Annotated in this window: 51 protein-coding genes (2 of these 51 cut by a window edge); 31 read left to right on the forward strand and 20 right to left on the reverse strand. The window is 43.5% G+C overall.

Annotated elements, in window-relative coordinates:
• On the forward strand, positions 1–410 hold the 3' end of the coding sequence (gene cysB / locus BM736_RS04590; protein ID WP_076409142.1) for an HTH-type transcriptional regulator CysB. Its footprint begins 565 nt before the window's first position; 410 of the gene's 975 nt are visible here — the last part of the coding sequence; its start codon lies off the left edge, out of view; its stop codon occupies positions 408–410.
• A 95-nt stretch (positions 411–505) separates the two neighbouring features.
• Here the strand turns inward: cysB and BM736_RS04595 are convergent, their stop codons facing one another.
• Entirely contained in the window at positions 506–1882 is a 1377-nt protein-coding gene (locus BM736_RS04595) for an L-serine ammonia-lyase (protein ID WP_076409144.1), read from the reverse strand.
• Positions 1883–2518: 636 nt separating this feature from the next.
• On the opposite strand from BM736_RS04595, the gene nagZ reads away from it, so the two are divergent.
• The 3 genes from nagZ (at position 2519) to BM736_RS04615 (ending at position 4864) form a co-directional block, all read left to right on the forward strand.
• The gene (gene nagZ / locus BM736_RS04605; RefSeq protein WP_076409147.1) at positions 2519–3532 is read left to right on the forward strand and encodes a beta-N-acetylhexosaminidase; all 1014 of its coding nucleotides are present in this window, start codon (positions 2519–2521) and stop codon (positions 3530–3532) included.
• 86 nt (positions 3533–3618) lie between these two features.
• The gene (gene ycfP, locus BM736_RS04610; RefSeq protein WP_076409150.1) at positions 3619–4170 is read left to right on the forward strand and encodes an alpha/beta hydrolase YcfP; all 552 of its coding nucleotides are present in this window, start codon (positions 3619–3621) and stop codon (positions 4168–4170) included.
• A gap of 418 nt (positions 4171–4588) precedes the next feature.
• Complete coding sequence (locus BM736_RS04615) at positions 4589–4864, forward strand: acylphosphatase (RefSeq protein WP_076409153.1); 276 nt, start codon at positions 4589–4591, stop codon at positions 4862–4864.
• Positions 4865–4908: 44 nt separating this feature from the next.
• Here BM736_RS04615 and BM736_RS04620 read toward each other — a convergent pair whose 3' ends face one another.
• The 3 genes from BM736_RS04620 to BM736_RS04630 form a co-directional block, all read right to left on the reverse strand.
• Positions 4909–5856, reverse strand: a complete 948-nt coding sequence (locus BM736_RS04620) for a peptidoglycan binding protein CsiV (protein WP_076409155.1) — start codon at positions 5854–5856, stop codon at positions 4909–4911.
• Position 5857: 1 nt separating this feature from the next.
• Positions 5858–9331, reverse strand: a complete 3474-nt coding sequence (mfd, locus tag BM736_RS04625) for a transcription-repair coupling factor (RefSeq protein WP_076409158.1) — start codon at positions 9329–9331, stop codon at positions 5858–5860.
• Between the two features lie 226 nt (positions 9332–9557).
• Positions 9558–10148, reverse strand: coding sequence for a hypothetical protein (locus BM736_RS04630; RefSeq protein ID WP_076409916.1), 591 nt, complete (start codon positions 10146–10148; stop codon positions 9558–9560).
• 97 nt (positions 10149–10245) lie between these two features.
• Here BM736_RS04630 and BM736_RS04635 point away from each other — a divergent pair, with 97 nt between their 5' ends.
• From BM736_RS04635 to BM736_RS04650, 4 genes are all read left to right on the forward strand, one after another.
• The gene (locus BM736_RS04635) at positions 10246–11478 is read left to right on the forward strand and encodes a lipoprotein-releasing ABC transporter permease subunit (RefSeq protein ID WP_076409161.1); all 1233 of its coding nucleotides are present in this window, start codon (positions 10246–10248) and stop codon (positions 11476–11478) included.
• Positions 11479–11592: 114 nt separating this feature from the next.
• Positions 11593–12303 (forward strand): lipoprotein-releasing ABC transporter ATP-binding protein LolD, encoded by a 711-nt coding sequence (gene lolD / locus BM736_RS04640; protein WP_076409163.1) that lies wholly within the window; start codon positions 11593–11595, stop codon positions 12301–12303.
• The gene (gene lolE, locus BM736_RS04645) at positions 12300–13553 is read left to right on the forward strand and encodes a lipoprotein-releasing ABC transporter permease subunit LolE (protein WP_076409165.1); all 1254 of its coding nucleotides are present in this window, start codon (positions 12300–12302) and stop codon (positions 13551–13553) included. The genes lolD and lolE overlap by 4 nt, the downstream gene beginning before the upstream one ends.
• A gap of 3 nt (positions 13554–13556) precedes the next feature.
• Entirely contained in the window at positions 13557–14078 is a 522-nt protein-coding gene (locus BM736_RS04650; protein WP_076409167.1) for a YdcF family protein, read from the forward strand.
• An 86-nt stretch (positions 14079–14164) separates the two neighbouring features.
• Here BM736_RS04650 and BM736_RS04655 read toward each other — a convergent pair whose 3' ends face one another.
• Entirely contained in the window at positions 14165–14677 is a 513-nt protein-coding gene (locus BM736_RS04655; RefSeq protein WP_076409170.1) for a DUF2062 domain-containing protein, read from the reverse strand.
• A 31-nt stretch (positions 14678–14708) separates the two neighbouring features.
• Here BM736_RS04655 and BM736_RS04660 point away from each other — a divergent pair, with 31 nt between their 5' ends.
• From BM736_RS04660 to BM736_RS04675, 4 genes are read left to right on the forward strand one after another with little or no spacing between them, the layout of a single operon-like run.
• Entirely contained in the window at positions 14709–16991 is a 2283-nt protein-coding gene (locus BM736_RS04660; protein ID WP_076409172.1) for a DNA internalization-related competence protein ComEC/Rec2, read from the forward strand.
• A gap of 34 nt (positions 16992–17025) precedes the next feature.
• A complete protein-coding gene (gene msbA / locus BM736_RS04665) occupies positions 17026–18846 on the forward strand; it encodes a lipid A export permease/ATP-binding protein MsbA (RefSeq protein ID WP_076409174.1) in 1821 nt (606 codons plus the stop codon).
• A 4-nt stretch (positions 18847–18850) separates the two neighbouring features.
• Complete coding sequence (gene lpxK / locus BM736_RS04670) at positions 18851–19873, forward strand: tetraacyldisaccharide 4'-kinase (RefSeq protein ID WP_076409178.1); 1023 nt, start codon at positions 18851–18853, stop codon at positions 19871–19873.
• Positions 19863–20042, forward strand: a complete 180-nt coding sequence (locus BM736_RS04675; RefSeq protein WP_076409180.1) for a Trm112 family protein — start codon at positions 19863–19865, stop codon at positions 20040–20042. The genes lpxK and BM736_RS04675 overlap by 11 nt, the downstream gene beginning before the upstream one ends.
• 188 nt (positions 20043–20230) lie before the next feature.
• On the opposite strand, the gene BM736_RS04680 is transcribed toward BM736_RS04675, so the two are convergent.
• From BM736_RS04680 to BM736_RS04695, 4 genes are all read right to left on the reverse strand, one after another.
• Positions 20231–21097, reverse strand: a complete 867-nt coding sequence (locus BM736_RS04680) for an MBL fold metallo-hydrolase (protein WP_076409183.1) — start codon at positions 21095–21097, stop codon at positions 20231–20233.
• A 138-nt stretch (positions 21098–21235) separates the two neighbouring features.
• A complete protein-coding gene (locus tag BM736_RS04685) occupies positions 21236–24313 on the reverse strand; it encodes an efflux RND transporter permease subunit (protein ID WP_076409185.1) in 3078 nt (1025 codons plus the stop codon).
• On the reverse strand, positions 24310–27594 hold the full coding sequence (locus BM736_RS04690) for an efflux RND transporter permease subunit (RefSeq protein ID WP_076409188.1): 3285 nt from the start codon (positions 27592–27594) through the stop codon (positions 24310–24312). Before BM736_RS04690 ends, BM736_RS04685 begins: the two co-directional genes overlap by 4 nt.
• An 11-nt stretch (positions 27595–27605) precedes the next feature.
• Positions 27606–28661: an efflux RND transporter periplasmic adaptor subunit gene (locus BM736_RS04695; RefSeq protein ID WP_076409918.1), complete on the reverse strand. Its 1056-nt coding sequence runs from the start codon at positions 28659–28661 to the stop codon at positions 27606–27608.
• Between the two features lie 402 nt (positions 28662–29063).
• Between BM736_RS04695 and BM736_RS04700 the strand changes: the two genes are divergently transcribed.
• Together BM736_RS04700 and BM736_RS04705 are read left to right on the forward strand one after the other, a co-directional pair.
• Positions 29064–29423 (forward strand): hypothetical protein, encoded by a 360-nt coding sequence (locus tag BM736_RS04700; protein ID WP_076409190.1) that lies wholly within the window; start codon positions 29064–29066, stop codon positions 29421–29423.
• 138 nt (positions 29424–29561) lie between these two features.
• A complete protein-coding gene (locus BM736_RS04705; protein ID WP_076409193.1) occupies positions 29562–30059 on the forward strand; it encodes a GNAT family N-acetyltransferase in 498 nt (165 codons plus the stop codon).
• 118 nt (positions 30060–30177) lie between these two features.
• On the opposite strand, the gene BM736_RS04710 is transcribed toward BM736_RS04705, so the two are convergent.
• A complete protein-coding gene (locus BM736_RS04710) occupies positions 30178–31464 on the reverse strand; it encodes a citrate synthase (RefSeq protein WP_076409196.1) in 1287 nt (428 codons plus the stop codon).
• Positions 31465–31874: 410 nt separating this feature from the next.
• On the opposite strand from BM736_RS04710, the gene sdhC reads away from it, so the two are divergent.
• The 9 genes from sdhC (at position 31875) to BM736_RS04755 (ending at position 42905) form a co-directional block, all read left to right on the forward strand.
• The gene (gene sdhC / locus BM736_RS04715; protein ID WP_143562318.1) at positions 31875–32270 is read left to right on the forward strand and encodes a succinate dehydrogenase cytochrome b556 subunit; all 396 of its coding nucleotides are present in this window, start codon (positions 31875–31877) and stop codon (positions 32268–32270) included.
• Positions 32264–32611 (forward strand): succinate dehydrogenase, hydrophobic membrane anchor protein, encoded by a 348-nt coding sequence (sdhD, locus tag BM736_RS04720; RefSeq protein ID WP_076409201.1) that lies wholly within the window; start codon positions 32264–32266, stop codon positions 32609–32611. The genes sdhC and sdhD overlap by 7 nt, the downstream gene beginning before the upstream one ends.
• On the forward strand, positions 32612–34378 hold the full coding sequence (gene sdhA / locus BM736_RS04725) for a succinate dehydrogenase flavoprotein subunit (protein ID WP_076409204.1): 1767 nt from the start codon (positions 32612–32614) through the stop codon (positions 34376–34378).
• 10 nt (positions 34379–34388) lie between these two features.
• A complete protein-coding gene (locus BM736_RS04730) occupies positions 34389–35096 on the forward strand; it encodes a succinate dehydrogenase iron-sulfur subunit (protein WP_076409206.1) in 708 nt (235 codons plus the stop codon).
• Between the two features lie 225 nt (positions 35097–35321).
• A complete protein-coding gene (sucA, locus tag BM736_RS04735; RefSeq protein WP_076409208.1) occupies positions 35322–38141 on the forward strand; it encodes a 2-oxoglutarate dehydrogenase E1 component in 2820 nt (939 codons plus the stop codon).
• Positions 38142–38171: 30 nt separating this feature from the next.
• Positions 38172–39362 carry a 2-oxoglutarate dehydrogenase complex dihydrolipoyllysine-residue succinyltransferase gene (gene odhB / locus BM736_RS04740; RefSeq protein ID WP_076409211.1) on the forward strand — a complete coding sequence of 397 codons (1191 nt, stop codon included), beginning with the start codon at positions 38172–38174 and terminating at the stop codon, positions 39360–39362.
• Between the two features lie 126 nt (positions 39363–39488).
• Complete coding sequence (gene sucC, locus BM736_RS04745; protein ID WP_076409214.1) at positions 39489–40655, forward strand: ADP-forming succinate--CoA ligase subunit beta; 1167 nt, start codon at positions 39489–39491, stop codon at positions 40653–40655.
• Complete coding sequence (sucD, locus tag BM736_RS04750; protein ID WP_076409217.1) at positions 40655–41527, forward strand: succinate--CoA ligase subunit alpha; 873 nt, start codon at positions 40655–40657, stop codon at positions 41525–41527. The genes sucC and sucD overlap by 1 nt, the downstream gene beginning before the upstream one ends.
• 235 nt (positions 41528–41762) lie before the next feature.
• Positions 41763–42905, forward strand: coding sequence for an OmpP1/FadL family transporter (locus tag BM736_RS04755; RefSeq protein WP_256717718.1), 1143 nt, complete (start codon positions 41763–41765; stop codon positions 42903–42905).
• A gap of 90 nt (positions 42906–42995) precedes the next feature.
• Here the strand turns inward: BM736_RS04755 and BM736_RS04760 are convergent, their stop codons facing one another.
• Complete coding sequence (locus BM736_RS04760) at positions 42996–44639, reverse strand: FMN-binding glutamate synthase family protein (RefSeq protein WP_076409222.1); 1644 nt, start codon at positions 44637–44639, stop codon at positions 42996–42998.
• A gap of 147 nt (positions 44640–44786) precedes the next feature.
• Here BM736_RS04760 and BM736_RS04765 point away from each other — a divergent pair, with 147 nt between their 5' ends.
• A complete protein-coding gene (locus tag BM736_RS04765; protein WP_179079007.1) occupies positions 44787–45287 on the forward strand; it encodes a GNAT family N-acetyltransferase in 501 nt (166 codons plus the stop codon).
• Positions 45288–45374: 87 nt separating this feature from the next.
• On the opposite strand, the gene fur is transcribed toward BM736_RS04765, so the two are convergent.
• The gene (fur, locus tag BM736_RS04770; RefSeq protein WP_076409225.1) at positions 45375–45806 is read right to left on the reverse strand and encodes a ferric iron uptake transcriptional regulator; all 432 of its coding nucleotides are present in this window, start codon (positions 45804–45806) and stop codon (positions 45375–45377) included.
• A 309-nt stretch (positions 45807–46115) separates the two neighbouring features.
• Here fur and cobB point away from each other — a divergent pair, with 309 nt between their 5' ends.
• Together cobB and BM736_RS04780 are read left to right on the forward strand one after the other, a co-directional pair.
• On the forward strand, positions 46116–46841 hold the full coding sequence (cobB, locus tag BM736_RS04775; protein ID WP_076409228.1) for a Sir2 family NAD+-dependent deacetylase: 726 nt from the start codon (positions 46116–46118) through the stop codon (positions 46839–46841).
• 88 nt (positions 46842–46929) lie between these two features.
• Complete coding sequence (locus BM736_RS04780) at positions 46930–47355, forward strand: AAA family ATPase (protein ID WP_076409922.1); 426 nt, start codon at positions 46930–46932, stop codon at positions 47353–47355.
• Here the strand turns inward: BM736_RS04780 and BM736_RS04785 are convergent.
• The 7 genes from BM736_RS04785 to eco all read right to left on the reverse strand — a co-directional run bounded on the left by BM736_RS04785 (position 47352) and on the right by eco (position 50348).
• Positions 47352–47597 (reverse strand): hypothetical protein, encoded by a 246-nt coding sequence (locus BM736_RS04785; RefSeq protein ID WP_076409230.1) that lies wholly within the window; start codon positions 47595–47597, stop codon positions 47352–47354. The genes BM736_RS04780 and BM736_RS04785 overlap by 4 nt on opposite strands.
• A gap of 22 nt (positions 47598–47619) precedes the next feature.
• Positions 47620–47913: a S24/S26 family peptidase gene (locus BM736_RS04790; RefSeq protein ID WP_076409233.1), complete on the reverse strand. Its 294-nt coding sequence runs from the start codon at positions 47911–47913 to the stop codon at positions 47620–47622.
• Between the two features lie 24 nt (positions 47914–47937).
• Positions 47938–48438, reverse strand: coding sequence for a superoxide dismutase, Ni (gene sodN, locus BM736_RS04795; RefSeq protein ID WP_076409235.1), 501 nt, complete (start codon positions 48436–48438; stop codon positions 47938–47940).
• Between the two features lie 9 nt (positions 48439–48447).
• Complete coding sequence (locus tag BM736_RS04800; RefSeq protein WP_076409238.1) at positions 48448–48654, reverse strand: hypothetical protein; 207 nt, start codon at positions 48652–48654, stop codon at positions 48448–48450.
• Between the two features lie 17 nt (positions 48655–48671).
• Complete coding sequence (locus BM736_RS04805) at positions 48672–49076, reverse strand: hypothetical protein (protein WP_076409241.1); 405 nt, start codon at positions 49074–49076, stop codon at positions 48672–48674.
• Positions 49077–49230: 154 nt separating this feature from the next.
• Positions 49231–49635 carry a DUF1801 domain-containing protein gene (locus tag BM736_RS04810; protein WP_076409243.1) on the reverse strand — a complete coding sequence of 135 codons (405 nt, stop codon included), beginning with the start codon at positions 49633–49635 and terminating at the stop codon, positions 49231–49233.
• Positions 49636–49757: 122 nt separating this feature from the next.
• Entirely contained in the window at positions 49758–50348 is a 591-nt protein-coding gene (gene eco / locus BM736_RS04815) for a serine protease inhibitor ecotin (RefSeq protein WP_076409246.1), read from the reverse strand.
• Positions 50349–50614: 266 nt separating this feature from the next.
• Here eco and BM736_RS04820 point away from each other — a divergent pair, with 266 nt between their 5' ends.
• From BM736_RS04820 to BM736_RS04835, 4 genes are all read left to right on the forward strand, one after another.
• Positions 50615–52819, forward strand: a complete 2205-nt coding sequence (locus tag BM736_RS04820; protein WP_076409249.1) for a molybdopterin oxidoreductase family protein — start codon at positions 50615–50617, stop codon at positions 52817–52819.
• 34 nt (positions 52820–52853) lie between these two features.
• On the forward strand, positions 52854–54884 hold the full coding sequence (locus BM736_RS04825) for a DmsC/YnfH family molybdoenzyme membrane anchor subunit (protein WP_076409251.1): 2031 nt from the start codon (positions 52854–52856) through the stop codon (positions 54882–54884).
• A 58-nt stretch (positions 54885–54942) separates the two neighbouring features.
• Positions 54943–55362: a hypothetical protein gene (locus BM736_RS04830; protein ID WP_076409254.1), complete on the forward strand. Its 420-nt coding sequence runs from the start codon at positions 54943–54945 to the stop codon at positions 55360–55362.
• A 136-nt stretch (positions 55363–55498) separates the two neighbouring features.
• Positions 55499–55699, forward strand: coding sequence for a hypothetical protein (locus tag BM736_RS04835; protein WP_143562319.1), 201 nt, complete (start codon positions 55499–55501; stop codon positions 55697–55699).
• A gap of 55 nt (positions 55700–55754) precedes the next feature.
• On the opposite strand, the gene bioA is transcribed toward BM736_RS04835, so the two are convergent.
• The gene (bioA, locus tag BM736_RS04840) at positions 55755–57134 is read right to left on the reverse strand and encodes an adenosylmethionine--8-amino-7-oxononanoate transaminase (protein WP_076409260.1); all 1380 of its coding nucleotides are present in this window, start codon (positions 57132–57134) and stop codon (positions 55755–55757) included.
• Between the two features lie 110 nt (positions 57135–57244).
• On the opposite strand from bioA, the gene bioB reads away from it, so the two are divergent.
• Positions 57245–57671: the beginning of a biotin synthase BioB gene (gene bioB / locus BM736_RS04845; protein ID WP_076409263.1), read on the forward strand. 638 nt of this gene lie beyond the right edge of the window; only the first 427 of its 1065 coding nucleotides appear in the window; the start codon lies at positions 57245–57247; its stop codon lies off the right edge, out of view.

Genomic DNA, 57671 nt, shown 5'->3' on the forward strand with positions numbered 1-57671 from the left:
TGGGCCGTTTCCCACTGGTTACTTATGTGTTTGGCTTCGATAGAGAGTCTGAAATCGAGAAGTCATTCAATAAAGCTGGGCTTGAGCCTAGAGTTGTATTTAGTGCGACTAGCGCCGATGTACTGAAAACTTATGTCAGACTTGGTTTAGGTGTTGGTGTGATAGCCTCTATGGCTATTGACCCCAATATGGATAGAGATTTGGTTGCTATTGATGCCAGCCATCTGTTTGGTCACAGCACAACAAAAATTGGTTTCAGAAAAGGGAACTTTTTACGTACGTATATGTATGAATTTATTGAGCATTTCGCTCCGCATTTAACGAAGGAAGTTGTCGAGAAAGCAGTTGCCCTCAGGGATCCTCAGTTAATTGAGAATATGTTTGCCGACATTGAATTGCCTGTTCGGTAGCTTTTTTAGAGAGTCTTTCTGTTTGAAATAAAAAAACTCGCCATGGCGAGTTTTTTTATGCTTGCTGATATATAAGGCAGTCTAGGATTGGGTTTTTAACACTCTACAATGTTAACCGCTAAACCACCTTTGGCCGTTTCCTTGTATTTACTACGCATATCTTTACCTGTATCCATCATGGTTTTAATCACTTTATCAAGTGAAACCTTGTGGTTACCATCGCCTCTTAGGGCCATTCTTGAGGCGTTAATCGCTTTAACGGCTCCCATAGCGTTACGTTCAATGCAGGGAACTTGTACTAATCCACCTACAGGATCGCAGGTCAATCCTAAGTTATGTTCCATGCCTATCTCTGCTGCATTCTCAACATGCTCAACTGTGCCACCCATAATCTCGGTAAGGGCTGCAGCTGCCATAGAACATGCCACACCCACTTCCCCTTGGCACCCGACTTCAGCACCTGAGATTGAGGCATTCTTCTTATAAAGAATACCTATGGCCGCTGCAGTCAGAAGATATCGGCAGCAGATATCGATATCGACCTCTTGTACAAAAGTGTCGTAGTAACAAAGTACCGCAGGGATGATACCAGCTGCGCCATTTGTCGGTGCTGTGACAACTCGGTCTCCTGCTGCATTTTGCTCATTTACCGATAATGCAAAAAGATCAACCCAATCAAGTGCAGTAAGTGGGTCAATACTATTTTTACCTTCAGCTTTTAACCTGCGGTACATAGCAGGAGCACGGCGACGTAGTTTAAGTCCGCCAGGTAAAATTCCCTCTTTTTGGTAGCCACGCTCTACACAAGTTTTCATGGTTTGCCAGATATGCCAGAGCTTATCTTGAACCTGTTCTCTTGATTCTATGCTCAGCTCATTCTCCATCATTAGCGCTGAGATGCTAAATCCGTGAATATTACATAATTCAAGTAGTTGAGCAGCGCTATCGAAATCGTAAGGGGCTGATTTTATAGGGGCTGCAGGGGATGCATCTTGGGCTGTTATCTCATCTTCATCTAAGATAAAGCCTCCGCCAACTGAGTAGTAGGTTCTTTGGTAAATACACTCTCCTTTTGAAAGAGCGTATAACGTCATCGCGTTAGCATGAGCCGGTAAACTTTTACGTCTGTGGTAAATAATGCCTGATTCTCGGCTAAAAATAACGGTTTTACCGTTTGGCATGCTCAGTAGTTGACTCTGTTTCACTTCATCGAGTACAGCATCAATCGTATCAGTATTCACCGTATCAGGTGCTTCACCCATAAGGCCTAATATCACAGCTTTACCTGTACCATGTCCTTTTCCTGTTTGGCCTAGGGAGCCAAAAAGTTCAGATCTAAGCTCATCTGTGCGTTCCAGCAGCCCCTCTTTATCTAGGTCATTGATAAAGATATTACCTGCTTTCATTGGGCCAACGGTGTGTGAGCTAGATGGGCCTATGCCAATCTTGAACATGTCAAATACACTTATCATGCTTTAAACCTTGTTTGTTTTTGTTGTTTTATTAAGCTTTTTATCTTGAATATCATATTCATACATGTGAAAACACTAAATATTAAAAGTTTAATGTACTGATATGTTATTCTGCTTTATGCGAGTAGAACTATGATCTGAAAGTATCCCATATTTTTCTGTGGCTTTATCATGAGTTTTTTTAATAAGAGATTTCAGATTAGCTAAGCTAAGGCATGTTTTTAGCTTAGTACAAATGTTATGTCCATTCAGGACTGTTTAATACCAAACAGTAGAAAGATGTGATCGCTCAGCGAGAGTTTAGCGCTTCAGAGGCAAGGTCATTAATTGCTCCTGCTTTAACGACATTCAGAACATCCATGTTCTTTGCAATGAGTGAAGCACATAGTTATTCTACGTTCTAGCTCGTTAACACAGCATATGAAGTGCTAAAACTCGCCTTTAAGGAGTGTTTTTGACAGCCTACTTCTTCGTTGGATAGCCTCACAAGGGAATAACCATTCCATCAGCTATTCGCCTTGAATTAGTTGTCAAAAAGCACTCTGAGTAGATCACTTTCTTATACTGATTGGTATAATGATGATGTCGAAGCTGTAAAGTCGATAATAAGCTATTTAGAGACATAGAGGAGCAAGTGTGAGCTATTTAATGTTAGACCTGTTATCTACCAAAGCGAGTCAAGCTGAATTGGAGCAATTGAAACACCCTATGATTGGAGGTTTGATTCTCTTTGCTAGAAACTTTACTGATAAAGCGCAGCTGATCCACTTAGTTGAATCTATTAGAGAAGCCAGGCCAGACATTATCATTGCTGTGGATCAAGAAGGTGGACGGGTTCAGCGCTTTATTGAGGGTTTTACCAAAATTCCTGCTATGGGGGATATTCTTGTTCATGCTAAGGGGGATATAAAGCTTGCACAATCTTGGTGTGTAGAGCTTGGTTTTTTGATGGCTGTTGAACTGCTTGCTTGTGATATCGATTTAAGCTTTGCACCTGTGTTAGATCTAAATAGAGTGAGTAAGGTGATTGGAAAGAGAGCATTTAGCGCAAAACCTGATGAAGTTATCGCCTTAGCTGAGTGTTTCATTAGCGGAATGAACCAAGCTGGCATGTCAGCAGTAGGCAAACACTTCCCTGGTCACGGCAGTGTTGAAACTGACTCTCATCTTGCTCAAGCAATCGATGAGCGCAGTGAAGAGCAGATAAGAATGCTGGATATGGTGCCATTCAGAACGCTAATTGGTCAGGATAAACTGCAAGGCGTAATGCCTGCCCATGTTATCTACCCAAAAGTAGATCCGAACCCAGCTGGCTTTTCACCCTTCTGGTTAAAACAGATATTGAGAACTGAGCTTAATTTCAATGGTGTTATTTTTTCCGACGACTTGGGTATGAAAGGTGCCGGAGTGGTGGGAGGCTATAAACAGCGTGCTCAGGCGGCATTAGATGCAGGTTGCAATATGATATTAGTTTGTAATGACGCAGCAGGTGCGACAGAGGTGCTTAATGAAGTCAATTGGCCTAGTGAGGCGCCTGATAGGGCTGCAACCTTGCTAAAACCTAATGCAGGTCAGGTGGTTTTCGCTCTCCAGCAGGAGGAGAGGTGGCAGAAAGCTAAGGAATTAGCGGAATCTTTCACCAGCGAATAATTATTATTTGTAAGTTTGATTCAGCTCAACTTACTCCTCATGTAAGTTGGCTAAGGTAAATATTCTATAACTATACGGGTAGCATAATGATTCTTTATTTACATGGTTTTGATGCAACTAGCCCAGGCAATCATGAAAAGATGCGTCAATTACAATTTATTGATAAAGACGTACGTCTTGTCAGTTATAGTACTTTGCATCCAAAGCATGATATGCAACATCTGCTCAATGAAGTAAGCCGTCAACTACAGCAGTCTGATGATGCCGAGCCATTGATTTTAGGTGTCGGCTTAGGCGCTTTTTGGGCTGAGAGGATAGGTTTTTTGAACGGGTTGAAGTCGGTACTTATTAATCCTAACATCACCCCTCAACAAAATATGATAGGGAAAGTAGATAGACCTGAAGAATACGGCGATATCGCTAATAAATGTGTAAGTCAATTTAGGGAAAAAAATAGCGGTAAAGCTATGGTCATTCTCTCTCGAGAAGATGGTGTTAATAATAATCAAGAGGTTAGCGATGCTTTAAGTGATTATTACCAAGTTATTTGGGATGAAGAGCAACCTCATAAGTTTCCTGTTTTAGCGAGTCACCTACCTAGAATCGCATCATTTAAGCAAAACCTATCCCAAGGTTAATCGTATTAAGTTTGATAGGTATTGCAGCAGCTCTGCCGCAATACCTCGAGTTTACTTCTTGAACTCTATTTCCCTTCCCGTCAGTCATAGCGCTTAAAAATTTCCCTTTACTATTGAGTAACTAACGCAGACAAACCTGCTGATTAATGGCTCTCACTAAGTGATCTCGATCACGCTGAGCGTAAAAGTTAGAGGATAAAACTGTTTTTGGGTTTGACTCTTGTGCTTGCCAGTGTAGAGTAGCGGCTTATGTAACACCTGTTACAACTTGATACATATGGGCTGATTGAAAATAGCCTACCACTTTGCGTATGTCGCCCGATGCAGCTAGCCACTTTTAGTTAGCTGTTTTTTTTGCCTAATTTTTGCCTAGTCTAGCAGTATGCGTTATCTTCAAAAGAGCTGATTGGAGTGCAAGATGAAGAGAGTGAAGATTAATGTGCAAGGAAAGGTACAAGGGGTCTGTTTCAGGCGTTTTACCTTATCTAAAGCTAAAGAGTTAGCCTTAACGGGTTATGTTTCCAATTGCGATGATGGAACTGTCACTGTGTTAGTACAAGGTGCTTATCCTGCTGTCGACTCATTAATTGACTGGTGTCACCAAGGGCCGCCCCATGCAGATGTTTCTGCCGTTTTGGTAGAAGAGGATGATGCTGATGAGATCTATCTAGATTTCTCTATTGTGCAGTCCTAAAAATGACCCAAGCAAGTTAATAACTTGGGTCACTGCAGCTTAACTTATTGCTCAGTGATAAGTTGAGTGCTCTCTTCTTCAATCCTGTCTAAAGGCTGCTGCATTTTTCGTATTTGCAGTATCATTCCCATTCTAGGGTGATCAAAATAATGGATCTGATCACTACGAAGTCGCCTGTTTTGTTTCATAAGGTGAGCATATAAAAAAGGTGTGGTTAATCGAGAACCTTCATCACTGTCAGCATCTCTGCTCATGACTTCGAGAACCTTCGTTCCTTCCTCTCTCAGATTCAATGCTGTTTCTACATAGAGGTAGTGATCGAGGTAGATGTTTAGCGTGCCATCAAGTTCCCAGACAGGTTTATCGTCATTAAGTGAAAAACTACTGCCTAAAAAGTCAAATTGAGGAATGTCAGAACTTGTTTCTTGAGGCGTTACTGACTGACCATTTAACTCAAAGCGGTCGGAGTAATCTTGACCTGAGAAGAGTTTTACTGGCATGGCTCGGTGTCTAGGTAACATTGATTGCTGCCACGTCATATGAAGTAGGCTTTTATTGCCTTTTTCTCGCGATAATTTACTGATGATATCTGCAAATTGATTTTGTTCATTAGAAAGAAGGACTGCAGGTCCACCAGGCTGACCATATTGCTCTGTTGGCGCCGCAATGCTCCATGGGATATTGGCTAAGTGATTCACTTGTGAAGAGGTGAACTCTTGATTACAGGTGTCGGCATTTGTAGCCCAATCATGTGAGCTGCACCCTTGTGGATCAAGGCTAGAGCCTGTAATGCTAGTACTAAAAATGGGAGTGATGAGATCAACTGCTTTCTTTCTGCTTTGTGCAGGAACATATTTTGGAGCTTGCTCTTGAGACAGACTATTGTTTCGCTCAAAAAGATACACTTCAACTTCAAACCAGCGTTCCTCTTGGGCAAAGGCTGAGTTTGAACTAAAGAGAAGGGCAATAATAAAAAGGGGTTGTCTTAACACATTATTCTCCAAGACGATGTTGTGAAAGTTGCCCTAAGAGCAACTTAACCAGTGCCAGTCTATCTGAATGTGACTCTGCTGGGATCAGGAATTTTAACTTACTCGGGCCATCCATTCGATAGTTTTGTGGCTGACTTTGAAGTAAACCGATAATAAAGCCTGGATCTATGCTGTGATCATCGTTGAACTCAAGGCTGCCACCTTTTGCATGCATCTCAAGCTTCTTTATGCCTAAAGCGGTTGCTTGATGTTTATAAAGCGTCAGTTCCATTAAGTTCTTAGTGGCATCGGGGAGCATACCAAAACGGTCGATTAATTCGACTTTAAGTTCATCTAATGCATTAACCGTATCGCAGTTGGCAATACGTTTATAGAGTGATAAGCGTATGTTCACATCACTGACAAAATCATCAGGTAGCAGAGCTGGGATGCGAAGATCCATCTCGCACTGATGTCTTAGCATCTGATCGAGTGAAGGCTCTTTGCCCTCTTTTAATGACTTAACGGCGTCCTCTAACATCTCCATATATAGCGTAAAGCCAATCTTTGAGATATGGCCAGATTGTTCGTCGCCTAAAAGCTCACCTGCACCTCGGATCTCTAAGTCTTGAGTGGCAAGCATAAAGCCTGCACCAAGATCTTCTAGTGCACCAATCGCTTCAAGACGCTTACGTGCATCAGATGTCATACGCTTTGGATGTGGTGTCATCAAATAGGCATAAGCCTGATGATGGGAGCGTCCAACACGACCTCTAAGTTGGTGTAACTGAGCTAAACCAAAGTTGTCCGCTCTCTCAATGACTATGGTGTTTGCCGATGGAACATCAATACCCGTTTCAATAATGGTGGTGCAGACGAGGACATTGAACTTTTGATGGTAAAAGTCTGACATGACCTTTTCAAGCTCACGCTCTCTCATTTGACCGTGAGCAGTCACAACACGTGCTTCAGGAAGAAGCTCACTGATCTCATTTGCTCTTTTTTCAATCGTTTCTACAGAGTTGTGAAGAAAGTAAACTTGGCCACCACGAAGAATTTCACGTAGCAGTGCTTCACGAATTGTCGTCGTGTCGTACTCTCTAACAAAGGTTTTAACCGCGAGTCTTTTTGCTGGCGGCGTGGCAATGATAGAGAGATCGCGCATGCCCGACATTGCCATATTAAGGGTTCTTGGGATCGGCGTAGCAGTTAAGGTTAAGATATCCACGTTTGCGCGAAGCGCTTTGATCTTCTCTTTTTGCCTCACTCCAAACCTATGTTCTTCGTCAATAATTAATAGGCCCAGATTTTCAAATTTACCATCAGATGCAAGCAACTTATGGGTACCTATGATGATATCGACCTTACCCTCACTAAGTTGATCCATGACGATCTTTTGTTCTTTAGCCGTTTTAAATCTAGAGATAACCTCTATTTTAACTGGCCAATCTGCAAAGCGGTCTTGGAAGTTTTCAAAATGCTGCTGGGCAAGGAGTGTCGTCGGCACTAAAATCGCAACCTGTTTACCATCGTTGACCGCAACAAAAGCTGCGCGCATAGCCACTTCGGTTTTACCGAAGCCAACGTCACCACAAACAAGTCTGTCCATCGCTATGGGTGAACACATATCTGTCATGACGGCATTAATCGAGGTTTCTTGATCGACCGTTTCTTCAAAGGGGAAGCTATTGGCAAATTGGGCATATTCCTGCTCATCGACTTTACAGGCATCACCAGGTCTTGCTTGTCGGCGCGCATACACATCTAGCAACTCTGCTGCCACATCTCTTATCTTTTCTACCGCTTTCTTCTTGGCTTTTGCCCAAGTTTCATTACCAAGCTTATTAAGAGAAGCCTCTTCATCGGGCCCAACGCTATACCGGCTAATCAGGTGTAGTGATGAGACTGGTACATAAAGCTTATCGCCACCTGAGTACTCTAACTTCAGATATTCAGCAATCAGTCCACCGGTATCTAAGGTTTCAAGACCCTGATATCTAGCCACACCATGGTCTAGGTGCACGATAGGTTGACCCACTTTGAGCTCAGCAAGGTTTTTGACTAATGCATCGCTACTTATCTGCTTTTGCTTATCTCGGCGACGCTTTTGTGAAATTCGATGACCAAAAAGCTCGGTTTCACAGATAAAGCTAAACTTACTCCCTCGAGGTTTTTCAATGATGGAACCATTAGAGAGGGGCGACACAATCAAACCGAGTTTTGATTTAGAGTCAATGAATTCATCAATAGATTCGAAACGTTGAGGCTTAAGGTTTATTTTGCTAAGTAGCTCAATTAATGCTTCACGACGGCCTTCGGATTCTGCACTAAAAAGTATGCTTGTTTTACTCGATGCATAGGTTTCTAAGAGGCTTAAAGGCTGTTTTAGCTTATGGTTTGCTGTCAGTTCAGGTAATTTTTCGAGTTTGGCGTGATGGCCTGAATCTTCATCGCCGTCCCGTCTGAGAAAACTTCTTGGAAATGTTTTAAATTGTGAAAATAGTTGCTCAGTGAGTAAATAAAGCGCTTTGGGTGCTAATAATGGGCGTAATGGGTCCACGCGCCTATCTTCATATCTGAGCTCTACCTCGGCTAAGTGTGCTTTTGAGGCGCCTTCAAGATCGCCAATATTAACTAATTGGGTGTTCTCTGGCAGATAGTCAAAAAGTGTGGCAGTTTCATCAAAAAATAGTGGCAGGTAGCTTTCAATACCTGCAGGGAAGATTTTTCGAGTGACCATTTGATAAACGGACTCAGGCTCTTTAACTAATACCTCGAAATAACGGCGGTATCTCTGCCTAAAACCTTCAATGGCTGCATCGTCGGTAGGAAACTCTTTTGCTGGGAGTAATCTAATCGATGATATTTCGCCGCTTGATCTTTGTGTTTCTGGATCAAAGTGACGGATGGACTCAACTTCATCATCAAAGAGTTCAATCCGAAATGGTTGATTCGATCCCATAGGAAACAGATCTATGATTGAGCCTCTGACTGCAAACTCTCCATGTTCGTATACCTGTTCCACTAGATGGTAACCGGTATTGACGAGTTGCTGCTTCATATCTTGTAGACAATAGTTATCACCTTTCTCAAGCATTAACACATTGCCTGCTAAAAATGATTTAGGCGGCAGACGAACCATTAATGTTGTCAGTGGTACTATGACTACGCCTTGCTTTGCATTGGGCAGCCTAGAGAGTGTCTCTAATCTTTGTGATACTAAATCCTGATGAGGGGAGAAGCTATCATAGGGAAGTGTTTCTCTATCTGGAAAAAGCCATACAGGGAAGGGCTTACCGTCTAATAGGTAATGCAGCTCTGTCTCTAACAGTAGTGCAGTAGGCGTATCGTGAGTCACAACTAATGTGATCCCAGCATGCTTTTGTACAAGGCCTGCAATTGTAATGGCTTGAGATGCGCCGCCTAAAGTATAAAGAGTCTGTGATTTCGAAGCGCTTTTTACAGTCGGCGGAGTTAAGATTGAGAAAGCTTTCATTCAGATTAGGCAGAAAATTAACGTCAAAGATGGCTGATATTGTAGAGGCTTACCGGGCTAAGTGCTAGGGGCTGTTGCTTTTTCCATGACTATTTTTCTTAAGAGTTGTTTACCTTTCATCCCAGATATTGACCCGCTTGCTCAACAGTCATTATGCAGGACAACGGTGTAAATGTTGCCCTATATAGTAGGTTTTAGAGAGAAGGGGGCAAGGCCCTGATGTAACTTATGAGTTTGCTCTTGCTTCTTTACGCAGTTTTAGTTGTTTTTGTTGCACACTTAAACTGGCTTTAACCAGCTGCTCTACATCGGTTTCCAATATCTGCACAAATTCAAAATCGATCAGAAAACCGCTATCGCCTCCCTTATCTGAATCTGCAGGTTCAGTAGCAATGACCTTGGCAAAGCAAAGTAGGGCAACTAACTCCTCTTTAATATGAAGCGTAATTTTAAACACGTCATCAATGTCGAGCGTTTGGTTATTAAAGAGACGTAAACCACTCCCGCCAAAATACCTGCCTTGAAAATGCTCGCCCTCATGCTGTTCACGCTCTAAGACGTGCTGCAGGACAAGATCAATTTTTCGAGATTGAAGCTTTAAGAAGTCAACCACACTTTTAGCTTCATCATCGAGGTGACGTAACTGCAGCAAACAGTCGGCTTCTAAGCTTTTTACTTCATTTATCAGTAATAACCCAGTCGGTAGCATGGCTCGTAATTCCTGCTCTGTGGGTAACGCATGCGCTTTAGGCCATAGGGAAAGGTAGGCTGTAAAGCCATGCTGCACACTAAAATAGGGACTAGAGTCTTTGAACAAGGGATTACCTCTTGTTTTTTGATAGCTAATGCCCCTATTATCGTGCGCATCTTTATGATTTAGCAAGGCTGATTATTTAATGGGCCTGTAGGACACTATGAATCTCGCGTTATCTTCACATATAGGCTTTCGATATTGGCGAGCGAGGAAGGCCAATGCATTTGCTTCCTTTATCACTTTTTTTGCCGTTTCAGGGATCTTGTTAGGCGTTGCGGCGTTAATTATTGTTAGCTCTGTGATGAATGGCCTTGAAGGGCAGTTAAAGCAAAGAATACTCGGTGCCATTCCACAATTAACAGTGCATTCTGACACGCCATTTAGTGATTGGCAGTCCCAGGTCAAAACCCTTAAGACCCTGAAAGGTGTTCAGGGCGTCACACCCAGTATATCGACACAAGCGATGATTCAATCACACTCAAACATCAGTGCTATACAGCTCTATGGGATATTTCCACAGTTTGATCAAGCGCTTTTACTGACGATGCAGCGCAGTTTTAATGATAGCTTTAAGCAACTGGAGTCGGGTAAGTATCGCGTGGTTTTAGGGGCTCAACTGGCCAGGCGTTTAGATGTTGAAGTCGGTGAGCGTGTTCGTTTATTGAGTGGAGAAGGCGTTGTTTACTCCCCGCTTGGACCGGTACCCAGTCAGCGTAAATTTGTGGTGGCTGGAATATTTGAGATGGGCTCCCAAGTCGATGCTAACCTTGCTTATGTCCATTATGAAGATGCACAAAGGTTAATGAGGCAGACACCGGGTGAAATTAAACATCTACGTCTCTATCTTGATGATCCTTTCAATGCGGCAAAGTTACAACCTGAGATAGTTTCCCTATTTAAGCAGCAACAGCTCGATGTGGTCACAACGGATTGGCGTGAATCATATGGTCACCTATTTGGGGCTGTAAAGATGGAAAAAAATATGATGTCACTGATGCTGAGTCTTATTATTGCGGTTGCTGCATTCAATATCGTTTCAGCTTTAGTCATGATGGTGGTCGATAAAACCTCTGATGTTGCAGTACTGAAAACCCAAGGATTAACGACTGGTGATGTGATGGGGATATTTATGATACAAGGATCACTCAATGCAGTTATTGGCCTAATTTTAGGGCTTGGTATTGGTGTCACCCTCACCTTGAATCTCAATGAACTATTGACGCTGCTTGGTATCTCAGTACTAGGGGCTGGGCAGATGTTACCTGCACAGTTAGAGGTTCAGCAACTAGGTTGGATTGTATTTGGCACATTATTTATTACTTTCCTTGCAACGGTATATCCAGCACTACGTGCGGCAAATGTTCAGCCTGCTACAGCACTAAGACATGAGTAATTACGGCATGAATAACCAAGACATGAATAAAAGCAAGCCAATAACATGATGATAGGCCTGATTATTGAACTCAGTAGTCAGGCTAATGTGAAGAATTAAAGAGTATTAGAATATATGCAAGAACTATTGTTAGATGTTAAAGGTGTAAGCAAACGTTATTCAGAGGGGAGTTTAGATACTCAAGTACTGAAATCCGTCGATCTTCAAGTGTTTAAGGGAGAGCAGCTGGCGATTGTGGGAACATCAGGTTCAGGCAAAAGTACCCTGTTGCATATTATGGGGACGCTAGATAGGCCAACGAGTGGCTCAGTGACCTTACTTGATGAAAACCTTTACACCCTGTCGAGTCGTCGTCAATCAGAAGTCAGAAACCAAGACTTAGGCTTTATCTATCAATTTCATCACCTGTTACCTGAGTTTACCGCATTAGAGAATGTGGCTATGCCCGCAATGATTCAAGGGATTAAACGGGACATCGCCCATAAAAATGCCAAATCATTGCTTGAACGCGTTGGTCTTGGCCATCGTCTGAATCATGTGCCTGCTGAAATGTCAGGTGGTGAGCGTCAAAGGACTGCGATAGCCAGAGCATTAATTAATAACCCTAAGCTGGTTTTAGCCGATGAGCCAACAGGGAATTTAGATGCAAAAAGTGGCGAAGCTGTATATGAATTGATCAAAGAGCTAGCAACTCAATTAGGCACAGCTTTCGTTGTTGTGACCCATGATGAGAAACTTGCATTGAGAATGGATAGGCAGTTAAAAATGAAAGACGGCAGCCTTTTGAGTGCACAAAGCTTAGCGACTGAAAGTGAGGCTTCATGAGCCATCTTTTGTCAATTTGGGTCGGCTGGCGTTTCTACCTTGCCAGACAATCTAATAGTTTTATTAGCTTTATCTCTTTTGCATCGACCGCAGGTATCGCTCTTGGCGTTGCCGTTTTAATTATCGTCTTGTCAGCAATGAACGGCTTTGAGCGTGAACTCGAAGAGCGGCTGCTCGGTGTGGTCGCGCACGGAGAGCTAAGCGGTGTTAACTCCCCTGTACATGAGTGGCAAAAGATTGCTCAAGATGCAAAACAGATCCCAGGAATCGCAGCCACTGCGCCCTTTATTAGATTGCAAGGTTTAGTACAGAAGCCTGGAGGCTTTCAAGGGTTAACTGTTTTAGGCGTAGATACTCAATATGAGAAGAATGTATCGGTTATCTCTCAATTTATGACTGATGAAGCTTGGGAAACACTTTCCAAGGGAGATATGAATAATATTGTCCTTGGTAAAGGACTTGCTGATACGTTAGCTGTCGAAGTTGGTGATGCTTTGAGCCTATATATGCCAGATATCACCGCTTCAAACAGTAAACGCATTGGGGCTGCAAAAAGCTACCGATTTAGGGTGACAGGGATTTTTGAGCTGGGCGGTGAGTTAGATATGACAACTGCTTATGTTCCGATGGCTTATGCTGCTTCTATTCTCAATATGGGGGAGGGAGTATCAGGTGTAAGGATTAAAGTTGATGAAGTCTTTCAATCACCGAGATTAATACGGGAGCTTGGTTATAGCCAAGAGCAATACCTTTACCTCAGCGATTGGACCCGTACCCAAGGTAACCTTTATCAAGATATACAACTGGTTAGAGTGGTCATGTATCTGGTTCTTGCATTGGTCATTGCTGTGGCTTGTTTTAATATCGTTTCTACCTTAGTGATGGCTGTTCGTGACAAACAATCTGAGATAGCAATACTGCTTACAATGGGGATGAAGCGTGCGTCCATTATGATGATATTCATCGTACAAGGAGCACTGAATGGTATGCTCGGATGTCTTCTCGGTGGCGTGTTTGGCGTCTTAATTGCGGACAACCTTAGTAAAATAGCTGCGGCTATTGAGGATGTTCTCGGGATAAAATTACTCTCTGCTGATGTCTATTTTATTGATTTCTTACCTTCAGAACTTAATTTCACTGATGTGGCTATTGTGCTTACACTAGCGTTATTGATGAGCTTAATCGCCACCATTTACCCCGCTTGGAAAGCGAGTAAAACTCAGCCTGCCCAAGCGCTGGCAGGAAGGTAATTGATGAGCGTCCAATCAGCTATCATAGTGTTGGGCGCGCCAAATGATCAGTATGGACACCTGTCAGACATTTCAATGTCACGTTGTGACACTGCCTTTGCTGAGCTAAAGAATAAAGTCGAGGCCAAAGTTATCTGTACAGGTGGCTTTGGTGAACACTTCAATCAAACACAGTTTCCCCATGCGCGCTATTGTAAGCAGTACTTGATGAATAAAGGCGTTGATGAGAAAAGGTTTCTTGAATTGGTTGAGAGCCGTTTTACCTTCGAAGATGCCACATTGAGCCTGCCTGTTTTAAAGCTACATAAAATACAGACTGCTACTGTTATCACTTCAGATTTTCATATGGAGAGGGTCAGACTGATTTTTGATGGTGTTTTTTCACTCACTTCCCCACCGATCACACTGAACTACTGCGCAGCTCCCACGCCCGTCTCAGAGCAAGTGTTGTCAGAGCTAAAAGCACATGAGCGTAAAGCGATTGAGCGAGAGAAGCGAAACCTTGCCTCTCTCTTAGGTCATTAGCGCGTATTGGCTGACTGTTGTCTTAGCTTGCTGTAACGCTTGCAAGTGAGTTTAGTTACCCCTTTGCTATCCTAACTATTGTTATTCTAACTATGGTTATTGCGGCTTTTCCACTTTAATAGTATTGAATACTTCCACAGCGTTTTAATCAGCAAATAGCCAATCAAGGCAAAAATCGCACCTAATACCAAACAACCGACCAAAAATGGCGGGCCGATCGTCGATACAGAGGCTTCAATCCAATGCCAGCTTGCTTCAAATGCAAACTCTTGGGGAGGGTGACTTAATATTTTTGCACCTAGCATATAGGCGGCATAAAACATGAAAGGCATGGTGACTGGGTTAGTTATCCAGACTAAGGCTACTGCGAGTGGGAGGTTACAGTTAAATACGATTGCCAAGGCTGCAGCTAAAACCATCTGAAACGGCATTGGTATCCAAGCGACAAAGAGTCCTACTGCAAATGCCGTAGGGGCAGAGCGACGATTAAGTGTCCACAAATTATCTTTATGTAAAAGCGTACCGAACATCCGCAAGTGTTTGTGATTGCGCAGGGTTTCAGCTTTAGGCATAAACCTTTCAATGATTTTTTTTGGCATAGGTTGCAATTACTGTCTTAACTTATTCAGTATGAATCGATTTATGTTTGGCTTTAGCATAACCATTATTTCCACACTTCTGTGGCCAATGCTTCCGCCTGCACCCATATATTTTAGTGCTGTTGTGGTCGGGCTGCTAATGCTTCAACGTTACCCGTTGGTCTCGGGGTCATTACTTGCTGTTGGGTGGATATCGATCTTTGTACAACTCTTATTGGTTGTTGAACCACCGAACAAAGCACAAAATGTAATCGTAAGGGGCGAAATCATATCACTAGTTAGCTCAAACGGCGACTGGGTTAGTATGGATATTCGCCTATTGAATTCAAAAAATGAGATTTTTTTATCGAAAGTGCTAAGGGCGGGCTGGGCTCGCCCACCAAAGCTTGCTGTCGGGCAGCGATGGGAGTTGGAGTTAAAAGCGAAACCTATTACCGGAGTACTGAATCAGGGAGGATATAATCAGCAGCGCAACTTGCTCAGTCGACATATTGTGCTGAAAGCGAGTGTGCAATCAGGTACTTTACTCGCTGAGCCGTTAAGTGTTCGTAGTCAGTTACTTGCTAAGCTTAAACCTGCGCTAACAGATAGAGAAAACGGCGATCTACTCTTAGCGCTATTGCTTGGGGATAAAAGCTTACTTAGCAGCCGCAGGTGGGAGGATTTAAGATCTTCTGGTACTGGGCACCTCATCGCTATCTCAGGTTTGCACCTTTCAGTTGTCAGTTCTTGGGTATTTCTTGTTTTACAATTCACACTTACCTATTGTCGGCCTAGTCAAGGCAGAAGTGGCATACTTATAGCGGGGCTGGGCGCTGCAATTAGTGCAATCTGTTATGCCTATTTTGCAGGTTTTGCTTTGCCTACTCAGCGTGCACTTCTTATGTTGTTGATCATGCTGTTGCTCATGTTTTTGAAGCGGTTCTCTTCACCTTGGGAAAGGTTGCTATTTGCACTGTTCATTATTTTGCTGATTGATCCACTTGCTTGTATGAGTGCGGGGTTCTGGCTTTCATTTAGTGCGCTGACAATTATTTTACTCACTGTATCTCAAAAAAATAGTCAACAAGATTATCGAAAAGCTAAAGCTGGGGTTGTACATTGGCTGGGACTATTTTGGGCTATTCAGTGGCGCTTGAGCATAGGGTTAGGCTTAGTACAATCTTTGCTCTTTGGCGGTATATCGTTTTATGGTTTGATGTTTAATCTCATATTTGTCCCATGGTTCTCCTTTGTTGTTATTCCACTCTCTTTTGTATCCTTTGTTACTTGGGGGCTATTTGGAGGTGAGCTTTCTAATGTGTTTTACTTAGCGGATTTAAGTCTGTCACCTTTCAGTGATAGCTTGGCATTGCTTGAAAACTTACCCAATGCTTGGTTATCGCTATCTAGCCAAGAGATTTTAGCTGTTGCTCTTCTATTAATCGGAGGCTGGTTGATATTAAGGCTTACTCGCTTAACGTGGAGGCTGGTTTCTCTTGTCTTTTCTCTTCCTTTTATCATTACTGCGGTCGATCACATTACACCTCTAGAGGAGAACGAGTGGCGCCTCCATTTACTGGATGTTGGTCAAGGGTTAAGTGCGGTTATAGAAAAATCAGGCCGTGCCATCATCTATGATACTGGCGCGGCTTATGGCGAGCATTTTAGCTATGCTGAGCGTGTAGTCGCCCCCTTCCTTAAATACCGCGGGATTAACCATGTCGACTACATCATAGTTAGCCATGGGGATAACGATCATGCTGGTGGGATTAGCGTGTTACGACAGCAGTTCCCTAAAGCTCAGATTATTACCGATGTTCGAGAGTATTCACAACTCGATTGCCGTCCTAAATCTATACATTGGCATGGATTGGATGTTGATATTATAGCGCCAGCATTACCCATCTCTGGCAATAATGGCTCTTGTGTTGTTAAGGTCAGTGATAAGTTTCATCAGATACTACTGCCTGGAGATATTGAAAAAGCGACAGAAAGGCTACTTACTCGTGAGGAGTCAGCGTTAAAAAGTGAGGTTTTGGTCGCTCCTCATCACGGTAGCCGTACCTCATCTACTGTCGGCTTTATCGATAAGGTATCACCTAAGCTTGTACTCTTTGCCGCAGGGTTTAATAATCGTTACGGATTTCCAAAACAAAATATTATTGATAGATACACAAAACAAGGTGCCCGAGTGTTAGTTACGGGAGAAGAGGGGCAGATAAGTGTACTTTTTCATCAACAAGAGCGCCAAGTTAGGGGATATCGTACGAATCTTGCTCCTTTTTGGTACAACCGCTTGTTTAGGTTTGGTGAGAGCGTAGATCCAGAGTAGAATGCTCTTTTTGAATTAAGAATAGACCTCATTAATGACAAACTCTTCCGATAAAGAAGTCTGGACTGTATTTAAGCGCTTATTTGGTTATATCAAACCGCTCAAGGTTGTTTTTGCGCTAGCAGTATTGGGCTTGGTCATGTATGCCGCCGTTGACGCTACTTTTATTGCAGTTATAAAGCCTTTTATTGATGAAGGTTTTGGCGGGCAGGCCAGTCAAGTCACTTCAGCTGCAGGCGTTGGAGGAATCGATTTAGGGACAAGCCAAGGGTTTAACGCCTCTAGTGAAGTGCTAACTATTGCACCCTTTGTCGTCATTTTCCTGTTTAGTGTACGTGGCTTAGCTAACTTTCTCTCGACTTATTGCATTCAGTATATGAGTGCTCGTCTGATTAAAGATATGCGCCAGGAGGTATTTGAACACTACCTTACTTTGCCTGTTAGTTACATGGACCGAGAAAATTCAGGTAATTTAATCTCACGAGTAACCTACGATACTGAACAGATCGCACGAGCGACCGGCAGTGCATTGATCTCTATTGTAAGAGACAGCATCACAGTTATCGGCATGTTGTCGATCATGTTCTACTACTCTTGGAAACTGTCACTATGCATTTTAGTCATCGCGCCTATTATGGGCTTGATCATTTCCGTGGTCAGCAAGCGTTTTAGAAAAGTATCAAAGCGTATTCAAGCTGCAATGGGAGGGGTAACCGCCTCAACAGAGCAGATGATTAAAGGCCACAAAAATGTGTTAGCTTTTGGCGGTCAACAAACAGAATCTGATCGTTTTGCCGCTGTTAACGAGCTTAACCGTTACCAGCACATGAAGCTGGCAATGGCTCAGTCTGTGAGTCAGCCTTTAATTATGGTGATTGGCTCATTTGCCATCGCTTTTGTGCTTTATGCTGCAAGCTTTGAAACCTTACAAGCTGAGCTTACGACCGGTATATTTGCAACCATTCTAGGTGCAATGCTTGCGATGTTGCAGCCAATTAAAAACTTAACTCGAGTGAATGCTGAATTTCAGCGTGGAATCGCGGCATGTACCACAGTATTTGAACTGCTCGATACTCAACCTGAGGTTGATGAAGGTAAACATCAGATTGAACGTGTAAAAGGGAATTTGAGCTTTAATCAGGTGAGCTTTCGTTATCCTGAACAGGAAAAGCTGGCACTAGATAATATCGACTTCTCTGTGAGTCAGGGAAAAACTGTCGCTTTAGTGGGACGCTCAGGCTCAGGTAAGTCAACCATCGCAAATCTTGTGACTCGTTTCTATACGGGATTATCGGAAGGTAGTATTGAACTCGATGGTGTCAATATTGACGACTACAGCCTTAAGTGTTTACGTGAGCAGGTGGCGCTAGTTTCTCAGCAAGTCACGCTATTTAATGACTCTATCGCTAATAATATTGCTTATGCCTATTCAGGCGAGGTGACTCGTGAGCAAATCGTTAAAGCTGCGACACTTGCCCATGCCATGGAGTTTATCGAGCTATTACCTGATGGTTTAGACACGCAAGTCGGTGAAAACGGTGTGTTACTTTCAGGTGGCCAAAGGCAAAGAATTGCTATTGCAAGAGCCATCTTACGTAACTCACCAGTGCTCATCTTAGACGAAGCAACATCAGCCTTAGATACAGAGTCAGAAAAAGCCATACAACAAGGGCTTGATAACCTGCGACATAATAGAACATCGATTGTTATTGCCCACCGCCTATCTACGATAGAATCGGCCGACCTTATCTTAGTGATCGATCAAGGTTTGGTGGTTGAACGAGGCGATCATCAATCATTGCTCGACCAAAACGGTGTCTACGCTAACTTGTATAATATGCAGTTCACTGGTTAATCGAATGCAGAAGTTTGTTAATGCAATTTGGTACCCAAGCAATAAACCATCACTGATGTTTATGCTATTGAGGTACCTTCTGCTGCCGTTATCAGTGCTGTTTTTTCTCGTTAGCACTGCCCGTCGATATCTATTTAAAGTGGGAGTGAACCAGGCGATATCGCTGCCAGTACCTGTGATTATTGTCGGTAATATCACAGTGGGAGGGAGTGGTAAAACACCAACCGTTATCTACCTTATTGAGTTGCTTAGAAAGCAAGGACTCAGACCTGGCGTGATTAGCCGTGGTTATGGTATAGAATTTGATGGTGTGAGAGTTGTAGAGCCTGGAATGGATACATCTGAGGTCGGCGATGAGCCTGCGATGATAGTGGCCAGAACAGGGGTTGCTATGGTCATAGGCGCTGACCGAGTTTCAGCCGCAAAAGAGTTAATTAAGCGTGGTGATGTTGATGTCATCATCAGCGATGATGGTTTACAGCATTACAAGCTAGAGCGTGATATTGAGTTGGTTATCCTCGATGGGGAACGTAGGCTCGGTAATGGCGCGCTTTTGCCTGCAGGGCCGTTGCGTGAAGGCGCTTGGCGAATGGGGCATGTTGACTTTGTTATCGTCAACGGTGAAGCACACCATGATGAATATCAGATGGCACTAGCACCTTCTGGATTGAAGGCTGTTGCACCGGGTAATCTCTCGACCTTTGAGCAACAGACTGCGACAGCTATTGCTGGCATTGGCAATCCGCAACGTTTTTTTAATACATTGGCTCAGGAAGGTTATCTGATCGATAAAACACATGCTTTTGATGATCATCAAGCCTATACAGCAGAGGTGTTGTCTCAAGTTGTTGGTGATGCGCCTGTATTAATGACAGAAAAAGATGCGGTCAAGTGTCGCGATTTTGCAAAAGATAACTGGTGGTATCTTGCAGTTGATGCAAAGCTATCATCAACATTTGAATCAAAACTTATGGACAAGGTCCATAGCGTTATCGAACAGAAGAAAGGAAAGTCAGATGGCATTTGATAAAAAATTATTAGAAATTGTTGCTTGCCCAGTGTGTAAGGGAAAGCTGACGTATGATAAGACAAAGCAGATACTGATCTGTAAAGCTGATCGCCTTGCTTATGCTATCAATGATGGTATACCTGTATTGCTCGAGAATAAGGCTGAGCCTTGGCAGGAAGAAGCGTAAAGGCTTATCTGTTTGAATAACGCTCCTAATAGGGGCGTTTTTTTTGACATGTTGAATCAATACCTATGATGACGGTTAATCATTGTTGTCTCCAATGTCTAGATTGTCATCAGCTGTATATTCAGCCTGATTGAACTAAAAAAATACGCACTTATGTGCGTATTTTCATGTGGAGCCGAAGAGGTGAACTACTTCAAACCTTCATAGAGGGTTGTTATCCATCTGTCATGGCTGATAAACGACCAACTCCAGTCCCTTTCGCTTTTAGGGACACCTTGCGCTTTAACCTGCTCAAGTGTCTTTCCTTCGGCGATATTATCTTGCATCCAATTAATAGAGCTATCAAGCATGTGTTTAAAGCGAATGAGATCGTCCTTGTTGGCTATCTCACCATGGCCAGGAATGACCTGAGTAGCGCTGTCAATTTTTCTTATCATGGTCGCGACATTATCTCGATAACCTATAACTGAGCCACCTGCTTTTAGGTCGATATAGGGGTATCTGTCTTTGAAGAAGAGATCGCCCATATGCACGACACTTTTGTCAGCCCAAAGTACCACGCTGTCGCCATCGGTATGGCCAGGACCCATATGTAATAGATGCAAAGTGCTATTGTTGAGATGAATACTAGTCCCTTCATGATAAGTGACAGAAGGTAATCCGGCAGGCTTGTAACTTGTATCGCCAGCCAAACGCTTGAGTACATTGTGATGAGCGAAGATGATAGAGCTTTGGCCAAATAGATTGTTCCCCCCGGTATGATCGCCATGGTAATGCGTATTGACGACATACTTAGGTAAGCCGGGCTGAATGGTTGATAAAGTGGCTATTATTTTTTCTGATAGTGGGGCAAATTGATTATCAATAATCAAGATACCGTCTTTACCCGCCGATACGCCGATATTGCCACCAGAGCCTGTCAGCATATAACTCGACTCGGACAGTTTCAGTTGAGTGACTTCAACGTCTGAAAATCTATCAGCGATGGCTGAAAAAGAGAGTGTCAATGTTAATGCTAACGAAGATGTTTTGGTAAAAAAATTAAAAGAGCCCATGCTAGTCACCCTTGTTACTGCTTTTTTATTATTGTTAATTATTCTTTGCTGTTAATAACATACAGGTAAAAAAAAGGGGCTGCAATCAGCAACCCCTATTCTTTTAATATATCTGACCGCAATTGGCGGCAGCGGGTTTTAATAAGCCCAAGGTATTAATCTTCTTGAACGGGTATTAGCTTCACCAAGCCTCACAGCTGAGTTATAGCGTATGCGGTAGAGAGCCTGGTAGCAAAGTGGCACTAGGTATAGACTTGTGACCGTTGAAAAGGTTAATCCCCCTATGATGGCGATTGCCATAGGCGAATATGAAGGACCACCTCCGCCTAATTGAGTATCTCCCATAGCCAGTGGTACTAAACCCAATACAGTGGTACCTACCGTCATGAGTACAGGACGTAGACGAGAAATACATACCTGACTAATAGCGTTCGATAACTTATCCAATTCAGGCTCTTTCTGGTTAATCTGATCCACCAAAACAATGCCGTTATTGACCACAATTCCCATTAAGATCAAGATACCAATCATCACCATGACCCCCATAGGCGTGCCACTGAATAATAAGCCCCAGAACACACCTGTAATTGAAAAGAGAATTGAGGTAATAATTGCTGTGGGCAGTAACAGGGATTCAAATAGTGCAGCCATTACAATATAGATCATGGCGATAGCTAAGATCATGTTTGTGACCATAATCCCTTGATCTTCATCTTGCTTTTGGAAGCCACCTCGTAATGAATAACCGTAACCTGCAGGGAAGTTCACTGTATCCATCACCTCAGTGATTTTCTCTTGTGCTTCTTCGGTGGTTAAGTCATCAAGGTTAGCACCAATCGATAGGGCTGTTTGTCTGTCGTAATGGCGAATCGTGTCAAATCGTGGTGAGATCTGGACATTCGCTAAACTATCCAAAGTGTATACGCGATTATCGATACGGATAATCGGTAGCTGCTTCAAACGCTCAAGTGACAGGCGCCACTCTTGTTCAAAAGACATCTCAATACGCAGTTCGCCATTAGGATCGTGACGGAATGAGCGAAGCTGAGTACCTCTTAATGCCATAGAGATACTCGATGCAATCTCGTTGAGTTTAAGATCGAGTCGGGCGGCCATCTGACGGTCAATTTGTATCACTACCTCTTGCTGTGCGCCACTGAGTTCAGATCTTACATCGGTTAAGCCTTCAATCTTTGACAGCAGAGGGATCACATTATTACTGATCTCGATTAAATCACTGGTTGAACGACCTGTTAATGTGACTCTTAAACCATTGTTACCTCCCCCCCAGCCAAATTGAGGTTTGGCTATTGAGAATTTCGGAAAGCCTTCCCTAATGCTTTTTTTCAGCGCTTTCATGTCGACCTCTGTATCCTCTTTAAGGATCAGCGTCGATTGACCGCGATCAGGCGCATAATAGCTATAAACAGAGTCGATATGGAACTCATCTTTATTGGCATAAAGATACTTCTCCATCTTAGTGATCATCGCTTCAGTAACATCTAAGTTATGACGACCTTCAACTTGATAATTAATGTAGAGCTTATTGTTACCTTCGCCATCAGATTGATCTTGTTTGACCATACTCAAGGGCAGTGCAGTCGACGCTAAGATGAGTATAGAAATCACGCCTGAAGTGCGAGGGTGGGCTAATATCCAGCCTAAACTTTTCTGATAGAAAGTCTGTAGCTTGCTTTCACTTGTTTTAGCGTCGACTTTGATGTTCATTTTACTGAGCATTAGTGGCAGTAAAGTCTTAGCAACGAGCAGGGAAGCGGCCAGTGAAATACAGATGGCGATCGCTACATGCTCCAAGAAAATGGTGAGCTCAACTTTTACACCAAATATATTAGGCAGGAATACAATGGCTGTCGTCAGGGTTCCCGCTAGCACAGCAAGTGCGACCTTATTCACGCCAGAAAGTACGGCGGTGTTGTTGACCTCATCAAATGATGCTTTATTTGTTGAGTTTTCATTGGCTGCGGCTTGTTTCTCCTGCAGCACACTTTCAGTGACCACAACCGCATTATCGATAAGCATACCAACAGCAAGCAGTAAGCCCATCATAGAGAGGATATTGAGGCTGTAACCTAGCAGATACATAGCAGCTAACGTCATGCAGATTGAAATTGGCACTGAGGTGACTACGACTAGGGTCATCTTCAAGTTTCTTAAAAACAGATACAAGACAGCAAAAGAGAGTAGGGCACCAATTAATCCTGCGGTGAGAAGATCATTAAGTGATGAGGTGACGCCATAAGCTTGATCTTCCATCACAAACAATTTAATGCCATCAAATTGCTGATCTTGTTTCGCATTTTCAATGACTTTCATCACTCGCTCAGAGACTTCAACTAAGTTGGCGCCGGACTCTTTAAACACGTCTAAGCCTACGGCATAGTTTTGATCGAGATGACGCCCATCTAAACGTTCTGGGAGTGAATAGGTCACATTGGCGATATCGCCTAGTGTGATGCCGGGCTTGAGTACCACTGCATTGATCTCATCGAGATTTCTAAACTCACCTTTTGGAGAGACTTGATAGACTCTTGCATTGGCTCTTAAAATACCGGCACTTACAATGAAGTTTTCTTGCTGTAATCGCTGGTTAAGGTACTGCAGTGAGACGCCGCTTGATGACAGCTTATCGGCATTAATCCTAATCTCTATCTGCTTTTGCTCAACCCCATACAAGGTGACTTGAGAAACGCCCTCGACTCGTTCGAGTGGACGTTTTAATTGCTTGTCGAGTAGATCAAAAGCACCTGAAAGCTCACGATCACTCGATATCCTCAAGTTAAGTACAGGCATATCAGCAGTACTGAACTGTCTAATAAAGACCCGCTCAACATCTTTAGGTAAAAGGTGCCTTACAGCATCAACTTTTTCACGTGCTTCCAGACTCTTTGTTGCGACATTCTCGCCCCACTTCATTCTGAGTTCGATTTCTGCGCCATTTTGAGAAGAGCTAGATCTTAGCTCCTCTATACCACCCATGGTTGCCAATGACTCTTCCAAAATACTGGTGATGTCACGCTCCACCTCAGCTGGCGTTGAGCCTTTGTAGGGAACCTCAATATTGACCTGTGGCATATCAATGCCGGGAAACATCTCCAGTGGCAGCAAGCGACTCGAAGCCAAACCAAATAGCAGAATGGCGACGAAGAACATGCTGGTGGTAACAGGTCTAGATATCGCTAACTTTGTGATATTCATGCCTGGTCTCCTTGCATTGCCATGCTTTCAGTACCTGTATGAGCTGGCGAGTTTTTGTCAGCTTGTTTCGGCTCAAACTCTTTACGGTCAAATAGGGCATACAGCACAGGGATCACGACGAGTGTCAGTAGCGTCGATAGGATTAATCCAAATATGACAGTAATGGCCATAGGGGCTCTCACTTCTGAACCATCTCCTAAACCAAACGCCATTGGAGATAAGCCTAGTGCTGTCGTTAGGGTAGTCATGATAATTGGGCGTAAACGCGATTTTGCGGCTTGCGATATTGCTGACATCTTCTCAATGCCTTCAGCCCTTAGTTGATTAATACGGTCAACTAAAACAATGGCATTATTGACTACGATACCCGCTAGCATGATAAGTCCGATAAACACCACCACACTGAGATGAGTGTTAGTGATATACAGGCCTAAAATACTGCCGCCTACAGCCATTGGCACTGCAATTAAGATAAGCAGTGGGTGTAATAGAGACTCAAACTGACTAGCCATAACCAGATAGACTAAGAATACTGCTAGCACTAAAGCTATCTGCAGTGACTGGAAAGAGTGCTCCATCTCCTCATTTTGACCACCAAACCTAGCTTGAATTGAGGTGGGCAGTGTTTGATTAGCGAGAATGTCTCTGGCTTCTAGTACTGCTTCATTCAAGTCTCCGTAAGCTAAGTTTGCAGAAACGATAGCAACTCTTTGCTGGCTTATACGGTTAATGGCAGATGGGCCAAGCTTTAAAGTCACATCAGCCACTGCACTTAGGGCAATAGGGTGACTGCTATCTGGATTGATGATCATGGCATCAATATCACTGATCTGATCGCGTTCATCAATTTCGCTTCTTACTAAGATATCGACTTTACGATCTCGTACTGTGTATTGACTCGCTACTGTGCCACCAATTCGTTGTGCGATACGATTTGCAACCGTTGGTGCATCCATACCTAACGCTGCGAGTCGCTCATGGTCGAAACGTATGCTCAGCTCAGGCTGGCCATCTCTAAGACTAGTGTTAAGGTCTGCAAAACGATCTGAGTCAGATAGAGCATCAACTAAGTTGTTTGAGGTTTGTTTTAGTTGAGCCAAATCATAACCAACTAATTCAATTTCAAGCGGTGTCTTAAAGCTAAATAGCTCTGGATGTTGGATTTTTGCTTCTAGCTCTGGAATACGCATGGCTGTGGTTCGCAATACAGATGCTACTGCGTCAAAGGCGTTATGATCAGCGAGTACAACTTGCAAGCGTCCCCAGTTTTCACCGCCACGTGAAGTGTCTGATGTCATCAAACCACCGCTACCAGCTTGGCTATAGGCGTGTTTCACATCTTCTCTGTCTTTAATAGATAGCGCAAGGCGGCGAAGTACCTTGTCTGTTTCTGAAACCTCAGTGCCTGGTGCGAGTAATATCTCTACGTAGAACTCACCTTGGTTCATTGGAGGAATAAGCTCCATACCAAGCTTAGGTATCAAAGATGCGGCAGAAACTGTCACTAAAATAGCGATAGAGAGTGTTAACACTTTAAACTTAAGGGCGAATGCTAAAAGGCTGTGATAAATACGCTCAAGTTGGCGGTAACACCAGTTGAACCCTTGGCTGAGCGGACGCATAAATAGTCCGGTAAACCAAGAGATGACGCGTCCTATCATTAGCACTGTAGTAAGTAAAATGCTAGGTAAGTAACTGAACAACATTACAAATGGAAAAGAGAATACTGTTGCACTGTAATGCTTTAACTTGCCAAGCTTAGTTTCAGGTGTTGGCTTTTTCTCTTTAGCCAGTAGTGGCGGTAGCGTTTTAATGCCTTCTCTTGAAGCCAACATAGGAATAGTGGTTAGGGCGACTAACAAAGACGCAAGTAGTGCAAATGTCACGGTTAGGGCTTGATCTGAAAACAGGGCGCCCGCCACACCATCGACAAACACTAATGGAACAAAAACAGCCAAGGTCGTCAGTGTAGATGCAAATATAGCGCCCGATACCTCTTTGGTTCCTGTGACGGCGGCTTCAAGTTTACTCATTCCAAGAGAGCGGCAGCGGTCGATATTTTCCAGCACAACAATGGCATTATCGACTAATAAGCCGACAGCAAGCGCAATGCCCCCTAAAGACATAATGTTTAAACTAATATTGGCAAAGTACATCATGTTAAATGTAGCTATCACCGAGAATGGAATAGAGATAGAGATGATCAAGGTTGGAATGATATCTCGTAAAAACAGGTAGATGATAAGCATAGAGAGTAAACTCCCTATTAATGCCGCAGATGTTACTTCACTGACTGCACTTTCAATAAACTCAGATTGATCGTAAATAACCGTGAGATCTGACTTAACATTACTCGCATTTATATTGTCCAGCGCCGCAGTCACTTTTCTAGCAACGGCTACCGTATTGGCATCGCCCTCTTTATAGATAGCTAGCTCAATGGACTCTTGATCGCCAATACGTGTTATATCGTTCCTCTCCTTGTGAGCATCGATGATTTCAGCAACTTCAAAGAGTTTTACTAATGTTTGCGCATCTCTATAAACAATGATCTGGCCGAGCTCTTCGAGAGAGTTAAATTGGTTCAAGGTTCTGACTAGGTACTCTTTATCACCTTGTATCACTTTACCCGCTGAAAGGTTGATGTTCTCTTCGGCAATTCGGTTTCGAATTTTGTCAGCATTCAAGTTCAACTGAGTGAGCTTTTGCTGATTGAGCTGAATATGTACCTCTTGTTGTAAACCACCAGAAAGCCTAACCGCCGCAACACCACTTAAAGACTCTAGTTGACGCTTTAGCTCCTCCTCGGCATAAGTTCTCATCTGTTTAAGTTCTGTGTCACTGGCATCAGGGACGGATAGTGCTAAGCGCACAATAGGGTCAAGGTTAGGGTTGAACCTGAGTAATAATGGCTTTTTAACGTCCAATGGCAAAATAATAGTGTCTAGCTTCTCTCTCACATCTAGGCTGGCCATATCCATGTCTGTACCCCATTCAAATTCGAGTACGACATCCGACATACCTGAACGAGAGATAGAACTGATTTTTCTAAGACCTTTTACAATCCCTGCGGCTTCTTCAATAGGCTTAGAGACTAACTGCTCGACTTCGACCGGCGCTGCACCCACATATTGTGTACGTATGGTAATTGTTGGGTAGCTTAGATCTGGTAGTAATTTTACTGCCAGACGCGAGAAGCCAACCATGCCAAAAAGAATCACAGCAAGCATAAACATCCATACAGTGACAGGTCGTTTTACCGATGTTTTTATAATAGACATAATTCGGTTCCTTACTTGTCGACAGAAGCTAAGTCTAATGCGCTAATTACTTCAACAAGCGATTGATCTTTCAAGTTCTGCTGACCTCGGATAACAATTTGTTCTCCAGATTCGATCCCTGAAACTATCTCTACAGTGTCGGCTTCTCGGTACCCGAGTGAGACTTGGCGACGATCAACATTTGTTCCATCGATGACATAGAGCGCAAATTCGTTATCTTGATTAACAACGGCGTTGTAGGGAACGGTTATGACGTTGGTATGAGTGTCATATCTGAGCTCAACACGAGTAAACATGCCGGCTTTTAATTTTGCGGTCTGATTCGGGACTGATAGGGTGACTTTAAAGGTACCGCTTTGAGCATCAACAACAGGGCTGATCCGCAACACTTTGGCGTGTACAGTCTCTAGTGAATGTTTATTGGCAAACACTTGAGCATCTTGACCTAAACGTAAGCTTTGAAGTTGTTGCTCTGGAAGGTGCACGATGCCGTGTAGTTCATCTTGGTTAACGATATAGAAAAGTTCTTCAAACTCTTTAGCCATATTACCTGTTTTAACAAAACGAGTGGCTACTACGCCATCGATGGGGGAGCGGACCATGCTTTCTTCAACATGCAAGCCAGCAAGATCGCGTTTAGCAATAGCCGCTTGTAAATTGTATTCAAGCTTAGCCATAGAGTCGGCACTGATAAATTCTTTGTTACTCATTTTCTTTAATCGATTAAGTTCTTGCTCGATTATCTCTACTTCGGCTTGTGAGCGAGCCAAATCGTATCTCTGCCTTTTAGCATCGATGACTGCAAGCAACTGACCTTTAGTGACTCTGTCTCCCTCTTCAACTTTGATCTTTTCGATTAACCCTGCAATACGAGTTACCACCTTGGCCTCTTCAGGCGCTTCTAACGTGGCCGTTGTGCTATAGAAAGAGGAAACATCACCTTGAATGACGGTAGTGGTTTCAACAGGAACGGCATATTTCTCCTCCTCTTTAACTTCCTCTTCGCCACTACAAGCAGATAATACAGAGATAAGAACGAGAGGCAGGGCTAATTTAAATCTATTCATAGAGGTTGTTTTTTTGCTATTTGCTTGAGAAACAGTAGAGCCGACGTTAACTGATGTATTTAAAGAGTCCATGTAAAAATACCTTTGTTATTTATTCCAATTGTCACTACTTAAGCATAAGCCGTGCCATTATTTAATTTTCCCTAAATACAGTCACTTACAGTGTTTTTGGCTTTTGGTGACTAATTTGTTAAACACTTTGTAGCGAAAAGGTTTAAAAAATGATGCTTTTGACTAAAGAAAATTAAAAGCTTTATTAACAAGTGGTGCAAATAGCAATTGATACAAAATGTATCGGCAGTTGTTGAGCCTGTATTTGTTTTAGTGATAATCATAATTGCTTTTGCTGCATGTATTAGCCTGAGGCTTAGCGGGATAATGGATTACTTTAAGGAGTGAGCAATGAAGAAATTAGTCCTAGGGGCACTATTAACTTGTTTAATCGTGGCACCGTCATTACATGCTGAGAACTTACTCAAAGATGCGGTACGTTTTAATCGAGATGTTAAACAGAATAAGTGGAAATATAAGCATAAGTATCAGAAAGCTGAACGAAAAGTACATAAGACACAGGACGGAATTCGAGATTTTTCAGATGGCACTTATGTCGATAAACATATGGATAAGCTTGAGCATAACGCTGCAAGAAAAATAGATAGAGCTAAAGATAAGCTAGACCCACGAGATGAGATAGCTGATGAGATGCGTAGAGAGATAAATAAACGCAAACGAGAGGCTGTAGATAACTGGTTAGCAGATTGATTAAACAATAAGTTTGGTTAAATATCCTGCTAACTTGTGTAGTCGCTCCTTGTCTTCTTGATTTAGTTTTAGCCATCTCGTATTTAGTTCAGTATGATTTATGTCGATGAAAGTTGGAACAGGGCGCGATTTTAGAAGATGAATGATCTGATAATACGTAAATTTGAGAGTCATAAAGGCTTTGAAGAAGCTGAATTACTCTGGAAAATTAAGTTTGATACTATTCGGCAAGTGAATCGCCGTGACTACTCACAGAAGTTGGTTACTGCTTGGGCACCCACTGAGCAAGCACCAAAAGGTTGGCAAGAACGAGTCACACTTATGGACCCATTTATCGCTGAGCTATCTGGAAAGTTAGTGGGATTTGCAGATCTGCAGCCAGATGGTTATATCGATCATTTCTTTTGTCATCTCGAGCATCAAGGACAAGGCGTAGGAAGTGCCTTAATGAAGACGTTAATTCAGACAGCGAAGGTTAAGGGCTTAGGTAAAATGTACTCCCATGTCAGCATTACAGCCAAGCCTTTCTTTGAGCATTTTGGCTTTTTATCGGTTAAAGCTCAAGAAGTTGAAGTTAGGGGAGAGATATTGAGCAACTTTGTGATGGAGAAGAAGCTTAATGCTGCTAGCTGCTAGGAAGAGTCTAGACGTATATCGATTCCAAGATAAAACACAGGCAATAAAAAAGGCACTCAATGAGTGCCTTTTTTTATCAGTAATTAGTGACTAAATACTGAATGCTAATAGCTTTTGCTTATCGCTTGTCTTTAGCGATAAAACTACGCTCTGCGTCACCTGTGTATAACTGACGAGGACGGCTGATCTTATGACCAGGCTGATCAAGCATCTCTTTCCAGTGAGCAATCCAACCTACTGTACGCGCTAGGGCGAATAGTACTGTGAACATGCTTGTCGGAATACCGATAGCTTTCATGATGATACCTGAATAGAAATCAACGTTTGGATAAAGCTTCTTAGAGACGAAATACTCATCTTCAAGAGCAATACGCTCAAGTTCCATAGCAACATCAAGCAGTGGATCGTTAACTTTTAGTTCACTAAGTACTTCATGACAGGTTTCACGCATCACTTTAGCGCGAGGGTCAAAGTTCTTATAAACACGGTGTCCAAAGCCCATTAGACGGAAAGGATCTTCTTTATCCTTAGCACGTGCAATAAACTCAGGAATGCGATCAACGCTACCAATCTCTTCAAGCATATTGAGACAAGCTTCGTTAGCACCACCGTGTGCAGGTCCCCATAGTGATGCAATACCCGCTGCGATACATGCAAATGGGTTAGCACCTGAAGAGCCAGCTAAACGTACAGTCGATGTAGAGGCGTTCTGTTCGTGATCAGCATGCAAAATAAAGATGCGATCCATAGCGCGTTCAACGATTGGGTTAACCTTGTACTCTTCACACGGAACAGCAAACATCATGCTGAGGAAGTTACCTGCGTAGCTCAAGTCATTTCGTGGATAGACGAATGGCTGGCCGATTGAGTATTTGTAGCACATTGCTGCGATTGTCGGCATTTTTGAAACAAGACGGAATGCAGCGATTTCGCGGTGACGCTCATCGTTCACATCTAGTGAGTCTTGGTAAAATGCAGAAAGAGCACCTGTGACACCACAAAGCATTGCCATTGGGTGAGCATCACGTCTAAAGCCTCGGAAGAAGGCTGCAAGTTGCTCATTGACCATAGTGTGGTTTTTTACGGTATGAACAAACTGTTCATATTGAGTTTTTGAAGGCAACTCTCCGTATAGAAGCAAATAACACAGATCTAAATAATCTGAATCTACAGCAAGCTCACCAATCGGGTAACCGCGGTGTAGCAGTATCCCTTGAGCGCCGTCAATATATGTAATTGCTGATTCGCAGGAAGCTGTCGCGAGAAATCCTGGATCGAAGGTAAAATGACCCTTGCTACCTAATTTACTGATGTCGATAACATCAAAACCTGCCGTTCCTTTTTTTATTGGCAGATCGATTGAGTCATTCCCCGGCAGTTCCAACTTGGCTATATTATCAGCCATACCCGTTCTCCTTACTTCATTCTTATGTGAGTGCGGCTTATCAAACGCCAATACTGTACAGTGAATCTAGATCACATTTCAATTTAAATAACCGTTTAAATTTCTTAGACCATGGTCTTATTTCAGTCAAACCCTGTAACAGAACAGGAACTTGGCAGATTTTTTTACCAAAAAAACAAAATTTGCATAATGTGATGTTTGTATTTGACATTTCTCACGAGTATACTTGCTCCAGCTCAGAAGAGCCGCAGACGTTACCAGTTGGTTAGCACTTTTTTATAAGCTTAATTAGTGCCTTCTAATCCGATAACAATCTGTTTAACTTTTCTTTTGTGATGACTTTGAAATGTGAGTTATGTCACAGTTCGAAATTTGAGCAAAAGCGGATCGTATAACAAAAATATAGCTCAATTGAGCAGAGTGAGCAGAACGTGAAAAAGCAAAGACCTGTCCATCTAGATCTGCAGACCATACGCTTTCCTGCAACAGCGATTGCGTCCATTCTTCATCGTGTATCCGGTGTCATCATGCTATTTGCAGTTGGCATTCTTATCTGGTTGTTAAATGAATCTTTAGCATCCCCTGAGAGTTTTGCCGGCGTACAAGCCCTGTTTGATAACTTAGTGGTTAAGTTTGTCATCTGGGGAATTCTTACCGCATTGGGTTATCACATCATCGTTGGCATACGCCATCTGATTATGGATACCGGCCGCTGGGAGGAGCTTGCCTCTGGCATCGCTTCGGCAAAAGCCGCATTCGCATTGTCAATTGCGTTTTCAATCATTGTGGGGATTTGGGTATGGTAACTAATGCAGCGAGTCTTGGACGCAGCGGTGTTCATGACTTTATTCTTATACGCGCAAGTGCAATTATTTTAACACTTTACACCATCTTTTTGGTTGGGTTTATTGCCACTAGCTCTCCTCTTACCTATGACGCATGGCATGGTTTGTTCAGTGGATTACCAATGAAGGTATTTACACTGCTGGCGCTTGTTTCGATTCTAGTCCACGCATGGATTGGTATCTGGCAGGTGCTTACCGACTACGTAAAGCCGTTAATGCTTCGTGGTGTACTTCAGTTTGTTTTTGTCGTAGCAGCCTTCTCATATTTGGCGGCAGGCATTGTGATAGTGTGGGGTGTTTAAGTGAGTATTCCAGTTCGCGAGTTTGATGCAGTCGTTATTGGCGCCGGTGGCGCAGGTATGCGAGCAGCACTACAGATTTCTAAAGAAGGTAAGAGCTGCGCGCTTTTATCAAAAGTTTTTCCAACACGTTCTCATACTGTATCTGCGCAGGGTGGTATTACCGTAGCACTTGGTAATGCCCACGAAGATCATTGGGAACAACACATGTACGATACCGTTAAAGGTTCTGATTTTATCGGTGACCAAGAAGCCATTGAGTTCATGTGTAAGACAGGTCCTGAAGCCGTTATAGAACTGGAGCAGATGGGTCTTCCATTTTCTCGTTTTGATAATGGCAAAATCTACCAGCGTCCTTTCGGTGGCCAGTCAAAGAATTTTGGTGGCGAGCAAGCTGCTCGTACCGCTGCAGCGGCTGACCGCACAGGTCATGCATTGCTTCACTGCCTTTATCAGCAAAACGTTAAGCATAAGACCGAAGTTTTCTCTGAATGGTATGCACTCGATCTTGTAAAGAACGAAGAAGGTGCAATTGTAGGTTGTACTGCCATTGATATAGAAAGCGGCGAAATCGTTTATTTCAAAGCGAAGGCGACTATTCTTGCTACGGGTGGTGCTGGGCGTATTTTCGCTTCTACGACCAATGCTCACATTAACACTGGTGACGGTGTTGGTATGGCTATGCGTGCTGGCGTTCAGATGCAAGATATGGAGATGTGGCAGTTCCACCCAACCGGTATTGCTGGTGCGGGGGTACTTGTTACTGAAGGTTGTCGTGGTGAAGGTGGATACCTACTTAACAAAGACGGCGAACGCTTCATGGAGCGCTATGCGCCTAACGCGAAAGATTTAGCCTCTCGCGACGTAGTCGCTCGTTCGATGATGACTGAAATTCGTGAAGGCCGTGGTCTTGATGGTCCTTTAGGTCCGCATTGTCTACTTAAGTTAGATCATTTAGGCAAAGAGACACTAGAAGCACGTCTTCCTGGTGTATGTGAACTGTCACGTACCTTTGCTCACATTGACCCTGCAGATGGGCCAATCCCTGTACTACCAACGTGTCATTACATGATGGGTGGTTTGCCTGCTAAAGTGAGTGGACAAGTTATTCGTCAAAATAGCGATGGTACTGAGCAAGATGTTGTTGGTCTTTTCGCTGTTGGTGAAATTGCCTGTGTATCAGTACATGGCGCTAACCGCCTTGGTGGTAACTCACTACTTGATTTAGTGGTATTTGGCCGCGCAGCGGGTCAGCACTTAGGTAAAGCGCTTGATGAAACTGCAGATCCTAAAGATGCGAGTGAAGCAAACATTGCTGAATCTCTTGAGCGTTTGAACCGCTGGGAAAGCAACAAAGATGGTGAAGACCCTGCACAAATCCGTAAGGACTTGCAGCTTTGTATGCAGCTAAACTTCTCTGTATTCCGTAGCGGTGACGCGATGGCGGAAGGGCTAAAAGAGCTTAAGGCAATTCGTGAGCGTCTAAATAACGCTAAGCTTTCAGACAACTCAACTGAGTTTAATACTCAGCGTATCGAGTGTTTAGAGTTAGATAACTTGATGGCTACGGCAATCGCTACCGCTTATGCGGCTAACTACCGTACAGAAAGCCGTGGTGCTCACTCTCGTGAAGATTTCCTCGACCGTGATGATGAAAACTGGTTATGCCACAGTGTCTTCGACCCGGTTTCTGAAGAGATGGCTAAACGTGATGTGAACATGGAGCCTAAGCTTCGTGATGCCTTCCCACCGATTAAGCGTACTTACTAAGGAGATTGAGATGAATTTGAATATCGCAATTTATCGTTATAATCCTGATGTAGACGCTAAGCCGTATATGAAGGATTACACGTTGGAAGTCGCTGAAGGTAGCGACATGATGATTCTTGATGCGCTTATGCTGCTAAAAGAGCAAGATCCAACACTCGCTTTCCGTCGCTCATGCCGAGAAGGTGTTTGTGGTAGTGACGGTCTGAATATGAATGGTAAAAACGGCCTAGCGTGTATCACGCCAGTGTCTACATTCAAAGGTAAGAAAATAGAGATCAGACCACTGCCAGGTATGCCAGTTATCCGTGATCTTATTGTGGACTTATCTCAGTTCTACAAGCAGTATGAAAAGATCAAGCCGTATCTGATTAATGATGAAAAAACGCCTGCGCGTGAGCATCTGCAATCGCCTGAAGAACGTGAACATTTAGATGGTCTTTATGAATGTATCATGTGTGCTTGTTGTTCTACCGCTTGCCCATCATTTTGGTGGAACCCTGATAAATTTATCGGTCCAAGTGGCTTGTTACATGCCTATCGATTCCTTATCGATAGCCGTGATACAGCAACTGAGGAACGCTTATCAGAGCTTGATGATGCATACAGCGTATTCCGCTGCCATGGCATCATGAACTGTGTGGATGTTTGTCCTAAGGGACTTAATCCAACTAAAGCGATTGGACATATTAAGTCTATGTTGCTGAAGAGAGCAGTATAAATGCAAGACAAAGAGCTAATAGCAATAATTATATAGCTCGAACTGAGTCACTTCTCCTGTGAGAAGTGGCTCTTTTGTGTAATGGAACTACAATATGCCGTGAAATCTGGAACTCTAGGGGCGGCAAATGATGTGTGTCTCTCGTCTGTTTTTTTGTTGAGTATGACTAGAGTGCATATATAAAACTTTGGCTAAAAACGTGTATAAAGTTTGAAAGGAATAGAAATGCACCAAGGCATCATGAAAGCCTGGCTCGAATCATCACACCTAAGTGGTGCCAATTCGACCTATGTAGAAGAGATGTATGAAGCCTATCAAGAAGACCCTCAGTCTGTTGCAGAAGACTGGCAAGTGGTGTTTGATAACCTCCCTCATGCCAATGGCGCATCAACAGATGTTCCTGAAGCTGCCCACTCAAAAGTACGTGACTATTTTCGTAGCCTTGCACTTGAAGGACGTCAAAAGGGCTTAGCCCGTGCGACCGATCCTGAAGTTGATGCTAAGCAAGTTAAAGTCCTACAGATGATCAACGCTCACCGTTTCCGTGGCCACCAGAATGCGAATCTTGACCCGCTGGAGCTTTGGAAGCGTGATACTGTCTCTGAACTGGACCCTGCCTACCATGGTTTAACTGGCGAAGATATGCAGCGTGAATTCAATACAGGCTCATTTGCTCATGGTGGTGACACCATGAAGCTTAGCGATCTTGTTAGCGCACTGAAAGCGACATATTGTGGCTCAATCGGTGCTGAATACATGCACATTACTGATACTGAAGAGAAGCGCTGGCTGCAACAAAGGTTAGAACCTTCTTTAGGTAGAGCTAATTACGACAAAGTATCTAAGACCCGTATTCTTCAAGGTTTAAATGCCGCTGAAGGTATGGAAAAGTATTTAGGCGCTAAATTCCCTGGCGCGAAGCGTTTCTCACTCGAAGGTGGCGATGCGCTCGTCCCTATGATGCGAGAAATTATCTATCGTGCGGGTGAAGAGGGCACTAAAGAAGTTGTCGTTGGTATGGCCCACCGTGGTCGTCTTAACTTATTGGTTAATATCTTAGGTAAAAAACCTGCTGAGTTATTTGACGAATTTGCGGGTAAGCATAGCGAACTTAACGGTTCTGGTGATGTTAAGTATCACCAAGGTTTCTCCTCCGATTTTGAAACGCCAGGCGGCAATGTTCATCTTGCCCTTGCATTCAATCCATCGCACCTTGAAATCGTTAACCCAGTGGTTATGGGCTCAGTTCGTGCTCGCTTAGATCGCCGTGGATGTCCTGATGGCAGACAGGTATTACCTATCACCATTCATGGTGACTCTGCGATTACTGGTCAAGGTATCGTACAAGAGACGTTTAACATGTCTCAGACTCGCGGTTTTACCGTGGGTGGCAGTATTCGCATCGTGGTTAACAACCAGGTTGGTTTTACCACTAACTTAACCGAAGATGTGCGTTCTACTGAATACTGTACCGATATCGCTAAGATGGTTCAGGCGCCTATTTTCCATGTGAATGCTGATGACCCTGAAGCGGTCGCTTTTGTGTCGCAACTCGCCGTGGATTACCGCAATGAATTCAAGCGTGATGTGGTTATCGATCTGGTTTGTTATCGCCGTCATGGTCATAACGAGGCCGATGAGCCGAGTGCAACTCAGCCACTGATGTACGCAAAAATCAAGAAGCATCCAACGCCGCGCAAGATCTATGCAGATAGATTGATTGCTGAAAAGACGTTGGGTGCAGATGATGTCACTTCAATGATTAACGATTATCGTGATGCGCTTGATCATGGTGATTGCGTGGTTGATGAATGGCGTCCAATGACACTGCATTCTGTTGACTGGTCTCCTTATGTCAATAAAGAGTGGGATGATGAATATCCAGCTCAAATGGCTATGGAACGCATTAAGCACTTAGCTGACAAAATTAGCTATGTGCCTGAAAACCACAAGCTGCAATCTCGCGTAGCTAAGATCTATAAAGATCGTGCCTTGATGGCCAGTGGTGAGAAGCTTCTCGATTGGGGCTTTGCTGAAACACTCGCCTATGCGTCAATCCTTGAAGATCAGAAGCGCATTCGTATTACGGGTCAAGACGCTGGTCGTGGTACTTTCTTCCACCGTCACGCTGTTTTACATAACCAAAACGATGCTTCAGCTTATATGCCGCTGCGTAATATTGCCGAGAACCAAGGTCCTATCGATCTTATTGATTCGGTACTTTCAGAAGCATCTGTTCTTGCGTTTGAATATGGTTACGCAACCGCAGAGCCTGGTGGATTAACTCTTTGGGAAGCACAATTTGGTGATTTTGCCAACTGTGCCCAAGTTGTTATTGATCAGTTCCTCTCTTCTGGTGAGCAGAAATGGGGCCGCTTATGTGGTCTGACTATGTTACTGCCTCATGGCTATGAAGGTCAGGGACCAGAGCATTCAAGTGCACGTCTAGAGCGCTTCTTGCAGCTTTGTGCGAACCACAATATGCAGGTTTGTGTACCGTCGACACCTGCTCAGGTGTACCACATGCTTCGTCGTCAGGTCGTACGCCCAATGCGTCGCCCACTCGTCGTTATGTCGCCTAAATCTCTGCTTCGTCACCCATTGGCTGTGTCGAGCATGGAAGAGTTAGCCGAAGGCAGCTTCCAAACTGTGATACCTGAGATGGATAGCTTAGATAGCGCAGAGGTTGATCGCGTGGTGTTCTGTAGCGGTAAGGTTTACTTCGAGCTACTTGAAAGACGTCGTAAAGAGAATATTACTAATGTCGCTCTCATTCGTGTGGAACAGCTTTATCCGTTCCCACATGAGGACATGGTGCAGATACTGTCTCAATACCAGCACGTTAAAGATTTTGTTTGGTGTCAGGAAGAGCCTCAGAACCAGGGAGCTTGGTACTGTAGCCAGCACCACTTCTGGACTGCTATTCCTGCTGGTGCTCAGTTAACTTATGCCGGCCGTGAAGCATCTGCTGCCCCTGCATGTGGTTACCCTGCATTACACGCACAGCAGCAAGATTCTTTAATAAAAACAGCATTAAAACTTTAGTTACAAACAATTTAAAAAGGATAGCTCATAATGAGTATCGAAATTAAGGTACCCGTACTGCCAGAATCTGTTGCTGATGCAACTATTGCCACTTGGCATGTTCAAGCTGGTGAACAAGTTTCTCGCGATCAAAACCTAGTTGATATCGAAACTGATAAAGTTGTACTCGAAGTTGTTGCTCCAGAAGATGGATCTATCGCTGAATTTTTAGCCGAAGAGGGTGACACTGTTTTAGGTGAAGCTGTTATCGCTAAGTTTGTTGCAGGTGTGGTTGCCGGACAAGAAGTGACTAAAGCTGAAGCTGAAGCGCAAGCGCCAGAAGCGACAGAAGAGACAAGTGATGCTTTGAGCCCATCAGTTCGTCGTTTGATTGCTGAGCATAATGTTGATGCTAGCAAGCTTAAAGGCACTGGTGTTGGTGGTCGTATCACTAAAGAAGATGTTGAAGCATTTGTTAAAACTGCCAAAGCATCGCCAGCTCCAGTGGCGAGCGCACCAGCAGCGGTTGCACCTTTAGCTGACCGAAGTGAAAAGCGTGTACCTATGACGCGTCTTCGTAAGACGATTGCTAATCGCTTACTTGAAGCTAAAAACTCAACGGCGATGCTAACAACGTTCAACGAAGTTAACATGCAGCCAATTAAAGATATCCGTAAGCAATATCAAGATATCTTCGAGAAGCGTCACGGTATCCGTCTTGGTTTCATGTCTTTCTACGTGAAAGCGGTGACTGAAGCACTTAAGCGATTCCCTGAAGTTAATGCATCAATCGATGGTGATGATATTGTTTATCACAACTACTTCGATATCAGCATTGCAGTATCAACGCCACGTGGCCTAGTTACACCTGTACTTCGTGACACCGATACCATGAGCCTTGCTGACATCGAACGTAATGTTCGCGAATTAGCCCTTAAAGGTCGTGATGGCAAGTTAACCGTTGCTGATATGACTGGTGGTAACTTCACCGTGACTAACGGCGGTGTGTTCGGCTCACTTATGTCGACACCAATTTTGAACCTGCCACAAAGCGCTATCTTAGGCATGCACGCCATTAAAGATCGCCCAATGGCAGTCAATGGTCAGGTTGAAATTCAGCCTATGATGTACCTAGCACTATCTTACGACCATCGTATTGTTGATGGCCGTGAGTCAGTTGGCTTCCTGGTTGCTATTAAAGACTTCCTGGAAGACCCAACTCGTCTACTGTTAGATTTATAATAAAGTTGCAGTGACACAATATCAGCTACACGCTCAATTTGATGAGCAAGTAGCTGATATAACCCTCGTTACTGGCTCACTATAAGAGTCAGTTGGATTTGATAAGAAGTATACGGATAGATCATCATGAATTTGCATGAATATCAGGCAAAAGCCCTATTTGCCGAATATGGTTTACCAGTGTCAGAAGGTTTTGCATGTGATACAGCTCAAGAAGCTGTTGAAGCTGCAGGCCATATTGGCGGTGATATGTGGGTTGTTAAGTGTCAAGTACACGCAGGCGGCCGTGGTAAAGCCGGTGGCGTTAAAGTCACTGGCGATAAAGAAGAGATCCGCGCATTTGCTGAAAACTGGTTAGGTAAGAACTTAGTTACTTACCAAACAGATGAAAATGGTCAGCCAGTTGCTAAGATTTTAGTTGAGACTTGTACCGATATCGCTGAAGAGCTTTACCTAGGTGCTGTTGTTGACCGTGCGACTCGTCGCGTAGTTTTCATGGCCTCTACTGAAGGTGGCGTTGAAATTGAAACTGTGGCTGAAGAGACGCCAGAGTTAATTCATAAGGCTATCATCGATCCGCTAGTGGGCCCTCAGCCATACCAAGCACGCGATCTTGGCTTCAAGTTAGGTCTAAACCCAACTCAAATGAAGCAATTCACTAAAGTCTTCATGGGCTTAGCGAAGATGTTTGAAGATCATGATTTCGCGCTTCTTGAAATCAACCCACTTGTGATCACAGACGAAGGTAACATTCACTGTCTTGATGGCAAGATTGGTATCGATGGTAACGCATTGTTCCGTCAACCAAAAATTAAAGATATGCACGATCCATCGCAAGATGACGCTCGTGAAGCACATGCGGCTAAGTTTGAGCTTAACTATGTAGCACTAGACGGAAACGTTGGCTGTATGGTTAACGGTGCTGGCCTTGCTATGGGTACGATGGATATCGTAAACCTACACGGTGGCAAGCCTGCAAACTTCCTTGATGTTGGCGGCGGAGCGACTAAAGAGCGTGTAGCTGAAGCATTTAAGATCATTCTTTCTGATGACAACGTTAAAGCTGTTCTTGTGAACATCTTTGGCGGTATCGTACGTTGTGACATGATCGCTGAAGGCATCATCGGCGCTGTTAAAGAAGTGGGTGTTGAAGTACCTGTTGTTGTACGTCTTGAAGGTACAAATGCTGATCTTGGTCGTGAAGTTCTTGCTAACTCAGATCTTGATATTATCGCTGCTACAAGTCTTACTGACGCGGCTCAGCAAGTTGTTAAAGCTGCGGAGGGCAAATAATGTCTGTCTTAATCAATAAAGATACTAAAGTTATCTGTCAAGGTTTCACTGGCGGTCAAGGTACTTTCCATTCTGAGCAAGCTATCGATTACGGTACGCAGATGGTTGGTGGTGTTTCTCCAGGGAAAGGCGGCAAGGTTCACTTAGGTCTACCCGTTTTTAACACTGTTAAAGACGCAGTAGCTGAAACAGGTGCAACAGCATCTGTTATCTATGTACCAGCTCCATTTTGTAAAGATGCTATCTTCGAAGCTATCGATGGCGGCATTGAGCTTATCGTATGTATTACTGAAGGCATCCCAACTCTGGATATGCTTCAAGTTAAAGTTAAGCTTGAAGAGACTGGCGTTCGCATGATCGGTCCTAACTGTCCAGGTGTTATCACTCCTGGTGAGTGTAAGATTGGTATTATGCCTGGTCACATTCATAAGCCTGGTAAAGTCGGTATTGTTTCTCGCTCTGGTACGCTTACGTACGAAGCAGTTAAGCAAACAACTGATGAAGGTTTTGGTCAGTCTACTTGTGTTGGTATCGGTGGCGATCCAATTCCTGGTACTAACTTTATCGACGTATTGGAAATGTTTCAAAACGATCCACAGACTGAAGCAATCGTAATGATTGGTGAGATCGGTGGTACGGCTGAAGAAGAAGCAGCTGAGTACATCAAGGCTAACGTAACTAAGCCAGTTGTTTCATACATTGCCGGTGTAACAGCACCTGAAGGTAAGCGTATGGGCCATGCTGGTGCAATTATCGCTGGTGGTAAAGGTACAGCTGAAGATAAGTTTGCTGCTCTAGAAGCTGCAGGCGTAACGACAGTTCGTTCACTTGCCGATATCGGCAGTGCATTACGTACTAAGACTGGTTGGTAAATACCTCTCCGGTTTTAAAATAAAGGCGCCTAGGGCGCCTTTTTATTATCTTAAATCCAACAAGTTGCTTTCATTTCTTCACGGTTCCGTTAATAGCTTGGGCTCTAAATAACGACTGTCTAAGTTTGTATCCCTCTATACAGAAGCTATTCAGCCTCGAAGGCTATCCTATGTCTGATTTTAAGAAGTAATACTAATTGGTATTAGTTTCATTCATCAGATTTTGGATAACACATTGAATAAGAATAATAGAAGCTTTCACACTGTCCCCTTAATAATGTTAGCCGGCACCATTTCAAGTACTGTATCCGCGGGTGGCTTAAGCCTCTCTCAATTAGGTACTGCACAGAGTGTTGCTACAGCTGGAGTGGCCAATGTCACCAATAATAGCGATTCATCAGCTGTTATTGCTAACCCCGCAGGGCTCTCTGGTGTTAAAAGTGACAGTATGATGCTTGGCATGCAGTATTTAGATATCGGCTCTGAATTTGAACGTACCGCGGTAGGTGAGGGAACTTCAGGTAGCGCAGGCCAGTTTATGCCACACTTTTCCTATGCCAAACGATTAAACGATGATTGGGTTGCCGGTATAGGCATGCATTCCCCAGGCGGCTTAGGTATTACTTATGATAATAGTGTTGCAGGTGGGGTAAGCAATATCGTCAATGAAAACTATATATCTATGGTTAATGTCACGGCATCAGCTTCCTATCAGGTTAATGACAAACTCTCTTTAGGCGCTTCCTTGATTGCTCAGTATGCTGACATTAGAGTCGAGTTGTTTCAAGGCACAGGGCAGGAAAATACCATTGAAGGAAACAACTGGGCACCTTCATTTTCACTTGGGGCTATCTACCAACTCTCAGCCAAAACCAAGTTGGGTCTATCCTATGACTACGGCGGTAAGCATGACCTAGACTTAGCGACCCGCTTGCCTGAGCCCCAAACAATGGATGTTAATTGGCCTCAGAGTGTTGAGTTTGGGATTGCGCATCAAATCAGTAGTGATTTTACGTTTATGGTGAATGCAACTTGGCAACAGTGGAGCCGCTTCAATGACAAATATTCGGATACTTGGGGTGGGGGTATCGCTTTGAGTTATCAGTTAAGGGATTGGACACTTCAGTCTGGGTTCAGTGTGGATAGCAGCCCCCTAAACTCAGCAAACAGAGATGTTGTACTCCCCCTCGATCAGCAATGGCGATTTGGTTTAGGCGCAATGAAAACATTAGACTCAGGCTCTGTGCTAGGTATTGCTTATCAGTATCAATCTTTAGGGGATGCAGAAATTGATGGTGATGTGTATAACCCAATCCAGCCTGAGGGTTATTACAGCGATAATCGGATTCACTTCGTCTCAGTGTCGTTAAGTTTTTAATTGTCGGTATAGGTTCAAAGGAGAGACGGTTATCTATGTGCTGTAGATAGACCTATCCTTTGAACCTTAATGATGATGTCACCTTGCATATTATGCCCGCTGTTTTAGCTCTGCAGGCGATAATATATATAAGTCATCGCTGTAAAACTGCTCACTGCAACAGCTACTCCACCACGTGGACCAGACCTCATCGAGTGCTTTATTCTCTGTCAGTGCATTTGGACTTAGTGGCTTAATGAGACTGCCGGCAGAGATTAGTAAACCATAAGGGGAGCGACGCTTTATCATCTGAGGCATCAATTTTGCTGGATCATCTAACCCCATGCTGCCAACTAATTCATAGAAGCTTTCTAAAGTATTGTGATGGAAGTTTTTAACTCTTAAGCTCTTGTCTTCAACATTTATGGCTTTAGATCTTGCTCGGTCTTGTGTGGCAATTCCTGTTGGGCACAAATTAGTATTGCAGTGCCTAGACTGTACACAGCCTAGTGCGAACATCATGGTTCTTGCTGCATTTACGGTATCAGCGCCCATGGCTATTTTGCTCAGTAAATCGAAGCTAGAGGCCGTTTTTCCTGAGGCTATAATGCGTATCTTGTCCCTTAATCCAACACCAATTAAGGCATTGTGAACAAAGTATACTGCCTCAAGGCAGACCATACCTAATCGATTACTAAACTCGACAGGCGCTGCACCCGTTCCCCCCTCAGCGCCGTCAACAGTAATAAAGTCTGGCGTAATTCCGGTTTCTAACATAGCTTTACAGATACCTAAAAACTCGGCGGGGTTACCGAGACAAAGCTTAAACCCTACTGGCTTTCCGCCACTGAGTTTCCTTAAACGGCCAACAAAATTAAGCAGGGCAATAGGGCTGGTACATTCAGGGTTTACGGCTGGTGAGATGCAATCTTTGTCCATAGGGATGTGGCGAATAGAAGCAATTTCTCGAGTGATTTTAGCTTTTGGTAACACGCCCCCGTGTCCAGGTTTTGCACCTTGACTGAGTTTTATCTCGATCATTTTGATTTGCGGCCGCTTGGCCATGGTTTCAAAACTATCAGGGTTAAAGTTGCCCTCGTCGTCACGACAACCGAATAAGCCAGAGCCTATTTGCCACACAAGGTCGCCACCATGTTTAAGATGATAGGGGCTAGCGCCACCTTCGCCTGTATTGTGAAAGCAGTGTGCTTGTTTAGCGCCTAAGTTAAGGGCCTCAATAGCATTAGGGCTAAGTGAGCCGAAGCTCATTGCTGAGATATTTAAGTAGGAGGCTTGGTAGGGTTGAGTACACTCAGGCCCACCAAATGTAACGCGTTTACACTCAGAGGCTATTTGTTTTGGTGCAAGTGAGTGCCACAAACTTAAATAGTTTTCCTCTAACAAGTTACGTTGGCTACCGAAGGCAATCGTATCACGTACATTTTTTGCCCTTTGGTACACTAAAGAGCGTTGTTCTCGATTAAATGGACGCTCTTCGGTATCACTCGCAATAAAATATTGTTGGATCTCCACGCGGTAAGATTCCAGAAAGTAGCGAATGTAGGCCACCACGGGGTAGAGGCGATTTAGGCTATGGGGGCTAAACTTTATGTCGTAAAAGCCTATAAATGTGTAAGCCAGAGTGAATAGCAGTAGTATTAAGGCAAAAGCTGAGCCATTGCTATAGTAATAGCTTAGGCTTATGGCGTTGCCAATCGTTGCCATTGTCCAATAGATAACTTGCATTATGGTCATGAGCCGTCCTTGTTAAACATGCCTTCGCCGATTGAAAATACAATAACATAAATGATTATATTGATTAAAATCTGTCAGGTATATAAATTGGTTGCTTAATTAGATTACTTGCACTGAGTGAGACGCAAAGATAAAACAAGGAATAGTATGATCATCGCAGAGTCTGACAGATTAATTCTCCGTCATTTTGAAGAGCAAGATATTGAAAGTATCTTCTTGCTTAACAGCATCCCTGAGATTTTAACCTACATTCCAGGTGAGGCGATGGAATCCATTGAGCAAGCGAAGCAGATTTACCAAGATATGATCTTGGAAAATTATCGTGAGTTCGGTTATGGACGTTGGGCTGTCGAGCACAAAGAAGACAAGCAAGTTATTGGTTTTTGTGGCCCAAAATTTATCAGTGAGTTCAATGAAGTTGAGATAGGTTATCGCTATTTACCCCAATACTGGGGAATGGGCTATGCGCAAGAAGCGGGCAAAGCGGCATTGGCTCAGTTTCATCAATATGGCATAGAGGAAGCGATTGCGATTATCTTACTCGGCAATAAAGGCTCTGAAAATGTTGCGAAAAAACTTGGGCTCAAAGAAAGAGAGCGTAACCGATTTATGGGCCATAAAGTGACTATTTTTCATCGAAGCTTATAGTCGAGTATCGAGTCGATTACATTCAGCCATAAAAAAACCAGCAATAAAGCTGGTTTTTTATTAGAAACATAGGTTTATAACATAGACTTATGCGTCAGCGTGATCACACTCATCATTGGTACAAACACCGTACAGATATAAGCTATGGTTAGTTAGCTTGATGTTATGTTTCATGGCAATCTCGTCTTGGCGTGTTTCAATCATATCGTCCGTAAACTCAATGACTTTACCACAAGTAAGACAAACCAAGTGATCATGATGGTGGTTTGTTGCTAGTTCAAATACTGCCTTACCACTTTCAAAATGATGACGAGTTACAATGCCTGCATCATCAAATTGGTTTAATACGCGGTAAACCGTTGCAAGTCCAATCTCTTCACCAATCTCGAGTAGCTTTTTGTAGAGATCTTCAGCGCTGATGTGTTGGTTTTCGGGTCCTTGCATCAGTTCTAGAATCTTGACTCGTGGTAAGGTGACTTTTAAGCCCGCTTTCTTTAGCGCTTGATTTCCATCTGTCATTACTAATCTCTTGAGTGCAGAACCATCAGCTTAGCCGATTGTAGGTTCATTAGTGGATATTGAGTTCTATTATAGAGGTAAAATTAAAAACTTAAACCTCTTACGGACTATATCTTAGTATTATCATTACAAATGCAATAAATGGCGATAAATCAGAGATAAAGCATGCGATTTAAGCTTACTTTTTGTATTGTTATTACTGTGTTTATACTAACGCCTAGTATCGAATGTTAGATAAATGCGTCAAGCTTAACAGCCTATATTTAATTTGTGATAACGATAATAAAAAATAGTATGGAAGGACATCAGATGTATCGGCAAATAGTGATATTAACAGGTGCTGGAATTTCAGCTGAATCAGGGCTGAGAACTTTTAGAGATCAAGATGGGCTTTGGGAAGAACATAAAATTGAAGATGTAGCGACGCCTGAAGGCTATGCAAGAGATCCTGAGCTCGTAGACCGTTTTTATAATACTCGTTGGAATCAACTTCATAATGGTGATGTTGAACCTAATGAGGGTCACAAGGCACTCGCTCGCCTTGAGCAGGAGTTTGCCGGTGAGTTGTTAGTTGTCACACAAAATATTGATGATCTCCATGAGCGTGCTGGTTCTCGGCGGTTATTGCATATGCATGGTGAACTATCAAAGGGTCGCTGCCCGCGCTCGCGGCAAACTTTTATCCTTCGCGATCCTTTCGGGCCTGAGCATACGTGTACCTGTTGCATACCGGCGCAAAGGCTTCGTCCACATGTCGTATGGTTTGGTGAGATGCCAATAGGGCTTGACCGTATTCAGCATGCGCTAGATAGCTGCGATCTTTTTATTGCAATTGGTACCTCAGGGACTGTTTATCCTGCGGCCGGCTTTGTCGATACTGCAAATCACCATGGGGCTCAAACCGTAGAGGTCAATCTTGTTGAGGCGGATCGTCACAGTCTGTTTCAGTATCATCTACAGGGGAAAGCGAGTGAAATTTTGCCGCAATTAGTTGATAAGATATTAGCTGGAACTGTCATAAGCGATGAGGCATGAGCAAATGGAGGAAGCCTTAAGCAACGTTTTACCAAAGGAAAAAGATATAGAGCAGGTAGATACACCAGGTAGTAAGCGCGCGATCATCATGCGTGGCTTACCTGGGAGCGGTAAATCATTTTGGGTTGAACAGTTCTTGCAAACTCAAGGTATCGAACTTGCTTTAAAAACACGTGCTAGAGGGCTTTTTTCAACTGATAGTTTCTTTTACAACGGTGAGGATTATCGCTTCGATAGCAGTAAGCTATCTGAATACCATCAGCGTAACTTAACTGGGTTCATACAGGCGCTATCGGCAGCCGAGCCTCTTGTTATCTGTGATAATACTAATCTCGCCCATTGGGAGTTTATGGCTTATGAAGCTGCAGCTAAAGCCATGGGGTATCAAGTGAAAGTTGTGCTCGTTGGAGAGCCCTTAAATAAGGAGCATCAAGCATTGTGCGCGAAGCGAAATAGCCATGGTGTCAGCTTAAGTAATATTAAGCGGATGGCGAAAAACTTTGAATCACTTTAAGTCATAGTTTGTGAGTACAGATGCTCAAATACTACAGGGGAGAGAGCCGAGGTGATCTTTTGGCTCGCTTTTGTTGTTAAATCTAAATCAACCCAGCCGTCAGTCCCTAAAAATGCTAAGGATGTAATTGTCAGATTTTGAAAATTATCATCTTGGGAGGTATTTTTTGATTTAACCCAGTTGCCGCTGAGCCTGAAAATACCATGCTCTGTGTGTATTCTGCTGATGTTAAATGGTGCCATGGCATACTCTTTCTTTTAATTATTATGCAGATATCACCCAAGTAACCTTACCTAATACTCTACAACGTTTTATCGGGCCTATCTCTTGAGTCGATATACTCTCATTATTTTCACCTTTAAACCAAAGGTTTCCAGCGCTGTCTATATTCGCCAGTGTTTTAATCAATTGGCCTAACTTGGGGTGATTAAACAGATATATCGCGCCAAGTATTAATGTGGGGCGCTTATAGGCCCTCATGCAGAGAACAAAGCTACCCGCAGGAATACGAGGTTGCATACTGGCGCCTGTTACCCGGTAAAGATTTATTCCAAACATGAGTGCTCCTTAAATTAAAAATGCTTAAGTTAATTTTGGATAAACGAGCGTTTCTGAAGGCGGGTAAGGACAGGTCGCCTGATAGGTATCAACGCCTTTGGTTGCCCAAAATATTTCTGCAAATCGGTTTACCTTTTGTAGTAAAGCGATTGCCGCGTCTCGGTCTATATGCTGCTTAGCTTTAGATGCTGATAACATAATCTCGTGAGTCAATTCATGCAGCTCTGGATATTGGGTTAATTGAGGCTGTTTAATGTAATCCCCCCATATAACCGTAACCTCATCTTTAACCTTGTGGCCGTGCTTCTCTTTCTCGGTTACTAATCGAATAAAGTTGGCTTGCTCGTTACTACTTAAGCTCGGCTTTTGATTCAACTCTTCGAGTAAGTCGACCATACGAATCATAGTTAACACTGCCAGCTGAGCAGTAATCGGATCATAAATTTTGCAAGGGATATCGCAATGGGCGGAAGCACGCTGTAATGGTTTTTTACTGTCGAATTTATTCAATAATTTATATAGCATGTTCACCCCTTATTGATCTGAACCATTGGCCGCTTTTTGTCTGCGGTACAGAGTCACAGCGAGTCCAATAGCGGCAACTAGAGGCAAGATCCATAACAGATGGATCAGAGAGGCGGACCAATGCTGGTGATCATGACCTGGGTGAGCCATAACAAGTGGCGTAGTTAGGCTTGAAGTTAGCAGGGCAAAAAGGGCTAGTGCGGGTTTACTTTTCATTGATATGACCTTAAAAATTAGTGAACTTGCTGGGCTAAATATTTACTATTTATTATTCCTGAATGCTGCAACTGGCTCTGTTGATATAAGTACAACTCTTTGCAGCTCAGTGTTAATCCATGCAAAATAGCGGCATAGATTGCTTCATTATCAGATTGAGTGATGAGTCTGTTTTTTAATTGATGGTAGGGCACCATGATATGGGAGAGCTGAGCATCAGATCTGCCCAACTTACCGTAAAGCTCTGACAAGTTATGAGAGGTTGCTAGCCAGGCCATTAATACCTGCTCGTTGTTAGTATCTTCAGTGTAGAGAACATTTATTCTGGTCATTGCTATCAGATACTGCTGTTCGGCAGCAAGCCAGTCACCACATTTAAATGCTTGGTTCGCTTTAGCCATCAGGTGCCGCCAAGTTTCCATACTTTACTACTCCTATAATAAAACTAATTGCAAATGAGAATTAATATCATTATGGGGCTGAGATGGGTTTTGTAAAGTCGTGAGCAGAAATAAGATGAAAATTTACATTTGGAATGGAAAGCTGCAGGGGCATTTCGAAAGGTTATCTAAAAGCTCATTCACCTAAAAGCGGTAAGTGTTTAATATTGTGATAGCGCAGTGATAGAGAAAAGCAGTGCTTAAGCTGTGTCATAGGGATGAGATCATTCTTGTGGAAGACTATGGCTCGGTTATTTTCATAGTTAAAAGTGTCACCATAAAGCTCGTTAAAGGTCTCAATGAGTTGAGTTTTACAGTTAAAGCATATTCGGTATTCATCAGGAGATGAAGCCTTCCAGCTAAACCTAATCGTGCTGCCTTGCTTGAGAATATAACTCGGTTCTCCCCATTTCAATGCCTCTTCCAATTCGTCTTCACCTAACTCACTGGCTACATCAATAATAGCCTGCCTTATTACCATTAAGATCTTGGCTATTTCATCGGGGTAACTGTCGAACTTTTGCTCTATAAGAGGGTTCATTACTTTCTCTGTTGAATGTAATAAGTTAAGTATAGAGCTTATGTTGATTGATATTTATTAAGTTTGGGGAAAGTAAAAATGCCAGCATTACTGCTGGCATTAACTAGATTGCTTTTGCTAAGTTATTCGGCATCTGTTTTAGAGATATTGAATTGGCTATCAACAGACCATACTCGGTATCTCAATTCGCTACCTTCTGGTAGATAAAATACTTTAGCTAGTCGGCTATCGTACTTGATCTTCAGTTCATCTCTAAGTTGTACGAAAGCCTCTTTTTCTGCTTGCTTGAAACAAGCCATCATAGTCGTCGGCCCTTCGCTCATTGAGTCGACTTGATAATAGTTATAACCCCAACCTTGGACTGAGTGCTGCTTTAACTCGCCCATTAAACTGGCACCGTTACAGTCAACCATCTGAGTTCGACCTATCTGAATTTCAACCATGTAGTTCGCTTCATCATCAAGCTTTGGCAAAGTCAGGATATGTTGCTCCATGCCAGCTTCTGGCATTGGGAACATCTTAGTCGCTTCTTGCTCTTGATAATCTGATGAGCTGTAAGCCTGTGAAGTAATGATATTTTGGTTCAGCCCGCTTGGGTGTGCCGGGCTAGTCGCAGATGCATTGAATGATAAAAGAGACACAGCTAAAAGGGCTCCTGCAGAAAATGTAGTGGTTAAAGCGTTCTTAGCGGTATTAAGTGTCAATGAATTCATAAAATCTCCAAAAATATAAAAAGATGTTTCAGTTACCCCTATTAACGACAGGAAAATGAAAAGGGGTTAAATATTTTAAATTAATTTCACTTAAGAAGTGCACCACTTTAAAGCGTAAGCACCGTAAAAGTACATTAATCCTATTTAACCTCTACCTAACGTAATGATTTTTAATGATTAAACCTTTGGCATGTTGACTGCATTGCTATATGTAGCGCTGTGAAATAGCAAAATATATAGAATTTTATAATGCGGGGATGTGATTTATGCTGTTTGGTCGTAAAAACAGAAAGCCTATTGTGATCCCAAGTAAGCGAGTTGCCGAGTGGAAATACACGACGTGCAACTATTGCTCTACGGGCTGCTCAATTGAGATTGGACTCGATGAGCAGAAAAAGATTGTTACTACCCGTGGCCATGCAGGTGCGGATGTAAACCGTGGCAAACTTTGTATTAAAGGGATCTTAGAGCATGAGCTGTTTGAGAGCCCAGGCAGGGGGACCGAGCCGCTTATAAGAGATAAGCATTTTGAATCCTTTGAGCCTACTAGTTGGGATCATGCGCTAGATACCACAGCCAATAAGATAAAGGAGATTCAGGCAAAGTATGGCCGAGACGCTTTTGCCATTGTCTCCTCAGGTCAGCTGCTAACCGAAGAGTTCTATACCTTAGGTAAGCTGGCTCGCGGCGTGATTGGCACTAATAACTATGATGGCAATACCACTTTATGTATGGCCTCTGCTGTCAGTGGCTATAAGCGCTCATTTGGCGCTGACGGTCCGCCTGGCTGTTACGATGATTTTGAGCATACCCACTGTTTAATGGCTTTTGGCTCAAATTTGCCAGAACAGCACCCCATCATCTACTGGCGTTTAAAGGAGGCTCTGGAGAAACGTCACTTTCCACTGATTGTTGTTGACCCTAGAGTCACTATGCTGGCCCAGTTTGCCGATATTCATCTGCCTATTACACCTGGAACAGATTGTGTGCTGATCAACGCTATGCTGCATGTGATCATTAAAGAGGGGCTACAAGATAGAGCCTATATCGAGGCTCATACTCAAGGTTTTGATGACGTTGCATCGCTCGTTAGAGATTATAGTCCGGAAACGGCTCAACATATCTGCGGGATAGATGAAGATACCATACGAAATGTCGCTCGGATCTATGCCAAAGCGCCAGCTGCCATGAGTATCTGGACCATGGGAATTAATCAATCAACCCATGGCTCTGACGGTGTGGCAAATATTAATAACCTGAATATGATCACAGGCAATATTGGCAAACCTGGCGGCAGCAGTTTATCGATAACCGGTCAGTGTAATGCAATGGGGACGCGAGAGTGGTCATCGTGCTCCGGTTTGCCGGGTTATCGCTATCTGGAAAATGAGGAGGATCGCAATGAAATCGCTGATTTTTGGGGCATAGATCCGGAGTTTTTTCCTAAAAAACGTGGTCTGGCAGAAACCGATATTTTCCCTGCTATAGAAACTGGCGAGATAAAAGGTTTGTGGATCGTCGCCACGAACCCGATGACCTCTATGCCAAACACTGCTCGAATTCGTAAGGCGTTAGAGAAGTTAGACTTTTTAGTCATCCAGGATGTCTATGAAGATGTTGAAACGAATCAGTACTCCCACGTGTACTTTCCCGCTTCGGTTTGGGCCGAAAAAGAGGGCACGCATACCAATACCGAACGTAGGGTGAACTTGATCAGCAATGTGTTACCGCCCTATAAAAACTCTAAACCAGACTTTTGGATCTTTAATCAGCTCGCTAAGCGTTTTGACAATGGCCAGATGATCCATTTCCCTGAAACGTCTGAGGGCGCATTTGAGGAGATGAAGTACCTATCAAAAGGACAGTTATCTCATGGCGCGCCGCGTAACTTAGATATTTCAGGTATGAGTTACGACAAGCTTAAAGCGGCAAAGGGGATACAATGGCCATTTAGGGAAAGTGATGAGGGGCTAAAAGGGTCGCCAAGGCTCTATAGCGATGGTGTGTTTCCCACGCAGTCAGCTAAAGCGAACCTTATTCCTATCTATTTTTACAATAATAACGAGCAGCCATGCGATGAATATCCCTTCTGGCTCAATAGCGGCCGAGTGGTGGAGCATTTTCATACGCGTACTCGTACGGGAAAAATCGGCAACTGTAATAAATTCAGTCCAACCGCGTATATGGAGATGAATCCAGATGCGGCGAAGGCGCTAGGGGTTAAGCATCAAAGCTATGTGCGCTTAACCAGTAGGCGCGGTGATGCGGTTGTTATGGTGCAATTAACGCAGCGCGTTCCCCGAAACATGGTGTTTATCCCTTTTCACTATCACGATTGTGTCAACAGGCTCACCTTAGGTTTACTAGACCCTTACTCAAGGCAGCCCGCCTTTAAGCAGTGTAGTACCCGAATAGAAGCGATTGACCAAGTAGAAGCCGCCCGCATCAATGCTGAGCGAAGAGCATTTTAACTTGATAAGCACTGGGCGAATCTAAGGAATAACTATGAGTACATCAACACTTGACGGCGTAGCTAAGCCTGCACTTTCTCAGACTGAGGATGTCGGCGTTTATAGACCTGACAACGCAAAAACAGCACTCTCTGATAAACCCAAGGCAGGGCAAGAACAGCTCGGCCGCTCTAACCACTGGGAGATCAGAACCGAAGAGCAGGCCTATGCTTATCTGCCAAAAACAGAAAGTGAGATTGAAAATCGCTATGGTAAGCGAATCGACTTAGTGGAGTTATCTGACAAACCTGCAGGCCGTTCCCTATTTATCAATGACAATCCTGAGGTTGGTAGTAACCCTGATCGTAATAAACAGCATGGCTTTTTCTTTACGGCCGATAACTGTATTGGCTGTCACGCCTGTGAGTCAGCATGCTCTGAGAAAAATGATAACCCAGCTCACTTAGCTTTTCGCTCGGTGGGTTATGTCGAGGGAGGCTCATACCCAGATTACAAACGAATGAACATCTCTATGGCTTGCAATCATTGTGACGATCCAGTCTGCCTTAAGGGCTGCCCGACACGTGCTTATACTAAGCATGCTGAATATGGCGCCGTGCTTCAAGATCCCGAGACCTGCTTTGGTTGCGGTTACTGTACTTGGGTATGCCCCTATAATGCGCCCCAGTTAGATCCGGTACAAGGTCGGGTATCTAAGTGCAACATGTGCGTCGATAGGTTAGAGGTCGGCCTAAAACCTGCTTGTGTCTCCGCTTGTGTTGGTAATGCGCTCGACTTCGGTGTGATTGAAAATACGCCGGACAATAGAGAGCAATGTAAGACGAGCATTCCCGGTTTTCCCTCTCCAGAAATAACTCACCCCAATATTCGCTTTCAGCAAACCAAATCTATGCCGGAAGAGATGACCCGTACAGACAGTATGCCAGTTAAATACCACAGAGATGAGTCGGGCCAATACCAGCCAGTAGTGGATCAAAAAGAGGGTAAACAGACACATTGGAATTTAAGCAAGCTCAATAGCCGTGAGAACCCTTTGGTGTTATTTACTTTGCTTGCACAGGCAGCGCTCGGCACCTTTATGATTCCATTTGTGGGTTCATTATTTGGCATAGAGGTGTTTGAACAATTCTTCGCATCAGACTTGTTGCTTGTTTTAGTTGTATTAGCCATTGTTATGACCTCTTTAGGCTTGTTTATGAGTGTGACCCATTTAGGTAAGCCATTTCGTTTTTATCGTGGTTTTAATAACTTACGCTACTCACCAATGAGCCGAGAAGGCTTTGGTTTAGCCACGTTTAGCGCAGGCCTAGGGGCGACTGCACTGCTGCTTTTACCAAGTAACAGCTGGCTCACATCGATGCTGACACACCTTACAGGCTTCGATGTGTTACCACTGTTCTCAGGTATATCGTTGACGCCTTGGGTATATGGTGCAGGTCTATTTGCCACCGTTTCAGGGTTAGCGGGTCTGTACTACATGAATCAGTGTTACCAGATAAAAGCCAGACCGTTTTGGAACCATTGGCAAACGGCGACAAGCTTTGCCGGTAACAGCTTATCCCTTGGTGCTATGGTGAGTTCAGCTTTGATACTCACAGCCCTTGGGGCAAGTGATGCGTTAACTAGCTCTGCACAGCAGGTGCTGATGTCGGTATTCATCATTGGACTCTCAATTGAGGCGGTGGGGTTAATAGGTCACAATAACACCCTTAATCGCAGTGAAAATGAGGGCGGGGCTGCGCACTATGTGCAATGCACGACATTTGGGAAAACCTATTTAATGCGCAATTATTTGTTAGGTTTTAATATCATTGTTGCTTGTGGTTTATTGGCTTATGCAAAAGTATTAACAGTGAGTGAGCCTGTTTTTATTGCAGCTTGGATAGGTTTGAATGTAATCAATGTGTTCACTGCACTTATCGGTAGAGCCTTGTTTTATAACTTAGTCATTCCAACGACTATGCCAGGTGCATTTTTCTGGAAAAATAAAGGCTTTGAGCAACATGCTCGAGATATAGGTCTCGCCGATAATCCTGCTTGTGGTGTTGCGCCGTTAGGTCATTGATGAGTTTTGACGATAAAGACTCATGACATTATATCCATTGGCATTTTAAGAGGTGAACATGCTGACACTAGCTAAGGCGATAGATAAGACTTGTTTGATAGGCTTAACGTATTTTAATACTGAGGGAGAGATGCTAAAGCAGTCTCTCCTTGCTGGAAAGGTAAGTGCTTATGATAGTGAAACAGGTATCACTATCACTCTGTTTGAGCAAGGTAAACAGAGTGATAATTCCAAAAGCTTACTAGATGCAGATAATTCACAGAGTCAAGCGAAGAGGTTTATTATTCCAATAGATCTGTCTTGTTGGTTTCATGCTCCAAGTGGCATCTTTCATACCAGTGTTGATGGGGTGACAGTGTCTAATCCTGATTACTTGGTGACATGGGATATTTATCAATGCAGTAGCAGAGAAAATGACGAGCAGATGCAATGGTGGCAATGGAAACCTAACGTTGAACGGCCGACTGTAGGAGTATAATGTTAAGCGGGAGGTAAGGGTCATAGATAACTAGCCTGTTAACTAGTCAGTTGTATAGCTCGCTTGTATTTAGTATATTATACCTACATTGTTTAGGTAGCGTACTGAGTATACGCTTTTCTAAAGTGGGGGCGAGATGGATGTAAATATGAAGGTGTTACCTGAAGGCGTGAGTTTTTCACAAGGGCTATATGCCGTTAAGATACCAACCTTTAGTGGATCAGAAATAAAGTATTACAAAGACCCTTTGACGGCATTTACCACAAAAAGAAGGGCTGATCGTAAAGAGGCAATAAGAAAAGATAAGCGGCTAGCAATGAAAATGATCAATGGCTAATCCATACCAGCTATCTAAATAAATTATGTAGGCTTAGATAGCTGATATGTATCATTTAACCATTACTGATAAAGCCGCTATGCTGGTAGGGTAAAATAGTACTAGTGACGTGCTTCATTGCAGAGGTTAACTTAGTCAACTGCTCAGCTGTGATCACATAGGGCGGCATGATATAGATAAGGTTGGCAAACGGTCTGATCCAGACGCCTAAGTCGACAAACTTTTGCTGCAACTCTGCGGTATTGACGACTGAGTTCATCTCAATCACACCGATACCGCCCAGTACGCGTACATCTTTCACTTCTGGAAGCGCTTTTGCCTCTTCAAGCTCAGATCTTAGTTGAGTCTCTATGCGACTTATTTGCCCTTGCCATTCATTGGTTGCCAATATATCTAAACTTGCACAAGCCGCAGAACACGCTAATGGGTTGCCCATAAACGTTGGACCATGCATAAACACACCCGCTGGGGAATCGCTGATCCCTTGAGCCACTTCATCACTACACATGGTGACAGCAAGAGAGATATACCCTCCTGTTAACGCTTTACCTAAACAGAGGATGTCTGCCTCAACGGCTTGTCCATTGTGTGTGGCGTGCTCGTAAGCGAACATTTTGCCTGTACGGCCAAAACCTGTTGCGATTTCATCGAGGATCAATAATACGTTAAATTCATCACACAGCTGGCGTAGGCCTACTAAATAGTCTGGATGATAGAAACGCATGCCGCCTGCACCTTGAAGTATGGGCTCTATGATCACTGCGGCAATTTCACTATGTTGTACTTCAAGTTTTGCCCGCATTTCATCAAGTTCAGATTGATCAAACTTAGCGTCAAAAGTTGCTTGAGGTGCACTAACAAATTCATGTTGAGTGACCGAATCACCAAACATAGTATGCATACCGCCTTCAGGGTCGCATACGCTCATTGCAGCAAATGTATCTCCGTGGTAGCCACATTTTACCGTTAAAATACGTTGTTTTTGTGGTTGCTCTCGACCTTGCCAGTATTGCAGTGCCATCTTAAGGGCGACTTCGACGGCGATTGAGCCTGAGTCGGCAAGAAATACTTTTGTTAAGTTAGCACTGGTCATGGCGACAAGTTTTTTAGATAACTCAATAGCTGGGCTATGAGTGATACCACCGAACATCACATGGCTGAGTTTTGAAAGCTGACCATGCATAGCATCAACAATTTGAGGATGGCTATAGCCATGGACACAAGCCCACCAGGAGCTAGTTCCATCAACCAGTTGGCGGCCATCATCTAACGTCAGCAGAGACTCTTTTGCTGAAGTGACACCAAAAGCTGGCAGTGCATTGGTCATAGAAGTGTAGGGATGCCAGATATGTTGTTTATCAAATTCAAAATCTATGGCTAAGTCATTATCAGTGCTTGACTCGCTGAATGTTTTATTAGAATTTTCAGTGTTCATAAATTAACCGTTAGTAAACCCGTTGGACTGGTTGGCGTTGACAGATTACGGCCTACAGGTATCCTAGGCAAGATAAAAACACAATATATTGAGCATAGAAGGTAAGTTTAATGTCGGATATACAACTGCGCCATGATTGGACTCGTGATGAAATAGAAGCTCTTTTTGCTTTACCTATGAATGACTTACTTTTCAAAGCTCATTCATTACATCGCCAGGTTTACGATCCTAATGAAGTGCAGATTAGCCGATTATTGTCGATTAAAACCGGGGCTTGCCCAGAAGATTGTAAATATTGCCCTCAGAGTGCCCGTTATGATACAGGCCTTGAAAAAGAGCGGTTAATTGAAATTGAAAAGGTGCTTACTGAGGCTCGCAGCGCAAAAGCTGCTGGAGCTTCACGCTTCTGTATGGGCGCGGCGTGGCGAAACCCGCATGCCAGAGATATGCCTTACCTGAAAGATATGGTCAGTGAAGTTAAAGGGATGGGCATGGAAACATGTATGACCCTAGGAATGTTATCACCAGAGCAAGCGG

This window comes from Shewanella sp. UCD-KL12 (assembly GCF_001957125.1).
Classification (GTDB): Bacteria; Pseudomonadota; Gammaproteobacteria; order Enterobacterales; family Shewanellaceae; genus Shewanella.

Excerpts from the sequence above, each read along its gene's own strand:
- BM736_RS04595 (WP_076409144.1), bottom strand. The coding sequence starts at position 1,882 with ATGATAAGTGTATTTGACATGTTCAAGATTGGCATAGGCCCATCTAGC.
- ycfP (WP_076409150.1), top strand. The coding sequence starts at position 3,619 with ATGATTCTTTATTTACATGGTTTTGATGCAACTAGCCCAGGCAATCAT.
- BM736_RS04615 (WP_076409153.1), top strand. The coding sequence starts at position 4,589 with ATGAAGAGAGTGAAGATTAATGTGCAAGGAAAGGTACAAGGGGTCTGT.
- mfd (WP_076409158.1), bottom strand. The coding sequence starts at position 9,331 with ATGAAAGCTTTCTCAATCTTAACTCCGCCGACTGTAAAAAGCGCTTCG.
- BM736_RS04635 (WP_076409161.1), top strand. The coding sequence starts at position 10,246 with ATGAATCTCGCGTTATCTTCACATATAGGCTTTCGATATTGGCGAGCG.
- lolD (WP_076409163.1), top strand. The coding sequence starts at position 11,593 with ATGCAAGAACTATTGTTAGATGTTAAAGGTGTAAGCAAACGTTATTCA.
- lolE (WP_076409165.1), top strand. The coding sequence starts at position 12,300 with ATGAGCCATCTTTTGTCAATTTGGGTCGGCTGGCGTTTCTACCTTGCC.
- BM736_RS04650 (WP_076409167.1), top strand. The coding sequence starts at position 13,557 with ATGAGCGTCCAATCAGCTATCATAGTGTTGGGCGCGCCAAATGATCAG.
- BM736_RS04655 (WP_076409170.1), bottom strand. The coding sequence starts at position 14,677 with ATGCCAAAAAAAATCATTGAAAGGTTTATGCCTAAAGCTGAAACCCTG.
- BM736_RS04660 (WP_076409172.1), top strand. The coding sequence starts at position 14,709 with ATGAATCGATTTATGTTTGGCTTTAGCATAACCATTATTTCCACACTT.
- msbA (WP_076409174.1), top strand. The coding sequence starts at position 17,026 with ATGACAAACTCTTCCGATAAAGAAGTCTGGACTGTATTTAAGCGCTTA.
- lpxK (WP_076409178.1), top strand. The coding sequence starts at position 18,851 with ATGCAGAAGTTTGTTAATGCAATTTGGTACCCAAGCAATAAACCATCA.
- BM736_RS04675 (WP_076409180.1), top strand. The coding sequence starts at position 19,863 with ATGGCATTTGATAAAAAATTATTAGAAATTGTTGCTTGCCCAGTGTGT.
- BM736_RS04680 (WP_076409183.1), bottom strand. The coding sequence starts at position 21,097 with ATGGGCTCTTTTAATTTTTTTACCAAAACATCTTCGTTAGCATTAACA.
- BM736_RS04685 (WP_076409185.1), bottom strand. The coding sequence starts at position 24,313 with ATGAATATCACAAAGTTAGCGATATCTAGACCTGTTACCACCAGCATG.
- BM736_RS04690 (WP_076409188.1), bottom strand. The coding sequence starts at position 27,594 with ATGTCTATTATAAAAACATCGGTAAAACGACCTGTCACTGTATGGATG.
- BM736_RS04695 (WP_076409918.1), bottom strand. The coding sequence starts at position 28,661 with ATGAATAGATTTAAATTAGCCCTGCCTCTCGTTCTTATCTCTGTATTA.
- BM736_RS04700 (WP_076409190.1), top strand. The coding sequence starts at position 29,064 with ATGAAGAAATTAGTCCTAGGGGCACTATTAACTTGTTTAATCGTGGCA.
- BM736_RS04705 (WP_076409193.1), top strand. The coding sequence starts at position 29,562 with ATGAATGATCTGATAATACGTAAATTTGAGAGTCATAAAGGCTTTGAA.
- BM736_RS04710 (WP_076409196.1), bottom strand. The coding sequence starts at position 31,464 with ATGGCTGATAATATAGCCAAGTTGGAACTGCCGGGGAATGACTCAATC.
- sdhD (WP_076409201.1), top strand. The coding sequence starts at position 32,264 with ATGGTAACTAATGCAGCGAGTCTTGGACGCAGCGGTGTTCATGACTTT.
- BM736_RS04730 (WP_076409206.1), top strand. The coding sequence starts at position 34,389 with ATGAATTTGAATATCGCAATTTATCGTTATAATCCTGATGTAGACGCT.
- sucA (WP_076409208.1), top strand. The coding sequence starts at position 35,322 with ATGCACCAAGGCATCATGAAAGCCTGGCTCGAATCATCACACCTAAGT.
- odhB (WP_076409211.1), top strand. The coding sequence starts at position 38,172 with ATGAGTATCGAAATTAAGGTACCCGTACTGCCAGAATCTGTTGCTGAT.
- sucC (WP_076409214.1), top strand. The coding sequence starts at position 39,489 with ATGAATTTGCATGAATATCAGGCAAAAGCCCTATTTGCCGAATATGGT.
- sucD (WP_076409217.1), top strand. The coding sequence starts at position 40,655 with ATGTCTGTCTTAATCAATAAAGATACTAAAGTTATCTGTCAAGGTTTC.
- BM736_RS04760 (WP_076409222.1), bottom strand. The coding sequence starts at position 44,639 with ATGACCATAATGCAAGTTATCTATTGGACAATGGCAACGATTGGCAAC.
- BM736_RS04765 (WP_179079007.1), top strand. The coding sequence starts at position 44,787 with ATGATCATCGCAGAGTCTGACAGATTAATTCTCCGTCATTTTGAAGAG.
- fur (WP_076409225.1), bottom strand. The coding sequence starts at position 45,806 with ATGACAGATGGAAATCAAGCGCTAAAGAAAGCGGGCTTAAAAGTCACC.
- cobB (WP_076409228.1), top strand. The coding sequence starts at position 46,116 with ATGTATCGGCAAATAGTGATATTAACAGGTGCTGGAATTTCAGCTGAA.
- BM736_RS04780 (WP_076409922.1), top strand. The coding sequence starts at position 46,930 with ATGCGTGGCTTACCTGGGAGCGGTAAATCATTTTGGGTTGAACAGTTC.
- BM736_RS04785 (WP_076409230.1), bottom strand. The coding sequence starts at position 47,597 with ATGGCACCATTTAACATCAGCAGAATACACACAGAGCATGGTATTTTC.
- BM736_RS04790 (WP_076409233.1), bottom strand. The coding sequence starts at position 47,913 with ATGTTTGGAATAAATCTTTACCGGGTAACAGGCGCCAGTATGCAACCT.
- sodN (WP_076409235.1), bottom strand. The coding sequence starts at position 48,438 with ATGCTATATAAATTATTGAATAAATTCGACAGTAAAAAACCATTACAG.
- BM736_RS04800 (WP_076409238.1), bottom strand. The coding sequence starts at position 48,654 with ATGAAAAGTAAACCCGCACTAGCCCTTTTTGCCCTGCTAACTTCAAGC.
- BM736_RS04805 (WP_076409241.1), bottom strand. The coding sequence starts at position 49,076 with ATGGAAACTTGGCGGCACCTGATGGCTAAAGCGAACCAAGCATTTAAA.
- BM736_RS04810 (WP_076409243.1), bottom strand. The coding sequence starts at position 49,635 with ATGAACCCTCTTATAGAGCAAAAGTTCGACAGTTACCCCGATGAAATA.
- eco (WP_076409246.1), bottom strand. The coding sequence starts at position 50,348 with ATGAATTCATTGACACTTAATACCGCTAAGAACGCTTTAACCACTACA.
- BM736_RS04820 (WP_076409249.1), top strand. The coding sequence starts at position 50,615 with ATGCTGTTTGGTCGTAAAAACAGAAAGCCTATTGTGATCCCAAGTAAG.
- BM736_RS04825 (WP_076409251.1), top strand. The coding sequence starts at position 52,854 with ATGAGTACATCAACACTTGACGGCGTAGCTAAGCCTGCACTTTCTCAG.
- BM736_RS04830 (WP_076409254.1), top strand. The coding sequence starts at position 54,943 with ATGCTGACACTAGCTAAGGCGATAGATAAGACTTGTTTGATAGGCTTA.
- BM736_RS04835 (WP_143562319.1), top strand. The coding sequence starts at position 55,499 with ATGGATGTAAATATGAAGGTGTTACCTGAAGGCGTGAGTTTTTCACAA.
- bioA (WP_076409260.1), bottom strand. The coding sequence starts at position 57,134 with ATGAACACTGAAAATTCTAATAAAACATTCAGCGAGTCAAGCACTGAT.